The sequence below is a fragment of the Halococcus thailandensis JCM 13552 genome (assembly GCF_000336715.1).
GTDB classification, from domain to species: domain Archaea; phylum Halobacteriota; class Halobacteria; order Halobacteriales; family Halococcaceae; genus Halococcus; species Halococcus thailandensis.
The window spans coordinates 1-52,605 of sequence record NZ_AOMF01000171.1 but is presented as its reverse complement, the minus strand read 5'-3'; the positions used below and the strand labels follow the sequence as shown (position 1 = coordinate 52,605).

General features: G+C 66.2%; 66 protein-coding genes, 3 tRNA genes, 1 other RNA gene and 1 pseudogene (1 of these 71 only partly in view). 24 read left to right on the top strand and 47 right to left on the bottom strand.

Translation table 11 applies throughout. The features are described from left to right. The 12 genes from eno to C451_RS16480 all read right to left on the bottom strand — a co-directional run. On the bottom strand, positions 1-759 hold the 5' portion of the coding sequence (gene eno, locus C451_RS16535) for a phosphopyruvate hydratase (protein ID WP_007742334.1). 441 nt of this gene lie to the left of the window's left edge; only the first 759 of its 1,200 coding nucleotides appear in the window; its start codon is at positions 757-759; its stop codon lies off the left edge, out of view. Beyond that, positions 756-935 (bottom strand): DNA-directed RNA polymerase subunit K, encoded by a 180-nt coding sequence (locus C451_RS16530; RefSeq protein ID WP_007742333.1) that lies wholly within the window; start codon positions 933-935, stop codon positions 756-758. Before C451_RS16530 ends, eno begins: the two co-directional genes overlap by 4 nt. A gap of 5 nt (positions 936-940) precedes the next feature. After that, entirely contained in the window at positions 941-1,132 is a 192-nt protein-coding gene (locus C451_RS16525; RefSeq protein WP_007742332.1) for a DNA-directed RNA polymerase subunit N, read from the bottom strand. Between the two features lie 16 nt (positions 1,133-1,148). Further along, positions 1,149-1,544 (bottom strand): 30S ribosomal protein S9, encoded by a 396-nt coding sequence (locus tag C451_RS16520; protein ID WP_007742331.1) that lies wholly within the window; start codon positions 1,542-1,544, stop codon positions 1,149-1,151. Between the two features lie 5 nt (positions 1,545-1,549). Continuing rightward, positions 1,550-1,984, bottom strand: a complete 435-nt coding sequence (locus C451_RS16515; protein WP_007742330.1) for a 50S ribosomal protein L13 — start codon at positions 1,982-1,984, stop codon at positions 1,550-1,552. Then, the gene (locus tag C451_RS16510; RefSeq protein WP_004055416.1) at positions 1,981-2,331 is read right to left on the bottom strand and encodes a 50S ribosomal protein L18e; all 351 of its coding nucleotides are present in this window, start codon (positions 2,329-2,331) and stop codon (positions 1,981-1,983) included. The genes C451_RS16515 and C451_RS16510 overlap by 4 nt, the downstream gene beginning before the upstream one ends. An 18-nt stretch (positions 2,332-2,349) precedes the next feature. Next, positions 2,350-2,434, bottom strand: a tRNA-Leu gene (locus C451_RS16505). 126 nt (positions 2,435-2,560) lie between these two features. After that, the gene (locus C451_RS16500; RefSeq protein WP_007742329.1) at positions 2,561-3,307 is read right to left on the bottom strand and encodes a DNA-directed RNA polymerase subunit D; all 747 of its coding nucleotides are present in this window, start codon (positions 3,305-3,307) and stop codon (positions 2,561-2,563) included. A gap of 3 nt (positions 3,308-3,310) precedes the next feature. After that, positions 3,311-3,706 (bottom strand): 30S ribosomal protein S11, encoded by a 396-nt coding sequence (locus C451_RS16495; protein ID WP_007742328.1) that lies wholly within the window; start codon positions 3,704-3,706, stop codon positions 3,311-3,313. Next, complete coding sequence (locus C451_RS16490; protein WP_007742327.1) at positions 3,703-4,230, bottom strand: 30S ribosomal protein S4; 528 nt, start codon at positions 4,228-4,230, stop codon at positions 3,703-3,705. The genes C451_RS16495 and C451_RS16490 overlap by 4 nt, the downstream gene beginning before the upstream one ends. A gap of 1 nt (position 4,231) precedes the next feature. Continuing rightward, positions 4,232-4,750, bottom strand: coding sequence for a 30S ribosomal protein S13 (locus C451_RS16485; protein ID WP_007742324.1), 519 nt, complete (start codon positions 4,748-4,750; stop codon positions 4,232-4,234). 15 nt (positions 4,751-4,765) lie between these two features. Then, positions 4,766-4,850, bottom strand: a tRNA-Ser gene (locus C451_RS16480). Positions 4,851-5,002: 152 nt separating this feature from the next. Between C451_RS16480 and C451_RS16475 the strand changes: the two genes are divergently transcribed. Then, the gene (locus tag C451_RS16475) at positions 5,003-6,022 is read left to right on the top strand and encodes an Mrp/NBP35 family ATP-binding protein (protein WP_007742323.1); all 1,020 of its coding nucleotides are present in this window, start codon (positions 5,003-5,005) and stop codon (positions 6,020-6,022) included. Between the two features lies 1 nt (position 6,023). Here the strand turns inward: C451_RS16475 and C451_RS16470 are convergent, their stop codons facing one another. After that, positions 6,024-6,467, bottom strand: coding sequence for a hypothetical protein (locus C451_RS16470; protein WP_007742321.1), 444 nt, complete (start codon positions 6,465-6,467; stop codon positions 6,024-6,026). Positions 6,468-6,552: 85 nt separating this feature from the next. Between C451_RS16470 and C451_RS16465 the strand changes: the two genes are divergently transcribed. Both C451_RS16465 and C451_RS16460 read left to right on the top strand, forming a co-directional pair. Then, positions 6,553-7,578 carry a tyrosine--tRNA ligase gene (locus C451_RS16465; protein WP_007742320.1) on the top strand — a complete coding sequence of 342 codons (1,026 nt, stop codon included), beginning with the start codon at positions 6,553-6,555 and terminating at the stop codon, positions 7,576-7,578. A 140-nt stretch (positions 7,579-7,718) separates the two neighbouring features. Continuing rightward, positions 7,719-8,027, top strand: coding sequence for a transcription initiation factor TFB 4 (locus C451_RS16460; protein ID WP_007742319.1), 309 nt, complete (start codon positions 7,719-7,721; stop codon positions 8,025-8,027). On the opposite strand, the gene C451_RS16455 is transcribed toward C451_RS16460, so the two are convergent. The 6 genes from C451_RS16455 to C451_RS16430 form a co-directional block, all read right to left on the bottom strand. Further along, entirely contained in the window at positions 8,028-8,516 is a 489-nt protein-coding gene (locus tag C451_RS16455; RefSeq protein WP_007742318.1) for a phosphopantetheine adenylyltransferase, read from the bottom strand. A gap of 40 nt (positions 8,517-8,556) precedes the next feature. After that, positions 8,557-9,012, bottom strand: a complete 456-nt coding sequence (locus C451_RS16450) for a hypothetical protein (RefSeq protein ID WP_007742316.1) — start codon at positions 9,010-9,012, stop codon at positions 8,557-8,559. A 36-nt stretch (positions 9,013-9,048) separates the two neighbouring features. Continuing rightward, positions 9,049-10,158 carry a glutamate--cysteine ligase gene (locus C451_RS16445; protein WP_007742315.1) on the bottom strand — a complete coding sequence of 370 codons (1,110 nt, stop codon included), beginning with the start codon at positions 10,156-10,158 and terminating at the stop codon, positions 9,049-9,051. Positions 10,159-10,457: 299 nt separating this feature from the next. Continuing rightward, positions 10,458-11,225: a VOC family protein gene (locus C451_RS16440; protein ID WP_007742313.1), complete on the bottom strand. Its 768-nt coding sequence runs from the start codon at positions 11,223-11,225 to the stop codon at positions 10,458-10,460. 31 nt (positions 11,226-11,256) lie between these two features. Further along, complete coding sequence (locus tag C451_RS16435) at positions 11,257-11,694, bottom strand: TIGR04206 family protein (protein ID WP_007742312.1); 438 nt, start codon at positions 11,692-11,694, stop codon at positions 11,257-11,259. Further along, the gene (locus C451_RS16430) at positions 11,694-12,803 is read right to left on the bottom strand and encodes an OBG GTPase family GTP-binding protein (protein WP_007742311.1); all 1,110 of its coding nucleotides are present in this window, start codon (positions 12,801-12,803) and stop codon (positions 11,694-11,696) included. Before C451_RS16430 ends, C451_RS16435 begins: the two co-directional genes overlap by 1 nt. Positions 12,804-12,989: 186 nt before the next feature. Here C451_RS16430 and C451_RS16425 point away from each other — a divergent pair, with 186 nt between their 5' ends. The 6 genes from C451_RS16425 (at position 12,990) to C451_RS16400 (ending at position 17,361) form a co-directional block, all read left to right on the top strand. After that, positions 12,990-13,469: a 50S ribosomal protein L11 gene (locus C451_RS16425; protein WP_007742310.1), complete on the top strand. Its 480-nt coding sequence runs from the start codon at positions 12,990-12,992 to the stop codon at positions 13,467-13,469. Between the two features lie 144 nt (positions 13,470-13,613). Further along, complete coding sequence (locus C451_RS16420; protein ID WP_007742309.1) at positions 13,614-13,877, top strand: amphi-Trp domain-containing protein; 264 nt, start codon at positions 13,614-13,616, stop codon at positions 13,875-13,877. A 109-nt stretch (positions 13,878-13,986) separates the two neighbouring features. Then, positions 13,987-14,625 (top strand): 50S ribosomal protein L1, encoded by a 639-nt coding sequence (locus C451_RS16415; RefSeq protein WP_007742308.1) that lies wholly within the window; start codon positions 13,987-13,989, stop codon positions 14,623-14,625. Then, positions 14,625-15,665 (top strand): 50S ribosomal protein L10, encoded by a 1,041-nt coding sequence (locus C451_RS16410; protein WP_007742307.1) that lies wholly within the window; start codon positions 14,625-14,627, stop codon positions 15,663-15,665. The genes C451_RS16415 and C451_RS16410 overlap by 1 nt, the downstream gene beginning before the upstream one ends. 19 nt (positions 15,666-15,684) lie before the next feature. Next, positions 15,685-16,026 (top strand): 50S ribosomal protein P1, encoded by a 342-nt coding sequence (gene rpl12p, locus C451_RS16405; protein WP_007742306.1) that lies wholly within the window; start codon positions 15,685-15,687, stop codon positions 16,024-16,026. 93 nt (positions 16,027-16,119) lie between these two features. Continuing rightward, positions 16,120-17,361, top strand: a complete 1,242-nt coding sequence (locus C451_RS16400) for a tripartite tricarboxylate transporter permease (protein WP_007742305.1) — start codon at positions 16,120-16,122, stop codon at positions 17,359-17,361. Between the two features lie 328 nt (positions 17,362-17,689). Here the strand turns inward: C451_RS16400 and C451_RS16395 are convergent, their stop codons facing one another. From C451_RS16395 to gdhB, 3 genes are all read right to left on the bottom strand, one after another. After that, positions 17,690-18,943 (bottom strand): Glu/Leu/Phe/Val family dehydrogenase, encoded by a 1,254-nt coding sequence (locus C451_RS16395; RefSeq protein WP_007742304.1) that lies wholly within the window; start codon positions 18,941-18,943, stop codon positions 17,690-17,692. A gap of 67 nt (positions 18,944-19,010) precedes the next feature. Continuing rightward, a complete protein-coding gene (locus C451_RS16390) occupies positions 19,011-19,847 on the bottom strand; it encodes an HpcH/HpaI aldolase/citrate lyase family protein (RefSeq protein ID WP_007742302.1) in 837 nt (278 codons plus the stop codon). A 30-nt stretch (positions 19,848-19,877) separates the two neighbouring features. Then, complete coding sequence (gene gdhB, locus C451_RS16385; RefSeq protein ID WP_007742300.1) at positions 19,878-21,158, bottom strand: glutamate dehydrogenase GdhB; 1,281 nt, start codon at positions 21,156-21,158, stop codon at positions 19,878-19,880. Between the two features lie 163 nt (positions 21,159-21,321). On the opposite strand from gdhB, the gene C451_RS16380 reads away from it, so the two are divergent. Together C451_RS16380 and C451_RS16375 are read left to right on the top strand one after the other, a co-directional pair. Then, complete coding sequence (locus C451_RS16380; protein WP_007742299.1) at positions 21,322-21,774, top strand: MaoC family dehydratase; 453 nt, start codon at positions 21,322-21,324, stop codon at positions 21,772-21,774. Between the two features lie 131 nt (positions 21,775-21,905). Further along, positions 21,906-23,678, top strand: a complete 1,773-nt coding sequence (locus C451_RS16375) for a beta strand repeat-containing protein (protein WP_007742298.1) — start codon at positions 21,906-21,908, stop codon at positions 23,676-23,678. A gap of 64 nt (positions 23,679-23,742) precedes the next feature. Here the strand turns inward: C451_RS16375 and C451_RS16370 are convergent, their stop codons facing one another. Continuing rightward, positions 23,743-24,495 (bottom strand): ribonuclease H-like domain-containing protein, encoded by a 753-nt coding sequence (locus tag C451_RS16370; RefSeq protein ID WP_007742296.1) that lies wholly within the window; start codon positions 24,493-24,495, stop codon positions 23,743-23,745. A 113-nt stretch (positions 24,496-24,608) separates the two neighbouring features. Here C451_RS16370 and C451_RS16365 point away from each other — a divergent pair, with 113 nt between their 5' ends. Together C451_RS16365 and C451_RS16360 are read left to right on the top strand one after the other, a co-directional pair. Then, positions 24,609-24,926 carry a cupin domain-containing protein gene (locus C451_RS16365; protein ID WP_007742294.1) on the top strand — a complete coding sequence of 106 codons (318 nt, stop codon included), beginning with the start codon at positions 24,609-24,611 and terminating at the stop codon, positions 24,924-24,926. 40 nt (positions 24,927-24,966) lie between these two features. Further along, complete coding sequence (locus tag C451_RS16360; protein ID WP_241431250.1) at positions 24,967-25,398, top strand: PaaI family thioesterase; 432 nt, start codon at positions 24,967-24,969, stop codon at positions 25,396-25,398. A 24-nt stretch (positions 25,399-25,422) separates the two neighbouring features. On the opposite strand, the gene C451_RS16355 is transcribed toward C451_RS16360, so the two are convergent. Further along, positions 25,423-27,159: an acyl-CoA carboxylase subunit beta gene (locus C451_RS16355; RefSeq protein ID WP_007742292.1), complete on the bottom strand. Its 1,737-nt coding sequence runs from the start codon at positions 27,157-27,159 to the stop codon at positions 25,423-25,425. A 108-nt stretch (positions 27,160-27,267) separates the two neighbouring features. Here C451_RS16355 and C451_RS16350 point away from each other — a divergent pair, with 108 nt between their 5' ends. Then, positions 27,268-27,882 (top strand): class I SAM-dependent methyltransferase, encoded by a 615-nt coding sequence (locus tag C451_RS16350; RefSeq protein WP_007742291.1) that lies wholly within the window; start codon positions 27,268-27,270, stop codon positions 27,880-27,882. On the opposite strand, the gene C451_RS16345 is transcribed toward C451_RS16350, so the two are convergent. Then, the gene (locus C451_RS16345) at positions 27,879-28,727 is read right to left on the bottom strand and encodes a class 1 fructose-bisphosphatase (protein ID WP_007742286.1); all 849 of its coding nucleotides are present in this window, start codon (positions 28,725-28,727) and stop codon (positions 27,879-27,881) included. The two genes, C451_RS16350 and C451_RS16345, sit on opposite strands and share 4 nt — an antisense overlap. Next, a complete protein-coding gene (locus C451_RS16340) occupies positions 28,727-29,521 on the bottom strand; it encodes a class I fructose-bisphosphate aldolase (protein WP_007742285.1) in 795 nt (264 codons plus the stop codon). Before C451_RS16340 ends, C451_RS16345 begins: the two co-directional genes overlap by 1 nt. A 103-nt stretch (positions 29,522-29,624) precedes the next feature. Here C451_RS16340 and C451_RS16335 point away from each other — a divergent pair, with 103 nt between their 5' ends. Then, a complete protein-coding gene (locus C451_RS16335) occupies positions 29,625-31,064 on the top strand; it encodes a DHH family phosphoesterase (RefSeq protein WP_007742284.1) in 1,440 nt (479 codons plus the stop codon). On the opposite strand, the gene C451_RS16330 is transcribed toward C451_RS16335, so the two are convergent. Genes C451_RS16330 through C451_RS16325 form a run of 3 tightly spaced genes read right to left on the bottom strand, consistent with a single transcriptional unit; the run spans position 31,061 to position 32,082 of the window. Then, a complete protein-coding gene (locus C451_RS16330) occupies positions 31,061-31,357 on the bottom strand; it encodes a PRC-barrel domain-containing protein (RefSeq protein ID WP_007742283.1) in 297 nt (98 codons plus the stop codon). The two genes, C451_RS16335 and C451_RS16330, sit on opposite strands and share 4 nt — an antisense overlap. Before the next feature lie 48 nt (positions 31,358-31,405). After that, complete coding sequence (locus tag C451_RS22990; protein WP_007742282.1) at positions 31,406-31,573, bottom strand: HEWD family protein; 168 nt, start codon at positions 31,571-31,573, stop codon at positions 31,406-31,408. 53 nt (positions 31,574-31,626) lie between these two features. After that, entirely contained in the window at positions 31,627-32,082 is a 456-nt protein-coding gene (locus tag C451_RS16325) for a hypothetical protein (RefSeq protein WP_007742281.1), read from the bottom strand. Positions 32,083-32,186: 104 nt separating this feature from the next. On the opposite strand from C451_RS16325, the gene C451_RS16320 reads away from it, so the two are divergent. Together C451_RS16320 and C451_RS16315 are read left to right on the top strand one after the other, a co-directional pair. Then, entirely contained in the window at positions 32,187-32,921 is a 735-nt protein-coding gene (locus C451_RS16320) for an NAD(+)/NADH kinase (RefSeq protein WP_007742280.1), read from the top strand. A gap of 36 nt (positions 32,922-32,957) precedes the next feature. After that, a complete protein-coding gene (locus C451_RS16315) occupies positions 32,958-33,407 on the top strand; it encodes a DUF7313 family protein (RefSeq protein WP_007742279.1) in 450 nt (149 codons plus the stop codon). A gap of 423 nt (positions 33,408-33,830) precedes the next feature. On the opposite strand, the gene C451_RS16310 is transcribed toward C451_RS16315, so the two are convergent. The 8 genes from C451_RS16310 to C451_RS16275 are packed head-to-tail and all read right to left on the bottom strand — an operon-like array spanning position 33,831 to position 38,934. Beyond that, complete coding sequence (locus tag C451_RS16310; protein WP_007742278.1) at positions 33,831-34,103, bottom strand: DUF7314 family protein; 273 nt, start codon at positions 34,101-34,103, stop codon at positions 33,831-33,833. Beyond that, on the bottom strand, positions 34,096-34,440 hold the full coding sequence (locus C451_RS16305) for a DUF7315 family membrane protein (protein WP_007742277.1): 345 nt from the start codon (positions 34,438-34,440) through the stop codon (positions 34,096-34,098). The genes C451_RS16310 and C451_RS16305 overlap by 8 nt, the downstream gene beginning before the upstream one ends. Beyond that, positions 34,437-35,225, bottom strand: coding sequence for a cytochrome b (locus C451_RS16300; RefSeq protein WP_007742276.1), 789 nt, complete (start codon positions 35,223-35,225; stop codon positions 34,437-34,439). The genes C451_RS16305 and C451_RS16300 overlap by 4 nt, the downstream gene beginning before the upstream one ends. 4 nt (positions 35,226-35,229) lie before the next feature. Further along, positions 35,230-36,024, bottom strand: a complete 795-nt coding sequence (locus C451_RS16295; protein ID WP_004055460.1) for a cytochrome b — start codon at positions 36,022-36,024, stop codon at positions 35,230-35,232. After that, a complete protein-coding gene (locus C451_RS16290) occupies positions 36,021-36,926 on the bottom strand; it encodes a hypothetical protein (protein ID WP_007742275.1) in 906 nt (301 codons plus the stop codon). The genes C451_RS16295 and C451_RS16290 overlap by 4 nt, the downstream gene beginning before the upstream one ends. 2 nt (positions 36,927-36,928) lie before the next feature. Continuing rightward, complete coding sequence (locus C451_RS16285; protein WP_004055462.1) at positions 36,929-37,318, bottom strand: DUF7318 family protein; 390 nt, start codon at positions 37,316-37,318, stop codon at positions 36,929-36,931. 2 nt (positions 37,319-37,320) lie between these two features. Beyond that, a complete protein-coding gene (locus C451_RS16280; RefSeq protein WP_007742272.1) occupies positions 37,321-37,971 on the bottom strand; it encodes a plastocyanin/azurin family copper-binding protein in 651 nt (216 codons plus the stop codon). 57 nt (positions 37,972-38,028) lie between these two features. Continuing rightward, positions 38,029-38,934, bottom strand: a complete 906-nt coding sequence (locus C451_RS16275; RefSeq protein ID WP_007742271.1) for a DUF7319 domain-containing protein — start codon at positions 38,932-38,934, stop codon at positions 38,029-38,031. A gap of 92 nt (positions 38,935-39,026) precedes the next feature. On the opposite strand from C451_RS16275, the gene C451_RS16270 reads away from it, so the two are divergent. Beyond that, positions 39,027-39,515 carry a DUF7321 family protein gene (locus C451_RS16270; protein WP_007742270.1) on the top strand — a complete coding sequence of 163 codons (489 nt, stop codon included), beginning with the start codon at positions 39,027-39,029 and terminating at the stop codon, positions 39,513-39,515. Positions 39,516-39,663: 148 nt separating this feature from the next. Here the strand turns inward: C451_RS16270 and nth are convergent, their stop codons facing one another. Beyond that, positions 39,664-40,350, bottom strand: coding sequence for an endonuclease III (gene nth / locus C451_RS16265; RefSeq protein WP_007742268.1), 687 nt, complete (start codon positions 40,348-40,350; stop codon positions 39,664-39,666). A gap of 104 nt (positions 40,351-40,454) precedes the next feature. Between nth and mvaD the strand changes: the two genes are divergently transcribed. The 3 genes from mvaD (at position 40,455) to C451_RS23850 (ending at position 43,630) form a co-directional block, all read left to right on the top strand. Next, on the top strand, positions 40,455-41,426 hold the full coding sequence (gene mvaD / locus C451_RS16260) for a phosphomevalonate decarboxylase MvaD (protein WP_007742266.1): 972 nt from the start codon (positions 40,455-40,457) through the stop codon (positions 41,424-41,426). A 426-nt stretch (positions 41,427-41,852) separates the two neighbouring features. After that, positions 41,853-42,977: an NAD(P)/FAD-dependent oxidoreductase gene (locus tag C451_RS16255; RefSeq protein WP_007742265.1), complete on the top strand. Its 1,125-nt coding sequence runs from the start codon at positions 41,853-41,855 to the stop codon at positions 42,975-42,977. Between the two features lie 47 nt (positions 42,978-43,024). Beyond that, positions 43,025-43,630, top strand: a complete 606-nt coding sequence (locus C451_RS23850) for a hypothetical protein (protein WP_007742264.1) — start codon at positions 43,025-43,027, stop codon at positions 43,628-43,630. Between the two features lie 65 nt (positions 43,631-43,695). On the opposite strand, the gene ffs is transcribed toward C451_RS23850, so the two are convergent. Together ffs and C451_RS16245 are read right to left on the bottom strand one after the other, a co-directional pair. Beyond that, positions 43,696-44,008, bottom strand: an RNA gene (gene ffs, locus C451_RS21185) — signal recognition particle sRNA. 355 nt (positions 44,009-44,363) lie between these two features. Continuing rightward, positions 44,364-44,774, bottom strand: coding sequence for a DUF7548 family protein (locus C451_RS16245; RefSeq protein WP_007742263.1), 411 nt, complete (start codon positions 44,772-44,774; stop codon positions 44,364-44,366). Between the two features lie 84 nt (positions 44,775-44,858). Here C451_RS16245 and C451_RS16240 point away from each other — a divergent pair, with 84 nt between their 5' ends. Next, complete coding sequence (locus tag C451_RS16240; RefSeq protein ID WP_049913178.1) at positions 44,859-45,176, top strand: DUF5798 family protein; 318 nt, start codon at positions 44,859-44,861, stop codon at positions 45,174-45,176. A gap of 41 nt (positions 45,177-45,217) precedes the next feature. On the opposite strand, the gene C451_RS16235 is transcribed toward C451_RS16240, so the two are convergent. Together C451_RS16235 and C451_RS16230 are read right to left on the bottom strand one after the other, a co-directional pair. Further along, positions 45,218-45,625 carry a CoA-binding protein gene (locus tag C451_RS16235; protein WP_007742257.1) on the bottom strand — a complete coding sequence of 136 codons (408 nt, stop codon included), beginning with the start codon at positions 45,623-45,625 and terminating at the stop codon, positions 45,218-45,220. Between the two features lie 38 nt (positions 45,626-45,663). After that, entirely contained in the window at positions 45,664-46,503 is an 840-nt protein-coding gene (locus C451_RS16230) for a geranylgeranylglycerol-phosphate geranylgeranyltransferase (RefSeq protein WP_007742256.1), read from the bottom strand. A gap of 87 nt (positions 46,504-46,590) precedes the next feature. On the opposite strand from C451_RS16230, the gene C451_RS16225 reads away from it, so the two are divergent. Continuing rightward, positions 46,591-46,665: transfer RNA gene (locus C451_RS16225), tRNA-Arg, on the top strand. Positions 46,666-46,728: 63 nt separating this feature from the next. Here the strand turns inward: C451_RS16225 and xacF are convergent. Further along, entirely contained in the window at positions 46,729-48,192 is a 1,464-nt protein-coding gene (gene xacF, locus C451_RS16220; RefSeq protein WP_049913187.1) for a 2,5-dioxovalerate dehydrogenase, read from the bottom strand. 96 nt (positions 48,193-48,288) lie between these two features. Here xacF and C451_RS16215 point away from each other — a divergent pair, with 96 nt between their 5' ends. Continuing rightward, positions 48,289-49,155: a fumarylacetoacetate hydrolase family protein gene (locus C451_RS16215; protein ID WP_007742254.1), complete on the top strand. Its 867-nt coding sequence runs from the start codon at positions 48,289-48,291 to the stop codon at positions 49,153-49,155. A gap of 1 nt (position 49,156) precedes the next feature. On the opposite strand, the gene rpiA is transcribed toward C451_RS16215, so the two are convergent. The 4 genes and pseudogenes from rpiA to C451_RS16195 all read right to left on the bottom strand — a co-directional run. Next, on the bottom strand, positions 49,157-50,026 hold the full coding sequence (rpiA, locus tag C451_RS16210; protein WP_007742253.1) for a ribose-5-phosphate isomerase RpiA: 870 nt from the start codon (positions 50,024-50,026) through the stop codon (positions 49,157-49,159). Between the two features lie 2 nt (positions 50,027-50,028). After that, complete coding sequence (locus C451_RS16205; protein ID WP_049913177.1) at positions 50,029-51,069, bottom strand: NADP-dependent phosphogluconate dehydrogenase; 1,041 nt, start codon at positions 51,067-51,069, stop codon at positions 50,029-50,031. A 125-nt stretch (positions 51,070-51,194) separates the two neighbouring features. After that, positions 51,195-52,196, bottom strand: coding sequence for an AIR synthase family protein (locus C451_RS16200; protein ID WP_007742251.1), 1,002 nt, complete (start codon positions 52,194-52,196; stop codon positions 51,195-51,197). A 52-nt stretch (positions 52,197-52,248) separates the two neighbouring features. Then, positions 52,249-52,605 (bottom strand): annotated as a pseudogene (locus C451_RS16195) (malate synthase); the annotation flags it as partial.

Sequence of the window (52,605 nt, the reverse complement as noted above, 5' to 3'; positions counted from 1 at the left end):
GCGCTCGGTGTCGCTGTACTGATAGACCCCGTCGTCGGCGTCGTACATCTCAGCTGCGGCCACGTCGAGGCCCATGCTGATCGCGAAGCCGACGTCGTCGGCGACTCTGTCGGTCGCTTCGGCGACGACCTCGAACGCCTCCTCGTCGTCGATGTTCGGTGCCCACGCGCCCTCGTCACCCTTCGCAGCGGGCACGCCACGATCGGCGAGGATCTCGCCGACCGCCTCGTGGACCGCCGCGTTGGCGAAGACCGCATCGGACGCGCTCGGCGCGCCGATCGGCACGGCGAGGAACTCCTGGATGTCGGTCGCGTCGGCCGCGTGCTCGCCGCCGCCGATGACGTTGCCGAGCGGTGTGGGCATCTCGTCGCCGCGGAACGCACCGCCGAGATGCTGGTACAGCGGCGCGCCGAGCGTGTCGGCGGCCGCCTTCGCGGCGGCCATCGAGATCGAGACGGCACTGTTCGCGCCGATCGTCGAGAAGTCGTCGGTGCCGTCGGCGGCGCGCAGCGCCGCGTCGATCGAACGCTGATCGCCGGCGTAGACCTGCCCCTCGATGCGCGGAACGGCGTGCTCGCGAGCGGCGGCGATCGCCTCGCCGGCTGGCGGTGAGGTCGCCTCGTGAGCACCCGTGCTCGCGCCGCTCGGAGCGGCTGCCCGGCCGAATCCGCCGGATTCGGTCGTGACCTCGGCCTCGACGGTCGCGTTGCCGCGCGAGTCGAGCACTTCCCGGAGCCGGATCTCGGTGACGAGCGTCATCGCTCACCCCGCTTGACGGTGAACGGCAACACGTCGGCGTCGTACTCCTCGGCCGCGATGAGGATCGGCTCGGTGCTCTCGGTCTCCACCAGTACGGGCGCGCCGTAGGCGATCTGGAGCGCTCGCGCGCCGATGATGCGTGCCTTCTCGTAGCGGTTGTAGCGTTGGCTTGCCATCGACATCACTGATAGGGAGCCACGATGTCCACGAGGTCGGTGTGCGAGACGAGCATCCGCCGACAGCAGTGACGATTCACCCCGAGATCGTCGAGGACCTCGCCCGGATCTTCGCCGTCCTCGACGCGGGACTCGAACGCCTCCCAGTGCTCGCCGACGACGTTGCCACACGTGAAACACCGGACCGGGACCATCATAACTATCGACCACCCATCAGCGGTAGGATTTCTGGTAGCGTGCCCGTGCGCCCGGACCGCCCCATTTCTTGGATTCGGACTGGCGGACGTCGTTGACGAGCAGCGACCGGTCGAACTCCATGTACGCGTCACGGAGTTCGGCATCGTTCGAGTGCTGCACCAGTGCGCGCGCGATCGCCGTCCGCACCGCGTCGGCCTGTCCGACCGTCCCGCCGCCGCGCACGTCCACGGAGATATCGACGTTCTCGCGCTGCTCGTCGGCGATGCGGAACGGTTCGAGCATCTTCAGCCGCGCGAGCTCCGGTTCGGCGAGTTCGACGGGCTGTGCGTTGACACGCACGCGACCCTCGCCGTCCGAGACGGTCGCGCGGGCGATGGCGGTCTTCTTCTTGCCGGATGTGTTCGTTACCATGTTAGTTACCACGTGACGTTCGCGCCCAGGTTCTCGCTGACGTCGCCGAGCTGGACGAACTTGATGTTCGAGAGCCGATCCAACGACGTCCCATCCAGGATCTCGGCGTCGGCGTCGAAGGGATCGCCGACGTAGACCCGAATCCCCTCGAACGCCTCGCGACCGCGCGGACGCTTGTAGGGCAGCATGCCACGGATCGACCGTTTCATGATGCGATCCGGACGTTTCGGGTAGTACGGCCCGCTGTCGGAGCCGAGCTCGGCGCGCGTCTCGAAGACGTCCATCACGTCGTCGTCGCTGCCGGTGATGATGGCGTCCTCGGCGTTGACGATCGCGATCGTCTCGCCGTCGAGGGCGCGCTCGGCGACCTGACTGGCGACGCGACCGAGAATGCAGTCGCGCGCGTCGATCACGACGTCGGGCTCGAATTCGGCGCTCATCGGATCACCCGTACGTCGGCTCCCTCGGGATGCCGTTCGAGCGCGTCCTCGAGCGTGAGCGGTTCACCGACCTGTTCGATCTTCGTCTCGGCCGTGCCCGAGAAGTCGACCGCCGCCACGGTGACGGGCTTTTCGAGCACGCCGCTCCCCAGCACCTTGCCGGGGACGACGACCGTCTCGTCTTCGTTCGCGTAGCGTTCGATCCGCCCGAGGTTCACCTCGGCGTACGTCCGCCGGGGCTTTTCGAGGCGGTCGGCCACCGTCTGCCAGACGGGACTGTCCCGTTCGCTGGCGGCCGACTGTAACTCGGCGATGAGACTCGTGAGTCTCGGGTTCGTTTTGTTCATAAGTTGTCTGAGAAACCATGCAGGGAGCAGGATTCGAACCTGCGAACTCCTACGAGACAGCGCCCTGAACGCTGCGCCGTTGACCTGACTTGGCTATCCCTGCACGCGAATTCGTTTTTCTCCCGTCCCCACAAACCAGTTTCGGTCGCCGACACACCGCTCGGCGTCGCCACCGCTGGCTCGCCGACCGTCGGCACGCTCGCTCGCGACTGGTTCGTGGGGCGATCGATCACAGTTGGACGGCCTCGCTGAGTTCGGTCGCGCGCGCGTCGAGCGAATCGACCGCCGCGAGCACCAGCTCTTCGACACTCATCGAGCCGTCCGTCTCGACGTCGAAGACGAACGCGTTGGGCACGTCCTGCACGTCGAGTTCTTTCCCGGGATAGCGCTCGGTGAGGTCGTTGTCGAACTCTTCGGTGGGGATCAGCTCACCGTCGTCCTCGATCACGCCGCGGAGGATGTTCGGTTCCTCGTCGGCGAACTCCTCGCGATCGCCGACGACGTCCACGGTCTGGAGATGACGGTAGCCGACGGCCACGCCGCCCTGGTGTTTGGCGTGGGATTTCCCGGTGTCGAGAACGGCGTCGGCCTCGATTTCGAGGCGCTGGTCGTCTTTGAGCTCGATGATGGGAACGTTCTGCTCGGCGGGCTCGACCATCGAGTCCATGCTCTGGAGATCGCCCGAGTAGGCCGTGTCGGGGCCCGACACGTCGAGGCCGAGGGTGACGCTCTCGCCCATCTCGAACTCGTCGGGCGGCGCGGCGAGGGGCACCATCCCCAGGCGATGGCCGATCTGCTCGTCGAACATCACCGAGGAGTTCTCGACCACCCGGACGGTGTCGATCGAGAGGGTCGGCACGTCCGCGATCATCGCCCGGCGGATGCCGTTGGCGAACGCGGGCGTGATCCCCCGGACGAGAAAGCGCGCTGCGCGTTCGTCGCGGTCGACGAACTCGACGTCGTACTCGGTGCTCATCGGTCAGAACCCGCTCGATTTGGGGGCGCGTGTCCCGTCGTGCGGGATCGGTGTGACGTCCTCGATACGGCCGATCTCGAGACCGGCGCGCGCGAGCGCTCGGATGGTCGCCTGTGCACCCGGTCCGGGGCTCTGCTGGAGATTGCCACCGGGACCGCGGAGCTTGACGTGGACGCCCTCGATACCCTGGGCGAGCACCTCCTCGGCGACGGTCTCGGCCATCTGCATCGCCGCATAGGGCGACGCCTCGTCACGGTTCTGCTTGACGACCGTGCCGCCGCTCGACTTGGCGAGCGTCTCGGCACCGGTCTGGTCCGTGACGGAGATGATGGTGTTGTTGAACGACGCGAAGACGTGGGCGACCGCCCAGCGATCCTCGGTCTCGTTTTCGGCGCTCATTCCTGCCCCTCCGCGCGTTCGGGATGCAGTTCGTCCGCGAGCGAACTCGTCTCGTCAAAGGCGACGAGCTCCTCCTCGGCGATGGCGACCTTTCGCGACGGTGCCGTCACCCGGCTGTCGCCGACGACGATGTGGCCGTGCGAAACGAACTGACGGGCCTGTTTCGGCGTGTTCGCCAGCCCTTCACGATAGACTACGGTCTGCAGGCGACGTTCGAGAACGTCGGTCACTTCGAGACTCAGCACGTCGTCGATACTGTCGGTCTCCGAGAGGATGCCGAGCCGTCGGAGCCGGTCGAGGAACGCCTCGCCCTCGCGCTCGGCCTCGTCGGCGTCGCCCTGGGCGTCGCCGAGCAGTCGTCGTGCCTCACGACGGAAACCGCGAAGCTCGGACTGGGCGCGCCAGAGCTCCTCTTTGTTCGCCAGGCCGTAGCGGCCGATGAGGTTCGACTCCTCGGCGATGCGCTCGCCCTGGAAGGGATGATTCGGCGTCTCGTAGCCTTTGGTGTTGGAGCCGAGGGCCATTCTACTCGCCCTCCGCCTCCTCTTCCATCTCTTCCTGCAGCGCTTCGACGTTCACGCCGATGGTACCCTCCGAGCGGCCGGTGGATTTGGTGCGCTGACCACGGACCTTCTGGCCGCGCTCGTGGCGCACGCCCTTGTATGAGCTGATCATCTGCATGCGGTTGATGTCCTGCTGTCGCGTCAGCGAGAGGTCGTTGCCGACTTCGTGGCTCGCCTCGCCCGTGAAGTAGTCGTTCGGGCGGTTCGTGAGCCACGCCGGCACGTCCTCGGCGAACTCCTCGACGCGCTCGACGATCGATTCCACATCAGTATCGTCGAGGCGACCGAGGATCGCCGTGCGGTCGATCTCTGCCTGTTCGGCGATGATGCGAGCGGTGCGCCGGCCGACGCCGTTCATGCCGGTCAGCGCGCGCTCGACGCTTTTCGTCCCGTCGAGGTCGGTTTGGCCGATGCGGACGAAGTAGCGGATGTCCTCCTCCTCTTCGTCCTCGGCCGGTGTGTCTGGGTCTTCTGCACTCATGGTGGGTGATTCGAGCGTCGTGGCGGGGATTCGAACCCCGGAGGCTGTGCGCCACAGAGTTAGCAACCCTGCGCCTTGGGCCAGACTTGGCTACCACGACCCGTTCGTAGTTTCGCCCTCCCGGACTCGGGGGCGATCCCCTACAGTACGTCGTATACACCCTATCCCGACGCGGGTATTTAAGAACAACGAACCGCCCCGATTCGGCTCCAAGGTCCCAATCCTTATCGCTCGCGCAGGGCAGGATTCACCATGAACGAATCCGACGTGCGCTCGCTGCTTCGCGAGGTCGAGGATCCCGATCTCGGCACGGACATCGTCTCGGGAAACCTCGTCAACGACGTCCGTATCGAGGACGACGTCGCCCACATCTCGCTCGCGCTCGGCGCACCCTACTCACCCACCGAGAGCGCCATCGCTGCCCGCGTGCGCGAGGTACTCGATGCGGAGGGGATCGAGAGCGAACTCACTGCGAACATCGAACGCGAGGAGGAGGTGCTGCCGGGCGTGAAGAACGTTATCGCCGTCGCCTCGGGCAAGGGCGGCGTCGGGAAATCCACCGTCGCCGTCAACCTCGCGGCCGGCCTCTCCCAGCTCGGCGCGCGCGTCGGCCTGTTCGACGCCGACATCTACGGCCCGAACGTCCCGCGGATGGTCGGCTCAGACGAGCGCCCGAAGGCCACCGCCGAGGAGCAGCTCATCCCGCCCGAGAAGTACGGGATGAAGCTGATGAGCATGGACTTCCTCGTGGGCGAGGACGATCCCGTCATCTGGCGCGGCCCGATGGTCCACAAGGTGCTCACGCAGCTGTTCGAGGACGTCGAATGGGGCGCGCTCGACTACATGGTCGTCGATCTCCCGCCCGGCACTGGCGACACGCAGCTTACCCTCCTCCAGAGCGTGCCGATCGCCGGTGCCGTCATCGTCACTACGCCACAGGAGGTCGCCGTCGACGACGCCAGGAAAGGATTGGAGATGTTCGGCAAGCACGAAACGCCGGTCCTCGGAATCGTCGAGAACATGAGCGGGTTCGTCTGTCCGGACTGTGGCAGCGAACACGATCTCTTCGGACGGGGCGGCGGTCGCGAGTTCGCCGCCGACGTCGATATGCCGTTTTTGGGCGAGATCCCGCTCGATCCGCGCGTGCGCGAGGGTGAGGATGGCGCACCGCTCGTTCTCGGTGATGGCGACACTGCCGACGCACTCCGTGAATTCACCGAGAACACGGCGAACAACGTCGGCATCGTCCACCGCAACCGGCGGCGCGAGTAGCTCAAGCCGCCGCGACACCCAGTTCCTCGAAGCTCCAGAGCCGGATCTTCGCCTCCACGAGATCGCGCTGCTCGCTCAGGTCGTCCTCGTCGAACTCCCGAATGACCGTCTGGCTTTCTCGCTGCATGCGCGCTTCGAGATCGGTCTGATCGGGTTCGTCGCGCACGTCGTTGAGCAGCGCCTCGAAATCCTCGCGGATGTCGAGGGAGGCACGGGCCGCGTTGCAGCGCGAGAGCGGGTTGAGGCCCATGTCGAGCACCAGCTCGCGGACGAGCTTCCAATCGCTCGCGCAGAAGTGGATCGACACCTCGCCGACGATGTCGCGCCAGGCGATCGGGCCCGAGTTCTTCAGCAGTTGGACGGCTCGTGGCGGCAGATCGAGGCGCGTGGTGGTGTCGGGATCGCCACAGAGACAGCAGGGTTGCTCGGTCTTGCCGGTGTACACGCTATCGGTAGGGACTCCGGTGGAATGGGTCTTTCACCGTCGGACGAAGGGAATCGCTTAACAGCGCGCACAGGACACGACAGGTATGAACGACAGCGAGCGCCGACGGCTCGTGACGCGCAACACCGCCGAGGTCGTCACCGACGAGGAGCTCGACGATCTCCTCGAGAACGATCCGACGATCTACGTCGGCTACGCGCCGACCGGCGAGATGCATATCGGCCACTTCACGACGATCCGCAAGCTCGCGGACTTCCTCCGGGCGGATCTCGACGTCACAGTGTTGATCGCCGATCTCCACGCCCATCTCGACGACGAGAAGAGCCCTTTCGAGCTGCTCGACGAGCGCACGGCCTACTACCGCGAGGCGATCGAGGGGATGGTCGCGGCGGCCGGTGCCGATCCCACAGAAATCGAGTTCGTCGAGGGCCGCGAGTTCGAACTCGATGCGGACTACTCGCTCGAACTGCTCAGAATGGCCGCCGACACTACCATCTCCCGAGTACAGCGCGCCGGCAGCGAGGTCGTCCGCCAGTCCGAGAACCCCAAACTGGGCGGTCTCATCTACCCGCTGATGCAGACCCTCGACATCGACGCGCTCGACGCCGACATCGCCTACGGCGGCATCGACCAGCGCGGTATCTACATGCTCAGCCGCGAGCTGTTCGCCGATCGAGGCGACGAACCCCCGGTCTGTGTGTTCGCGCCGCTGCTGGCGGGACTTTCGGGCGGAAAGATGAGCGCCTCGGACGCGACCTCGAAAGTCAATCTCACCGACGACGCCGACACTGTGGCCGAGAAGCTCCAGGGCGCGTACTGCCCGCAGGGCGAGGTTGAGGACAACGGCGTGCTCGAGTACATGGACTACCTCGTCTTCCCGATCCTCGACGAGCGCGGCGAGTCGTTCGAGATCGAGCGGCCCGACGAGTACGGTGGCGATCTCGTATACGAGAGCTACGACGAGCTCGAAGACGACTTCGTGAGCGGGGAGCTCCACCCACAGGACCTGAAAAACGCCGCCGCCGAGTACGTCTCGTCGGTCATCGCCCCCGTTCGCGAACGGATCGACACCGATCGACTGGCGACTGCCTACCCCGAGAAGTACGAGTAGCGACCGACTCTTCCCCCTCTCCCATACCTTCCACTCTCCCCTCACAACGGATTGGGACGAATCCGGGCATGGCTGTCCGTTTCGAGCCCCCGAACGACGGCCCGCGGACCATTTATCCCCTGGCGACCCTATCCTCGGCCATGTACCGGGCGCGCGACGAACTCGCCAACGAGGAGTGGCTCGCCGAACTCGATACGGCGGCCGACGAGCTCTCACTCGACGACAGGGCCCGCGAGCGCGCCGCCGACCTATTCCTCTCGACGGTGCCCGAACGCGAGCGGTCGAAACGGGCGGTACTGGCGGCGAGCCTCTACGCCGGCGCGCTCATCGCCGGCGACCGCCGTTCCCAGTCGACCGTCGCCGAGGCGGTCGGCGTCGCGCGACTCACGGTCCAGAAACGCTGGCGGGACGTCCTCGACGAAGCAGGGCTCGATCCGCCGGAGTGGTGATCAGCTCGGTCGCGGACGACCCTCTCGTTCGGGCGTGAGGTTCCCGTGTTCGTCGATCTCGCCGTTGACGATGCGCGTGCTGGAGACGATGCCGCCGTCCTCGGCGGTGAGATGATCGACGACCTCGATGTCGAGGGGGTCGAGATCACGCTCGCGGCGGCGCTCGTTCACGCGCTTGCCGCCGGTTTCGGTCTCGGGCGAGACGACGAGTACGTCGAACCCCTCCTCGACGGCGATGCCGGTCGGTTCGCCGAGACGACGGATCTCGTACGAACGGTCGTGTTCGTCGGCGAGAGCGGCGAGTTCGTCCGCGAGATCCGCCCGACGCTGCTCGAACGGGCGAACGTGGCGCTCCTCGTGGCGGGTTTCCTGCGCCAGTTCGTCGCTCGTCAGCCCTACCGTGACGTCGCCACGCTCGAAGGCATGCTCGAACAGCCGTCGATGGCCGTCGTGTATCGGATCGAACGTGCCGCCGAGCGCGACCTGCATACCCGTCACAGACTCGCCCGTGGCTTAGGGATGTCGCTCCTTACCGCTCGTCGCCATCGGCCGCTTCGACGGGGATAGTCACCGGTTCGGAGCGTCTCTCCCCGTTTCGGCGGTCGCGGCGACGCGGCGCGAACAGCCCTTCGAGTTCGTCGCGGAACCGATCGATTGCGGCGTCGATCAGTTCGTCGGGTCGTGCGGCGGTGTAGGTCGGCTCCGCGCTGTCGTGGCGCTCGACGACCTGCTCGTCGTCGAACTCGTCGAGAACACGCCGGACGGCGGCCGGATACAGCCCCGTACCGGTGGCGATCTCCTCGACGGTCGACTCCGGCTGTTGCCGGAGATAGACGTACACTCGCGTGCGCGTGTCGGTGTCGAGCGCCCGCGAGAGCAGATCGACGAGCCCCTCGTCCATCCGGTCGTCGACGACGTCCGCTCGCTGGCGGTCGAGTTCGGCGCGGACGTCGTCGGGTTCGATCTCGTCGGCATCGTCGTCCATGTCCGAACGGAGTCGATCGCCGGGCAAAAGCCTTCCTCACAGCACGAGCGACCGACAGAGCGCGTCGAGACCCTCCTCGCGAAGGAGCCGGCGCTGTCTGGCTGCGCCGCTCTCGGCGGCTGCGACCGCACCGATACCGTCGATCCCGAGCCGATCGCACTCGCGCTCGACGAGCGTATCGAGGGCGATCGTCCCCGTTCCTTCGCGATCGACGAACGACGCATCGTGGCCGTGCCGGAGCGCGCGCCACTTGTTCTCGTCGAGGAACTCCCGACGGAGCCCGTCCGACGATCCGCGGCCGTCGGATCGGTAGACTGCCCAGGGTTCGCGCTGGTCGTCGTACCGTTCGGCGAGATCCATCACGAGCGCGTGGACGTACTCGACGAACGCGAAGACGATCTCGGGATCCGCCTGGCCGTCGGGCGCGCGCACCTCGACGGTGCCGTGGCCGGTATGGGGACGGACGTCGTACCAGAGCGCGCCGCGGTCGTCGATGGAGCCCAGCTCGACCATCCGCCGCTCGAAGCGCTGGAACGCCGCAAAGCTCTCGAAGGGCGTCGGCATCCCCGTATTCGGCAATCCCTCGAAGATCTTCGCGCGCGCGGAGGCGAGTTCGGTGTCGAACCCGTTCCAGAACGGTGAGTTCGCCGACAGCGCCAAGATCACGGGGAGATACCAGCGCAGTTCGTTCGCGATCCACGTCGCCTTCTCCGCGTCGTCGACGCCGACGTGGACGTGGATCCCCGCCGTCGTGTTGCGGAACTGTGGGTACCGGATCCGATCGAGCTGGGCGCGATAGCGCGGCTTCTCGGCGTGTTCGAGCTCGCGCCACTGGGCGGCAGGATGGAGACCGGCCGCGGCGATATCGTAGCCATGGGTTGCGGCGTGCTCAACGAGCGCCTCGCGAATCGCGACGAACTGCTCGCGAGCATCGGCGAGATCCTCACAGATGGGCGTCTGCGTCTCGATGATGAACTTGAACAGTTCGTGGGCCAGCCTGTCGTCGAGAATTGCCGGCGGCTCCGTCTCGTAGACGAGTTCGTCGGTGCCCGCCGTGGGCCGCCCCGCATCGTCGACGATGTAGAACTCCTCCTCGACACCCAGCGTTCCCATCCGCGTGAAGTTGTCGGCCGAACCCACGTCCATTGCGCCACAGCTACCCGCTCGGGCGGTTAAAAGCCCACCTTTTGCTGCGGTCGGTCGCGCGAGGCGCGCCCCCTCCCTGGCAGAATCTGGACCAAAAGCCGTCGTCATCCCCTCGTATCACTCAGGGATTCCTCGGCCCGCTCGCTCACTTCGCGCTCACGGCTGCGCCGTTCGCGCCAGCCGCGGCGCTTCGCGCCGCGCGTTCGCTCGCGGTACGATCACTCACTGCCCGCTACCGCAAACCGTCCTCGCACCGCAACCGCACAGCGCCACACCGCCACCGCACAGTATCGCCGCCGCTACTGCGTCACGATCTCGATCTCGTGGCCATCCGAATCCTTCGTGAAGGCGTACTGGTGGTCGCAGGATTCGGGATCGCGGTAGTCCGCCGCGCCGCGGGTCATGAGGGTGTCCCAGGCGTCGTCGAGATCGTCGGCGCGCACCGCGACGTGACCCCAGGCATCACCCATCTCGTAGGAGCGGTCGTCGTAGTTGTAGGTGAGTTCGACGCTCATCGCCTCCTCGGGTGCGTCGGTTGGCTCGACGAAGTAGTTCGCGAAGGAATCGGCCTCCCAGCGGCCCTCGGGACGCTCGTCGTACTCGAACTTCCGGGTCCAGAAGCCGATCTGCTCGTCGGCGTCGGTGACGCGCATCATCGTGTGGTCGATGCTCCACTTCGCCCCGTGGTCGCGCTGGACGATCTCGATCTCGTGGCCGTCGGGGTCCTTCACGAACGCGTAACGCCCGCCACAGGATTCGGGATCGCGGTAGTCTTCGACACCCTCGTCCATCAACTCGTCGTAGGCTGCTTCGAGTTCGCCCTCTGGAACTCTGACTGCGATGTGGCCCCACGCATCACCGAGCTCGTAGGAGCGCCCGTCGTGGTTGTAGGTGAGTTCGAGGAGCGCAGCGTCCTCGTGGGCGTCTTCGGGCCCCATGAAGACATTCGTGAACGTGTCTGCCTCCATCCGTCCCTTCTCCTCGTAATCGAAATGCGTCCCGTACCAGTCGATCGATTCGTCGAGATCCGCGACCCGCATCATCGTGTGGTCGAGCAGTGCGTCCATGCGCCGCCGTACCCGTCGCGCGGGCAAAAGACTACGGGACCGTCCGTCGCAGTGCGGGCCAGTAACACCACCACGCGAGCGCGAGCGCCAAGATCGGCCCGAGCGGGATTGCCAGTCGACCGGTGCGCAGGAAGCCGACGGCGAGACCCAGATGGCTCACGCCGGCGAGGACGAGCAGCCCACCCGTCACGCGCCGATCTTCGCGACCGAGAACGCCACCGACGGCGCTGATCAGCGCACCGAGATAGAGCAATACACTCGTCGGCCACGCGCGCAGGAATCCGGGCAGCGCGGCGAACCCGCCGGCGAATCGGAGGTAGTCGGTGAGTGGCGTGAGATGCAGCGGCGTCGTGTTCGCGAGTCCGAACGGGAAGACGAACGTGAGCATGGCACCGGTGACGATCGTCCAGGGAACGAGCCCGAGCACGATCACGGCGAGTAGTCGTCGCCGAGCGTAGACACCGGCCATCAGCGACGGGCGACGATACGGAGGACGTCCTCGTCGCGGAGCTGGTGGTCGGTGCCGACCTGCTGCTCGTCGTGTTTCGCGCTCGGGCCCGATACGCGCGCGAAGCGGAACCGGTCTTCCAGCTCACCGCCGAGTTTCTCGCAGGCGTCGCCGACGGTCTGGCCGGCTTCGAGGATCAGCGGCTCCTCGTAGTCCGTCCCGCGGCCAGGCTTGTCCATATAGATGCGGATGAGTCCCAGCGCGTCCCAGATGCGATCGGTGAGCGCGTCGAGACCTTTCCCTTCCGCGGCGCTGATGAAGATCGCTTCCTCCGGGTCGATATCCTCTGCACGGAGCTCCTCGTTCACGGTATCGAGATAGTCGCGCTCGATGAGGTCGGCCTTGTTCACGGTGACCAGCGAGGGGAGATACACCCGGTTGTCGAGGATCCCGTCGAGCAGTCCGTCGAGATCGACGGATTCGGTAATAGCGACGTCGGCGTTGACGTAGCCGCGCTCGCGGAGCACCTCACGAACGGTGTCGTCGGCGAGATCGACCTCCGGGGCGGTCGTGACGTCGATACCGCCCTTGCCCTTCGGCGTGATGCGCACCCTCGGGGGCCGGCTGTCGAGGCGGATCTTGTTCTCGTAGAGTTCACGCGCGAGCGGTGCGTACTGTTCGATCTCGAACACCGAGAGGACGAATACGACGAGATCGGCGGTCCGGATCACCGAGAGCACCTCCTGGCCGCCACCGCGACCGCCCGCCGCGCCCTCGATCAGCCCGGGCACGTCGAGCAGCTGGATGTTGGCCCCTTTGTGTTTGAGCATGCCGGGGTTCACGTCGAGCGTCGTGAACTCGTAGGAACCGACCTCGCTTTCGGCGTTCGTGAGCGCGTTCAACAGCGTGGATTTGCCCGCGCTCGGCATGCCGACGAGCGCCACGGTCGCGTCGCCGGTCTGCTCGACCGAGTAGCCCTGGCCACCGCCGGCGGAGGACTGGTTTTCGAGCTTCTCCTTTTTCTCGGCGAGTTTCGACTTCAGCCGCCCGATGTGGGCCTCCGTGGACTTGTTGTACGGCGTCTCCGCTATCTCGTCGCGGAGGTCCTCGATCTCGTCTTCCAGCCCCATCGCCCGGAGATGAGGCATGGGCGTCGAAAAGTCCTTCACATCCGCTCGCCGATACTGTCGGTCGGCGCTCGGGACGTGGGCTCCCGTGACAACCGAGAGAGGGCGAAACGCTCGCACGACGACGAGTGGGAGTTCTTCCGACAGTAGAAAAGCAATCCTTAACCTCGCGGCGACGATTCTCCGGATATGGCTGGAACCATCGAAGTGCTCGTTCCCGGCGGGGAGGCCGATCCGGGGCCGCCGCTCGGCCCGGAGCTCGGCCCGACGCCGGTGAACGTCCAGGAGGTCGTGAGCGACATCAACGACGAAACCGAAGCGTTCGACGGGATGGAAGTCCCCGTCACCGTCGACTACGAGGACGACGGCGCGTTCTCGATCTCGGTCGGTGTACCGCCGACCGCGGCGCTCGTCAAGGACACGGCGGGCTTCGAGACGGGCAGCGGCGAACCCCAGAAGGACTTCGTCGCCGACATCTCGGTCGAGGAGGTCAAACAGGTCGCCGAGCAGAAAGGGCCCGACCTGCTGGCCTACGGCACCAAAAGCGCCGCCAAGGAAGTCGCCGGCACCTGCGTCTCGCTCGGCGTGACCATCGACGGCGAGGACGCACGCACCTTCGACGACCGCGTCGACGACGGCCAGTACGACGACGTGCTCGCGGAAGCGTAACTACGCGAGCGCCACGCGGGACGCATTGGCGTCCTCGCTGTTCTCTCACAGTCGAACTGTGCACGAACGACCGGTTCGTTTCCGTATCACATATCCGAACGATACCGGTAGGTTTAGGCATCGCTCCGGTGTAGTCCCGCGAGCATGTCAGAAGAGTACGAAACCGAGCGCGAACTGAGTCGTGAAGCGGTCGCCGATATCTTCGAGAGTTTCGCCGAGGAGCTGCGGAGCGATGGCGAGCTTACCCTCGCCGTCGGCGGCGAGCACGTCCGCATCGACCCGACCGATCCCTGCGAGTTCGAGGTCGAAGTCGAGGAGGAGTCGCCGCGATTCGGCGCGGCCGAGCGAACCGTCGAGTTCGAACTGGAGTGGACGCGACAGGACGACGAACCCGATCTCGTCGAGTAGTCGGTCCGCTTCGACGAGTTTAAACGGACACGGCGGTGGTTTTACGACGAGACAGGCGTCGCCTGTTTCACGCCGTAGCAGCCGTGAAGGCGTACTACGGAGGTGGAAAATGGCAGATCAGGACATAGAAGAGGCCGTGACACGCGCACTCGACGAGGCCCCACCGCGGAACTTCGGTGAGACGGTGGATCTCGCCGTCAACCTGCGCGATCTCGACCTCGACGATCCATCGAACCGCGTCGACGAGAGCATCGTTCTTCCAGAAGGCACTGGCCAGGAGACCCGCATCGTCGTCTTCGCCGAGGGCGAGACTGCCCTCCGCGCCGAGGAGGTCGCCGACGACGTCCTCGACGGTGACGAGCTCGAAGAGCTCGGGGATGACGACGACGAGGCCAAAGACCTCGCCGGCGAGACGAACTTCTTCATCGCCGAGGCCGACATGATGCAGGACATCGGTCGGTATCTCGGGACGGTGCTGGGCCCCCGCGGGAAGATGCCCACGCCGCTCCAGCCCGACGACGACGTCGTCGAGACGATCAATCGGATGAAAAACACCGTGCAGCTCAGAAGCCGCGATCGGCGAACGTTCCACACACGAGTGGGCGCGGCCGACATGAGCGCCGACGAGATCGCCGACAACATCGACGTCATCGTCCGGCGGCTCGAAGCCAACCTCGAGAAGGGTCCCCTCAACATCGATACGATGTACGTGAAAACGACGATGGGGCCGTCCGTGGAGGTGGCCTGATGTCCGCCGAGGGCGACCACCAGACCGAGACGGTTCCCGACTGGAAGCGCGAGGAAGTCGCCGATCTCGCCGAGCTCATCGAGACGTACGAGAGCGTCGGCATCGTCTCCATCGCGGGGATCCCGAGCCGACAGCTTCAGGCGATGCGCCGCGATCTCCACGGCTCGGCCGAGCTTCGCGTCGCGCGCAACACGCTGTTGGTGCGCGCGCTCGACGACGCCGACGACGGCGTCGAGGAGCTGATCGACGAGGTCGACGGACAGGTCGGACTGATCGGTGCCGACGCAAACCCGTTCGGTCTCTACCGGGAGCTCGAGGCCTCGAAGACGCCGGCACCGATCAACGCCGGCGAGGTCGCACCCAACCCAATCGAGATCCCCGAGGGCGACACCGGGATCGACCCGGGGCCGTTCGTCGGCGAACTCCAGCAGGTCGGCGCAGCCGCGCGAATCATGGACGGTTCGATTCAGGTCACCGAGGACTCCACAGTACTGGAGGAGGGCGAGGAGGTCTCGCAGACCCTCGCGAACGTGCTCGGCGAGCTCGAGATCGAGCCCAAGGAAGTGGGCCTCGATCTCAGAAGCGTCTACGCCGACGGCATCCTGTTCGAACCCGACGAGCTGGCCATCGACATCGACGAGTACCGGGCGGACGTCGAGGCGGCCGCCGCCGCCGGGCGGAACCTCTCGGTCAACGCAGCCTACCCGACCGCAGAGACCGCCGGGACGCTGCTCGGCAAGGGCAGCACCGAGGCCAAGAGCCTCGGTCTGGAGGCAGCGATCGCCAGCCCGGCCCTCGCCGACGATCTCGTGAGCCGCGCGGACGCACAGATGCGCGCGCTCGCGGCCAACATCGACGACGAGGAGGCCCTGCCCGAGGAGCTCCGCGGTGTCACGGCCCCTGCCGAGACGGGCGACGACGAATCGAGCGACGACCAATCGGCCGACACCGAGTCCGAACCCGACGCTGACGCCGACGACGAAGACGACGATGACGATGGTGGCGACGCGGGCGAGGGTCTCGGCGAAATGTTCGGCTGAAAACACTACTGATACAACAATGGAATACGTTTACGCAGCACTCATCCTGAACGAGACGGACGAAGAGATCAACGAAGCAAACGTCACGGACATCCTCGAAGCGGCCGGTGCGGACGTCGAGGAGTCGCGCGTGAAGGCGCTCGTGGCCGCCCTCGAAGACGTCGACATCGAGGACGCCGTCGAGCAGGCCGCCGCAGTGCCCGCGGGCGGCGCTGGCGGTGCCGGTGGCGCAGCGGCCGGCGGCGAGGCCGACACCGACGAGGCCGAGGAGGAAGCCGACGAGGCCGAAGAGGAAGCCGAAGCGGACGACGACGAAGACGACGACGCTGGCGGCGAGGGCCTCGGCGAGCTGTTCGGCTGAGCAGACACCTCCCAACCCACTCAATTCTCGATTTATTCGTCGCGGATAGCGATGCGAGCGTTTACGGCGGATGACGCAGCCATCCCGTAGCGGATGGTATCGCTGGCCGAGAGCGTGGTGTTCGCCCCCGAATCCGCACTCCCGGCGCTCGGGTTCGTCGCCGGCGGGATCGCGCTCGGGACGGTAAGCGGTCTCGTGCCCGGGCTGCACGCGAACAACTTCGCGCTGCTGTTGGCGGCGGCCGCGCCGCAGGTGCCGGGGCCCGCGCTGTTCGTCGGGGCGGCGATGTTGGCTGCCGGCGTCACGCACACCTTTCTCGACGTGGTGCCGACGCTCGCGCTCGGCGTTCCCGATGCGGCGATGGCTGCGTCGGCGCTGCCGGGTCATCGGCTCGTGATCGCGGGACGCGGGCGCGAGGCGTTGCGGCTGTCGGCGCTCGGGAGTGCGCTCGCGGTCGTTCTCGCCGTGCCGCTCGCGCTGCCGATGACGGAGCTGATGGTGGCCGTATATCCGATGGTGCGGGCGCGGCTGCCGCTCGTACTGGCCGGGATCGTGCTCTTTCTGATCGTTACCGAGCGATCGAATTCGGCGCGCGTCGGAGGGTTGCTCTCATTTCTCCTGAGTGCCGGACTGGGCTGGCTGACGCTCGATATCGAGCCGAGCGCGCCGCTCGCGAGCGGTGGGATGTTGATGCCGCTGTTCGCCGGGTTGTTCGGTGCGCCGGTGTTGATCGAGGCGATCGACGGGGCCGGGGTGCCAGAGCAGGCCGATGCGGCGGTGACGACGCCCCGGCGGACGATCGGGCTGACGGCGCTCGTCGGGACGGTGTCGGGTGCGATCGTGGGCTATCTCCCGGGCGTGTCGGCGGCCGTCGCGGCAACAGTGACGCTGCCCGCGGTTCCGAACGACGACGGCGCACGTGGCTTTCTGGTCGCGACGAGCGGCGTCAACACCAGCAACACGATCTTCGCTCTGTTCGCGCTCGTCGCGCTCGGATCGCCCCGCACGGGAGTGTTGGTCGCGCTCGATTCGACCGGCGTGCCGCTCGATCTCCCGCTCTTGCTGGCGGGGGTCGGGCTCGCCGCCGGTGTCGGGTTCGTGCTCGTGCCGCTCGTCGGCGATCGATATCTGCGGACGGTCGGGCGGGTCGATTACACCTATCTCTCGGTCGGCGTGCTCTGTCTGCTGGTCGTGCTCGCGTACCTCTTTTCGGGGTTCGTTGGTGTGGGTGCGTTCTGTGCGAGCGCGCTAGTTGGATTGGTGCCCGCGATGCTCGGCGCGCGCCGCGTGCATCTGATGGGTGTGTTGATGGGGCCGCTGATGCTGGGGATCTGAGCGGTGCTGTTGGCGGTTTGGGGTGCTATGGCAGTGCGGTGGCGGGCGGTGTGGGTGTGGTGCGGTAGGGGTGCGGTTAGCGGTAGCTGTGCGGTACGGTTGCGGGAGGAGTGCCACGCGGCTGCGATGGCGTTCATCGCAGCCGCACGGGGAGGGACGGGGGCTTGAGCGCGGGCCGGGCCACGCGCCCGGCACGCGCAATGCGTTGCGGTTGCGGCCTGGTGGTGCTGAAAAATCGGAGATTTTTCGCATGCCAAAAACGCCGCGCTGCGGCGTTTTTGAGCACATGAAAAGGGCGAGCGGGCGCGCCGAGCGCCCGCGAGGGCTTTCAGGGGAAGCGTCCGTTCTTCTCGGCGGCGTCAAGCACGCGCTGGATGGCGATGACGTAGGCGGCGGTGCGCAGGCTGGGGAGGTCGCGCTCCTCGTAGGCGTCGACGAGCGCCGCGAAGGCGTTCTCGATGACGGCTTCGAGCTCGTCGTTGACGCGCTCTTCGGTCCAGTGGAAGCGCTGGCGGTTCTGGACCCATTCGAAGTAGGAGACGGTGACGCCGCCGGCGTTGGCGAGGATATCGGGGAGGACGTAGACGTCGCGGTCGGCGAGTACGTCGTCGGCGGCGGGTGTGAGCGGGCCGTTGGCGGCCTCGATGACGATGTCGGCGGCGAGTTCCTCGGCGGTCGCTTCGTCGATGGCGTTTTCGAGCGCTGCCGGAATGAGGAGATCGACGTCGAGCGTCAGCAGTTCCTCGTTCGTGAGTTCCTTGGTGCTCGGGTAGTCGGCGACGCAGCCGGTTTCGGTTTTGTGATCGCTGACCGCGTCGGCGTCGAGCCCGTTCGGGTCGTAGATCGCGCCGCTGGAGTCGGAGACCGAGACGATGTTCGCGCCGCGGTCTTCGAGCAGGCTGGCGGCGATCGCGCCGGCGTTGCCGTAGCCCTGGACGGCGACCGACGCGCCATCCATCTCGATGTCGAGGTAGTCGAAGGCCTCGCGGGCGGTGAGCATCACCGAGCGGCCCGTCGCCTCGACGCGGCCCTCGCTGCCGCCGGCGTCGAGCGATTTGCCGGTGACGACGCCGGGAGCGGTGACGTCTTCGAGCTGTTCGTAGGTGTCCTTGAACCAGTTCATCTCGCGCTGGCCAGTGTTGACGTCCGGTGCGGGGATATCGCGATCCGGGCCGACCAGCGGGCGGAGTTCGGTGGCGAACGCGCGCGTGATGCTTTCGAGCTCCGTCTCGGAGTAGTCGTGTGGGTCGATGACGATGCCACCCTTGCCGCCGCCGAACGGGACGTCGACGAGCGCACATTTGTAGGCCATCCAACCCGAGAGCGCCTTCACCTCGTCGCGTGAGACGTTCGGATGGTAGCGGATCCCACCCTTGTACGGGCCGCGATCGCCGTTGAACTGTGAGCGAAAAGCGGTGAGCGTCGTGAGCGAGCCGTCGTCGCGTTCGACCGAGAGGGTGGTTTCGAGCATGCGCTCGGGCTGTTTGAGCCGTTCGAGTTCGCCATCAGAGAGATCGAGAAAGCCCGCAGCCTCGTCGAGCTGCGTCCGGAAGCTCTCGAAGGGGTTGATTGTCTCTGTCATACATCCGCCTTGCAGAGATAGCTGTTAAGAGCGTCGCATTCCCCCGGAGTTGTCGGTCCAACTATCGTTATGGATCGTCGGTGCGGGCGCGGTCGAGGACGCGCTCGGCCTGGGCGATCAGCGGCGCGTCGATCATCTCGCCGTCGACGCGGAAGACGCCACGTCCCTCGGCGTCGGCATCCGCTTTCGCGTCGAGGACGCGTTCGGCCCACGCGATGCGGTCGTCGGTCGGCGTGTAGGCGTCGTTGATGACCGTTACCTGCGCGGGATGGATGGCGAGTTTGCCGTCGTAGCCGAGGTCGAGCGCGAACTCGGCGTCCTCGCGGAGGCGCTCGGTCGCGTCGATGTCGGTCACGAGCGTATCGATGGCGTCGACGCCGGCCGCGCTCGCCGCGAGCACGGTCCGTTCGCGCGCGTAGAGCACTTCCGTTCCCGCGTCGGTGCGCCGAGCGCCGAGATCCGCAGCGAGGTCTTCGGCCCCGAAACAGACCGCCGTCGTGGCGTCGGCCCCGGCGATGGCGTCGGCGGCGAGCACGCCGGCAGCGGTCTCGATCAGCGCGAACACGGGGTAGGTGGCGTCGCGTGTAGCGATCGCGTCGGCGAGCGCCGTGACGTCCTCACCGCTCTCGACTTTCGGGAGCATCAGCGCGTCGAGGCGTGGGTCGCCGTCGAGAATGACATCGAGATCGGCGTCGTACTCCCGCGTAACGCGAACGCAGACTTCACAGTCGGGATCGAACCCGCTCGTGAGCAGGTCGGCGAGAGCGTCGCGCGCCTCGTCTTTTCGAGCGGGCGCAACCGCGTCTTCGAGATCGAAGACGACGACATCGGCCCCGCTGTCGGGGGCTTTGCTGCACATGTCCGGGCGATCGGCCGGCGTGAAGAGAACGCTTCGTCTGGCCATGCCGGACGGAGACGGGCGCGTGGCTTGAATCTACGGCCAGAGACCGCGGACCTCGTGAGCCGCGGCGACGCGCCGGAGACCGACGATGTAGGCTGCCTCGCGCCACGTCACATCGTCGTGGGCCGTGTACGCTCCACGGACGTCGTTCCATGCCGTCAGCATCTCGCTTTCCAGCTCCTCGTTGACCTCTTCGAGCGTCCACGCGCGGCGGTTGATATCCTGGAGCCACTCGAAATACGAGACGGTGACGCCGCCGGCGTTGGCGAGGATATCGGGAATGAGGGGGATCCCGCGCTCGGCGAAGATCTCGTCGGCGCGCGTCGTCGTCGGGCCGTTCGCTCCCTCGACGATGAGGTCGGCCTGGACGTCGTCGGCATTGTCGACGGTGAGGACGTTGCCGAGGGCGGCGGGAATCACGACGTCGACGTCGAGTTCGAGCAGTTCGTCGTTCGCGAGGCTCTCGGGCGCATCGTAGCCCGAGACCATCCCCGGCTGTTCCTCGTGGGAGATGACGTCGTGCGTGTCGAACCCGTCCGGATCGCGGATGGCCCCGTTGACGTCGGCGAGCGCGACGACGTTCGCGCCGAACTCGTCGAGCAGGCGGGCGGCGTTCGCGCCGACGCTCCCGAAGCCCTGAATCGCGACCGTCGCCTCCTCGATATCGTGGCCGTAGTGGTCGATGGCTTCGCGGGCGATCACGGCGACGCTCCGGCCGGGAGCCTCCTCACGGCCGTAGCTCCCCCCGATCACGGGCGGTTTGCCGGTGACGACGCCGGGATGGCTCTCGCCCTCCTGCATCGAGTAAGAGTCCATGAACCACGCCATCGTCTGGGCGTTGGTGCCCATGTCGGGGGCCGGAATGTCCCGCATGGGGCCGACGATATCGCGGAGTTCCTCGGCGAGGCGGCGCGTGAGCCGCTCGTTTTCCCGCTCGCTCAGCGTCTTCGGGTTGGCGACGACGCCACCCTTGCCGCCGCCGAAGGGGATGTCCATCACCGCACACTTCCAGGTCATCCACATCGAGAGCCCGACGCACTCCTCGGCGGTCACGTCGGGATGGTAGCGCAGTCCACCCTTGAACGGTCCGCGTGCGCTGTCGTGATGGGCGCGATAGCCCGTGAAGATCCGTGTCTCACCGCTGTCCATCTCGACCGGTACGGAGACCTGATGGACGGATTTCGGGTGCTTGAGCCGCTCGACGATGCCGGGATCGACGTCGATGTGTGACGCCGCACGGTCGAGCTGGTGGCGGGCGGTCTCGGCGGCGGTTTCGGGCGGGTCCTCGGACTCGGTTGGAGCTGTCGTCGTCATGATGGAATGGGTGTTCGACGCCGGCCGATCGGGGCGGTGCCGGCGACCGTGCTGTAGCCGTTGGACGCCCGGACCTATAGATATTGGTATAACTGCATCGGCAGCGCCATCATTTGCGGGCGGCGACCGATGGCTTTTGCCCCCGGCGCGCGAGCGTCCGTCCATGACGGGGCGCTACTACGAGGAATTCACCGAGGGCGAAACGATCGAGCACGACAAGCGGCGGACGGTAACCGAGAGCGACAATCAGCGGTTCTGCGACATGACGATGAACCAACAGCCGCTCCACCTCGACAGTGAGTTCGCCGCCGAGACGGAGTTCGGCGAGCGGCTCGTCAACGGGCTGTACACGCTCTCGCTGGCCGTGGGGCTGACGATCCCCGATACCTCCGACGGCACCATCGTCGCCAACCTCTCGTACGACGACGTCGAGCACCCCCGTCCGGTCTTTCACGGCGACACGATCCACGCGCGCTCGACGGTCGTCGAGAAGCGCGAGACCAGCGACGGCGAGCGTGGGGTCGTCACGATGCACGTCGAGGCGTTCAATCAGGACGACGAGCTCGTCTGTGCGTTCGATCGAACCGTGCTCTCGCTGAAACGCCCGACCGAATGAGTTCGGAATCGGCACCACCGAAAAGAATATAGTACGGTGGTGTATCATACCCATCGACGTGAACGGAGCGACGGCGGGCGATTCGATGACCGAATTTACCGGCCGTCCTCGCCGACAATACACACGAAATCATGACACAGGACAAGCCATATCGAAGCGTGGCTCTCGTCGCGCTGGTGGTGCTCGCCGCGGTCGTCGGCGGCATCGCCACCGCGGGGACGGTCGCCGCCCAGGACGGCGATAACGCCACCAACGACAGCGCGAGTGAAGAGGAGTTCTACAGCCCATCCGACGATGAACCGCTGAACGTCCGCTTCAGGGACGGCGCGGCGAACACCGTCGAATCGATCGCCGAGGGCGTGCTCAATCTCAACATCGTCTACGGGCTGTTCGACGGCCCCTACGACGTCGAGATCAGCGCGCCCGGTCTCAGCGACGAGCAGATCGAGGAGGCGACCTTCGACGAGTCGGGATACGACACGCAGGACCTCGAACGAACGGATATCGTCGGGATGGATATCACCGGTCTGCCGGCCGGCAACTACGAGTTCACCGTGAGCGTCACCGACGGTGAGGCCGAGCAGACGGTGCCTCTCGAAGTCACCGGCGACGACGGCGCAGTGGCGAACGAATCGGCCGACGGGGCGAACGCATCAGCGAACGAAACGACCGAGACGGCAAACGAGTCGGCCGACGAAGCGAACGCGTCGGCAAACGAAACGACGACTAACGCGACGAACGAGACGACCGCGAACGCGTCGGCGAACACGTCGAACGCGACGACGGCCAATGCGACGGCCGAGACCGAGATCGGCACTGCGACGGCGGCCGGAGCTGACACCAACACCACGATCACGGCCGTCCCGAGCGCGCCGAACACCAGCGCCAACCACACGGTCTCGACGGTCGTCGGCGCGGATGCGGCGGGCAATCTGAGCGAGCTCACGATCGACTACGGCGAGAGCAACGCCTCGATCGGTCTCGTCGGCGGCAGCATCACTACTGCCACGCTCGGCGACCAGAGCGTCGTCAACAACACGACCGCACCGACGATCGGTGCCCAGGGTCAGAACCTCACCATCGGCTTCGACGGCACGGTCGACGCGAGCGAGGGCGACCGGCTGAACGTCACCTTCGGCGGCGTCACCAACCCGCCCGAGGCGGGCGACTACACGGTCGGCGTCGCGGTCAACAACGGGAGCAGCCAGAACACGACGTTGACCATCGGCGAGAACGCGACGGCGGGCGCAGCGACCGAGACCGAGATGGGTAGCGGATCGGCGGCCGCGACGAACGGCAACGCCTCGATCACGGCCGACCCCTCGGCAGCCGGCAACGAGAGCACCAACCATACGGCATCGATCGTCGCGGGACCGAACGCGACGGGCAATCTGAGCGAACTCACGATCGACTACGGCGAGAGCAACGCCTCGATCGGCCTCGTCGGCGGTAGCATCTCGACCGCCACGCTCGGCGGCCAGAGCGTCGTCAACAACACGACCGCACCGACGATCGGTGCCCAGGGCCGAAATCTCACCGTCGGCTTCGACGGCACGGTCGACGTGAGCGAGGGCGACCGACTCAACATGACCTACGGCGGCGTCACGAACCCGCCCGAGGCGGGCAACTACACGGTCTCGATGACGCTCAACAACGGCAGCGTCCGGAACGCGACGCTCGAAATCACCGAATCGACCGCGCCCGCCACGACCGCCAGCGGCGGAGCCGACACTGCAGCGACCGACGGCGGAGCGACGACGGCGACTGGCGGCGAGACCGCAGCCGGCACCGCCGATGAAACGGGCGGCGGACAGGCGACCGAGGCGGGCGGTCCGGGCTTCGGCATCGCCGTTGCGATCGTCGCGCTGCTCGGTGCGGCGCTGCTCGCAACGCGACGCAGCTGATCGACGACTTTTCGACGAACGGTTTTTCGGCGAAAACGGATCGGAGACGAGATCGATTACGAGATCAGCGCCGTTCGGTATCACCGACGAACACCGACTCGTGAAGGCGGCGCGTAACGGTGTCGAGCAATGATTTGAGATTCACCGTGTCGGCGCGATTGTATGCAACCAGCGTATCGAGGGCGTCCTCGTCGCCGCGTTCGTATGCGTGCCAGAGCCGGACTGCATCCCGCCCGGAGATATCCGGTCGGTCGCGCTCGATGCCGATCTCCTCCTCGATCGCCTTCAGTCCGCCAGTGAGATCGAGCTGCCGACAGGGGTACATCACGTCGAGATGTGGCTGCGTGACGTCGAGGTCGAACGAGCGTTCGAGGAAGGGGACGTCGAAGCGCTTGCCGTTGAACGACACCAGTAGATCGGCCGCGTCGAGTTCGCGGCGGACGGCCTCCTGTGTGAGATCCTTGCCGCGGACGAGCGTGGTCGTCTCGCCGGCACGATGGAAACTGACGGTCGTCACGTCGTTGTGGCGGGCGTCCAGACCGGTGGTCTCGATATCGAAAAAGCAGGCGTTCCCGCGGAAGTTCTCGTAGAGCCGCCAGCGACTGCCCGACGGGAAGGCGCGGTCGAAAAACGCCGCATCGCCGGCCGCGAGGCGATCGCGGGCGCGGTCGATGTAGTCGGTGATGTTGTCGCCCTGCACGTCGCCGACGGTCGACGGTTCGAAGTCGTCCCAGTGGGTGATCCCCTCGCGCCAGAGCCGGCGCTCGGTCTTCTCGCCGACGCCGCGCACGGGCACGAAGCTGTTCTCGATGCGCACGAGGATACGAGGCGACGCTGACGCCTAAGCGTTGCTCATGGAGCGTGCGAGCGCGCGTCGAGCGGCGACCAGCCGGCAGTGCGCATTTCCGTCCGGCCCGCCAACCGGGAGTGATGTCACACACGAAGGTAAACTACGACGAGACCGAGACCACGTACGGAATGCATTTCCTCCGGGAGCCGCTCGACTGCGAGGATCACGGCGTCACCGTCGTCGACGCCGAGCCGGGCTGGGAGGGCCCGGAACACGAACACGGCGACGAGGACCACGAGGAAGTGTATCTCCTCGTCGAGGGCGAGGCGACCATGACCGTGGAGGGCGAGGAGCTGTCGCTCGAAAGCGGTGACGCGGTTCGGGTCGCACCCGGCGCGACGCGACAGGTGACGAACGGGGACACCGAAAGCCAGTTCGTCATCACCGGCGCGCCGTAACCATCGAAACCGGTATCCACAGTCGGGACCGTTCCCGACCGTGAACGAGACGCATTTTCGGAAGTTAGAGCGGATGTATCAGCGTGCGCCCGTCAACGCCGACGAGGGGACGAGTCTTACCGTCGCCGAGGGCACGGCGACGCTCGACGTCCCGATCTCCTCGGAGAGTCATCATCCGCTCGGTGCGGTCCACGGTGCAGTGTATTTCAAAGCGCTCGACGATGCGGCGTTCTTCGCGGCCAACTCGCTCGTCGAGGACGTCTTCGTTCTCACGACGAACTTCACGATCCATCTCGAACGCCCGGTCTCGGACGGGACGATCCACGCCGAGGGGCGCGTCGTCAACGACAACCCGAATCAGTTGATCGCCGAGGCGGTCGCCCACGACGACGCCGGCAACGAACTCGCGCGTGGTTCCGGTGTCTTCCAGCGAAGCAACAGCGAACTCACCGCCGACATCGGCTACGAGTGAGCGACGGCGCTCGATACCGGCGGTTCAGAGAATCGTGCCGTGTTTCTTGTCGGGCAGCGATTTGTCGATCCCCTCGTAGAAGTCGAATCGTGCGGCGAGTTCCTCGCGGAGTTCGCTCGGCGGCACGATGTCGTCGATGACGACCTCGCTGGCCATCCGGTGGGCGTCGATGTCCTCGCGATACTCCTCGCGGAGTTCCGCCTCGCGCGCTGCGCGCTCCTCGTCGTCCTCGATATCGTCGAGGCGGTTCCGATAGACGGCGTTGATCGCCGCTTCGGGGCCCATGATGGCGATCTCGCCCGACGGGAGCGCGAGCGTCGATTCGGGGTCGTAGGCCGGCCCGGACATGGCATAGATGCCCGCGCCGTAGGCCTTCCGGACGACGACACATTGTTTGGGAACCGTCGCCGAGGAGGTCGCGTAGATCATCTTCTTGCCCTGTTCGAGGATCCCCTCCTTCTCGACTCCCGAGCCGGCCATGAACCCCGGTGTATCGCAGAGATAGAGCAGCGGGATGTTGTAAGCGTCACAGGTCCAGATGAACTCGGCGGCCTTCTCGGCCGCGTCGGGGAAGATCGCGCCCGCGCGCTGGGATGGCTGGTTCGCGACGATCCCCACCGGTCGGCCGTCGATCCGCGAGAACGCCGTGATGATCTCCGGGCCGTACTGTTCGCGGAGTTCGAGCACCGACCCCTGATCGGCGACGCGATCGATGAGCTCGTGCATGTCGTAGCCGCGGTTCGGCCGCTCGGGCACCACCGAATCGATGCCCGCTGGCGAGCGGGATGGCGGACGCGAGTCGGATCGTGGGGGTTTCTCGTCGGAGTTGTCGGGGAGGTAGGTGACGAGTTGAGCGACGAGTTCGCGGGCGTGCTCTTCGTCCTCGGCCACGAGGTCCGCACTGCCGGATTCGGCGGCGTGGACCTGCGCGCCACCCAACTCCTGGAGATCGATCTCCTCGCCGGTGACCATCTCCACCATCCGCGGGGAGGCGATGGCCATCGCGCTCATCCCCTCGACCATCACCGTGAAGTCGGCGAACACGGGCGTGTAGGCTGCGCCGGCGATACAGGGGCCGTAGAGCACGCAGATCTGAGGGACACGCCCCGAGAGCATCGAGTGGTTGTAGTAGTACTTCCCGATCCCTTCCCTGTTGGCGAAGAATCCGGTCTGCTGATCGATCCGGCCACCCGACGAATCCATCAGATAGAGAACCGGCTTGCCGGTCTTGAGCGCGCGCTGCTGCATACGGAGGAACTTCTCGACGCCCTTCTCGGCCATCGAACCGGCCTTCACGGTGAAGTCGTTGGCCATCGCGTGGAGCGTTCGCCCCTCGAACTCGGCGGCCCCCGTGAGCAGCCCGTCGGCCGGCAGTTGATCCTCGCTGTCGAAGTTGGCGAACTTGCCGTCCTCGAACGAAAACCCGTCGTCGAACCAGAGATCGAGACGGTCGCGGACGAACAGTTTGCCCTGGTCGTCCAGGCGGTTCTTGTACTTCTCCGGTCCCCCTTGTTCGATGTCGGCGATCTCCTCGCGGAGCAGTTGCTCGCGCTCGGTCGGCCCGCCCGTGGTCGATGCCCGCGATCCGCCCGCCCCGTTGGTTGCGGATCGATCGTCGCTCGCCGGCGGTTCGGCGGTCGTCGCGGGCGCGTCGCCGTCGCCGACGTACACCTCGATCGCCGTGCCGGTGTGTTCGGCCAGCGCGCTGCCGATGACGCGTGCCTCCTCGTCGCTCGCCCCCTCGCCGATGCGGATCTCCATACCGATACTGTGCAATAATTGCGGAAAGACTTTTCCATGTCGTCGACCCGACCGGATCGAACGCGGACGGCGAAACGGTTTGTCCGTCGGCCGTGTCGATGCCGATGAATGACGGGCGACAAGCGCGCCATCAGGGACGGCTACGACGCGATCGTCGACGAGTATCTGGCCCATCGCACGAACGAACACGCCGATCGACCCCATCTCGACTGGCTGTGCGACCGACTCGCCGACGGCGCACGGGTGCTCGACGCCGGCTGCGGCGCGGGCGTGCCGGTCGCCGAACGCCTAGCCGCCGATCACGACGTCGTCGGCATCGACTTCTCACGCGAACAGCTCCGCCGCGCCCGCGAGGACGTCACGCAGGCGGGGTTCGTCCAGGGTGACATGAACGCGCTCGGATTCGCTGACGACAGTTTCGACGCGATCTGTGCGTTCTTCTCGCTGATCCACGTTCCGCTCGACGAACATGCCTGCGTCGCGGCGGCGTTCCATCGCGTGCTGCGGCCCGGCGGATTGGCCGTGCTCACCGTCGGCGGCAACGAAGGGTGGGACGGCAACAACCCCGACTGGCTGGAGACGGGCGTCGAGATGCGCTGGAGCTTCCCCGACACCGAGACGAGCGCGCGCCAGTTCGCCGATGTCGGGTTCGAGATCCACGAAACGCGGTCGATCGAGAACAGTACGTTCGAAGTGCTGTTCGCCGAAAATAGCGAGGATTAGTCGTCGAGCGCCGCTTCGAGCCGGTCGATCAGTCCCTCGTTGCCGACGTGAACCGGAACCCGTCCGTGAAGTCCGTCGGGGTCGACGTCGAGCAGCGATTCGTTGCCATCCGAGGAGCGACCGCCGGCCGACTCGACGATATACGCGATCGGGTTGCCCTCGAACTGAAGGCGGAGTTTGCCCTCGGAAGCCGAGTCGAGCGCCGGGTAGGCGAAGACCCCGCCGTAGGTGAGCACCTGGTTCACGTCGCCGATCATCGCGCCGCCGTAGCGGAGTTTGAGCGACGAGTCCGACTCGATCTCGCGGGCGTAGTCGGTGAACTCGTCCGTCCAGTCGGGCACGCGTCCGCCGAAGCCGTAGACGGTCGGTTCGTCAGGGAGCGAGACGTCCTCGCGCACCGTGTGGCGCTCGCCGTCCTCGACGACGGACTCGGTCGCGGTGTCGTCGACGGCGGTCATCATCGTCGTGATCGGGCCGTAGAGCGTGTAGGCCGCCCCGATGAGATCGTGGCCGCCGGCCGGGAGCTGGGCGTCGTAGATCCCGACGATCGTCCCCATCGTGTTGTTCGGCTTGATGTTCGAGGAGCCGTCGAGCGGGTCGACCGCGACCGAGAGCCCGGAGCCGTCGCCGACGATCTCCTCGCGCTCCTCGCTCGCGTAGCTGCCGACGCCGTCGATCGCGAGCAGGCGCTCCTCCAGGAGCTGGTCGGCGTGGACGTCCGCCGCGAGCTGCTCCTCCCCGCTCGGGTTCTCACCCTCCTGATACTCGCGCCGGCCGACCAGTCCCTCGCGGATCTCGGGGGCCGTCTCGGCGATCGTCGTGAAGACCGACTCGATGGTGTCCATTACGAGAGCGCGGCGTCGACGGACTTGCCCTCGTGAATGACCGCTTCGAGCGCATCGAGCAGTTGGGTCGGGTTCTCGCGCTGCCAGACGTTCCGGCCGACGGCGAGCCCCGCACCACCGGCGTCCATCACGGCCTTGACGTTCTTGAGGAACGCCTCGTCGGAGACCTTGGAGCCGCCGGACATGACGACCTTCGCGCCGTTCTCCCCGCCGGCGGCCTGGACGGTGTGTTCCATCGCCTCGCGGCTACCGGGATACTTGACCTTCGCCACGTCGGCACCGAGTTCGAGCGCCTCGCGGGCGGCGTAGGAGATGGTGTCGGCGTCGGAGGCGTTTCTGAGCCCCTGGCCACGGGGGTACGACCACATCACCATCGGGAGATCGTGTGCACGGGCGGCCTCCTGGGCGTCGCGGAACTCCTCGGCCATCTCGATCTCGCTGTTCGACCCTCCATATAGAGTGAACCCCACGGCGTCGGCACCGATGTCGGCGGCGTAGTCGACCGTGCAGTTCACGGCGCTGTCGGGTTCGCCCATCCAGAGGTTCGAGGTGCCATTCAGTTTCGTCAGCAGCGAGACGTCGTCCTCGTAGGAGGGGTAGTAGCCCTCGGCGAGTCCCTTCTGGACGGCGACCGAGGTGACGGCGTCGTGGGTCGCCACGTCGAAGACGGTCTCGGGAGCCATCCGTTCGGGATGCTCGGTGAAGTCCGACGGGCCGTGTTCGAGGCCGTGATCGTAGGCGAGGATCAGGATCTTGCCGTCGCGCGCGAGCGGTGAGTCTTCGAGCGAGAGCATATCCGAAGTGTCCACCGACAGCGACAAATAGTTTGCGTGAGCGCAGCGCCACGGTCCCCGAGAACGGGCAGATTATAAACATGGCTCCCCCAGAGTGGACGGAATGAGCACCGGCATCACGATGGCCTCGATGTCCTCCTATGCGATTCTGGGCTGTGGCAGCGTGGGCTACGCCGTCGCCGAGGAGCTCGTCGACGAGGGCAAGGACGTCCTCATCGTCGACGTCGACGAGAGCCGCGTCGAGGCCCTGCGTGACCAGGACATGAACGCCAGGACCGCCGACATCGCCGACGAGGGGGTGCCCGAGGCGGTCGCCGATCGGGACGTGCTGCTCGTGCTGTCGACGGACATCGACGCCAACGAGGCGGCCATTGCGAACGTCCGCGAACGGGGCGACGAACAGTTCGTCATCGCGCGCGCCTCGGACCCGGTGACCGCCGACGAGCTCCGCGAGGCGGGTGCCGACGCCGTCATCAACCCCTCGTCGGTGATCGCCGACGCCGCGCTGCGCGCGCTCGAAACCGGCGAACTCGAACACAAGGCGGGGCTGCTCGCCGACGTACTCGACGACACCGAACAGCGCCTGGCCATCCTCGCCAACGACAACCCTGGCCCGGACTCGATCGCCAGCGCAGTCGCACTCCGGGCGATCGCCGAAGCGCGCGGCATCGACGCGGACATCCTCTACGAGGGCGAGATCGGTCACCAAGAGGACCGCGCGTTCGTCAACCTCATCGGTGTCGATCTACAGGCGCGCGCCGACGTCGACTTCGGGGAGTACGACACGCTCGCGCTCGTCGATCACGCCCAGTCGATGGAGGAGACGATCGACCGGCCGATCGACGTCCTCATCGACCACCACGAACCCGACGGCGACTACGAGGCGGCCTTCTCCGACGTGCGCGCGAACGTCTCCTCGACGTCGACGATCATGACGAAATACGTCCAGGAGTTCGATCTCGGCCTCGACGATACCGTCGCGACCGCGCTGCTCTACGGCATTCGCGCCGAAACGCTCGACTTCAAGCGCGATACGACGCCGGCCGATCTGACCGCCGCCTCCTATCTCTACCCGTTCGCCGACCACGACACCCTCGAACAGGTCGAATCGCCGTCGATGTCGCCCGAGACGCTCGACGTGCTCGCCGAGGCGATCGGCAACCGCGAGGTCAACGGCTCGTATCTCGTCTCGAACGCCGGCTACATCCACGATCGCGACGCGCTCGCACAGGCCGCCCAGCAGCTCCTGAACCTGGAGGGGGTGAGCACGACCGCCGTCTTCGCCATCGACGACGAGCGTATTACCCTTTCGGCGCGCTCGAAAGACATCCGCATCAACATCCGGAACGTGCTCGAAAGCGCCTTCGAGGAACACGGCGAGACGGTCGGCCACTCGACGGACGCGACGGTGTCGATCCCGCTCGGCATCTTCACCGGCATCGAGACGACCGACGACAACCGCGAAACGCTGCTGGCGCTCACCAAACAGGCCGTCCGGCGCAAGCTCTTCGACGCACTCGGCGTCGACGACAACGGAAATTAAACGGTGGCTTCGGCCTCTGTCTCCTCGCTCGGTTCGCGCAGCCGCTCGATCGCCTCGGTGACGAGAACGATGTCGCCAACCGACCGCACCCACCGGAACGGGACGACGACGCCGCTGGCAGTACGCGCACGCCCGGTGAGCAGTTCGCGGTTCAGTCCGCCGACCGCCAGGCCGGTGACGATCTCGCGATCGAGATCGAGGCGGACGTCCTCGACCTCGCCGACGAACAGACCGTTGTTCGAGTAGACCTCACGGCCGACGAGCGAGTCGATTTCGGCTTCCGTCGCATCCATACGCGAACGTACGCCGACGGGGACTTAACTGTTGGCGAGTTCGACCGGCTACGACTCGGCGAAGGGGTTGTACGCGCCGTTGATATCCCACTCGTGGATGCAGTGGCTGCGACCGCTCTCGACGATCCGCCAGTTGTCGGTCGCCTCGTCCCAGACGTCACGACGACCGCAGCGTTCGCATTCGCGCTCGTCGGGCGGGATGGCCGTCTCGTTCATGCGGGCCGTTCGCGGCCATGCACATCAACCCCACGGACGGCGACGAGCGCCCATCAGAAATCGGGAAGATCGTCCGGCGCGTCGTAATCTGCCTCCCAGTCGATATACTCCTCCTTGAGCACCTCACAGACGAGCTGGCCGAGTTCGGTGAGACCTGCGTTGATCGAGGAGACTTCGCCCCACGAGTCGAGATCCGGATGGAGATCGCGTTCCTTCCAGTCCTCGGGCAGGCCGGGGGCGTGGTAGCCCACGCGATCGGCGAAGTCGTCCCAGAAGAAATCGAAGCGATTGACGAGCCCGAGATCGCGGACGATGGCGAACTCGCGTTCGTCCATCTCGGTGTCCGCCGCCCAGTGCTCGAACGCCTCGTCCCACGCGCCGGCGTGGAGGAAGGATTCGAGTTCGTCGCGGCGATATTCGTCGCCGCCGACGTCGGCGTCCTCGTAGGCGTCGGCGTCGACGCCCGCTTCGAGCGTCGGCGGTGGTGGCGTCTCGACGGCGAGGCTCATACGGAGCGATGGCGGCCGGCGCTGATAAAGCGTTTCCCGTCGCCGTCGCGCGAACGTTGCCACGAGCCCGCAGTCTTTTGACTGGCCGGCTACAACCCATCCCGATGAGTGACGGCGAGGCGGTCGACGAAACGGGACGACCGAATATCGCGGTGCTCGCGTCCGCCGACGGGGCGGCCGACGTCGTCGAGACGGTACGAGCCGCCGGCGGCGTCGCCGGAACCGCCACCGCGGAGACGGTCGCCGGAACCGATCTCGTGATAGCGCCCGCCGGCGATGCGATCGCCGCCCTCGCCACGGCGGACGTCGCCACACCTATCTTGCCGATCACCGACGGTCTCCGTCCCGAAACCGCCGAGCGGCTTCTCGACGGGCAATACACCGTCACGGAGCGGCCGCTCGTGGCCGTCGAGACCGACGGCGGGATCGCTCACGCGCTTTCCGACGTCACCCTCGCGACGGCGGCCGCGGCGACGATCTCCGAGTTCTCACTCGACCGGCCGGACCGGAGCACACCGATCGCCCGATTTCGCGCCGACGGCGTGGTCGTCACGACGCCGGCGGGCAGTCGTGGCTACGCCCACGCCGCTGGCGGGCCGATCGTCGCCCACGGGAGCGACGTGCTGACCGCCGTCCCGATCTCACCCTTTGCGACCGATCCCGACCACTGGGTCGTGCCGCTAACCGATCTCTCGCTCACCGTCGAGCGCGACGACGCCGACGTGGAGCTGCTGGTCGACGGGCGGACGGTCGAGACGGTCGATCCGGGAGCGCCGGTGAAGCTTGCGCGTGCCGGAACGCTGCCGGTCGTCTCGTTGCCCGATGGCGACCGGGAATGAGAAACCTTCTAATGGAGTCGCGTTGGACGATACCCTATGAATCCGCTCTCGCTGTTCGGCCCGGTCGATGCCGTGCTCGGTAGCGGCGAGCCACCGCTGATCGTCTACGTGCTCGTCGTGCTCGCCGTGGTGAACCTCGCGACGCGTGCGCTCTCGCACCGCTCGAACGTCTCGCAGGCGGACGAAGGCGATGCCGACGCCATCGAACAGCATCCCGCCCACATCGCCAGCACCATCCTGCTCATCCTCGGCTCGTTCTACCTCGGTACCGTCGAACTCCACTCGGGGATGGTGCTGTCGGTGCTCGTCGTCGGGATGTTCGTCACCGACTTCTTCGAACTCGAAGCCAGACGCGTCGAGGTGCGCAACGATCGCGAGATCGGCCAGCCGAAGGCGGCCGTCGCCGCCTCCGTGCTCGTCGTGCTCTATGCGGCCTACCTCAGCGTCTTCTTCGTCATCGCCCCGCTGTGGAACGCCGTCGTCTGAGACGACGCGAGCGATCGAACCACGCTGTCGAGAACGGTTTTGCGACGCGTTGGAATGGGACTGTTTTTACTTCGTTCGGTGGGCCATGATCAGCGCGCGCTCGTCCGCGAGTCAAGCGAGGCACGAACAGAGTGAGTTTCTCAACTGACGGGCACCAGTGTGGATCGGCGTGCAGGGCTACGCGAGCGCAGCGAATGAGTGATTCGGCCGAGTGGTCTGTGGCTGTCACGGTGCAGTTGGCGACAGACCGGTATAGCCGAACATACTGCGCTCTCGACGAATCGGAATGAGCCTGTAAACTGGATACCATACAGAACTATCTCAGTACCGAACAGCAGTACGTCGTCGAACCATCGAGAGCAGTGAGAGACAGCTGCAATCGCTGCTCGTGGATGTGACGGTCGACAGAAAATGCAGATCGAATCAGTTCGACGAGCGACGGTCGCGCAGCGCGGCACGGGCCTGCCGGCCGGCCGGGATGAGCACCCAGAAGGTGATCGCGCCGAAGATGGCGAACCAGAACAGCGCCTCGCGCAGGGTGAGTGCGATGTTGCCGTAGATCGCGGGATCGGTTGGGACCTCCGCGATGAGCTGCGTGCTCTCGAACCCCTCGGTCGTGTACCAGCCGGAGAAGACCATCCAGCCGAACAGCCCGCCACAGAGAGTAGCGAGCCCCTTGATGAATTCGTCACTCATTGTCCGATTCTCCACCGCTGTCGTCTTGAGCCTTTCCCATCCCCTCGGTGCGAAAGCGCGTGCCGAGGACGTAGATGCCGGCTCCGAGCGCGATGAAGCCGATGCCGACGAGCGCGCTCACGAGCGTGAACAGACTCCCGCCGGCGTCCGCGAGCCCGATCGTCTCGAACAGCACCGAGAGCGGTCCGGCACCGCCGGTGGCGGCGTCGAGAAAGCCGAACCCCAGAATGACGCAGACGATCGCCAGCAGCGTCGAGAACACCGTCACCGCCTTGTAGGCGCGCAGCGGGACGACGATCTCGCGCGACTCGCTCGCGCCCTCGCTGTCGTCGCTCACCGCGGTGGCCGCAGCCGGTAGTACCGCCGGTTGAGCTCGAACATGTAGCCCTCACGCATCGCCTTCAGGATCGCGTAGGTGATGAACCCGGCCACGAACGGCAGGAGGAACGTCATGTCGAACAGCAGGTGGACGTTCACCCACGCCGGCCAGAGGTTCTTGATCGACAGCCCGCTGATCATCACGGCGAAGACGACGCCGAAGACGCCGACGGCCGACCAGAACGGCTGCTCGACGGGCCGGCGCGCGCTCCCCTTGTTCAGGAACGGCACGAGGGCGATGAACCCGACGACGACCAGGTTGGCGAGCACGCCGTAGGTGGCGTCTTTCATCAGCTTCTGGCCGCCGAGGATGGCGAGATCGGGGTTCAGCGGCCCGAGTTTCAGCAGGCCGAACGACCAGTAGAGATACCAGTCGGGCAGGATGATCGCCGGCGTCGTCGACGGATCGGCCGGCGCGCCGAGATGCGGCGGCAGCGCGGCCGCCAGAAAGAGGATCAGGCCGACGAAGAAACTCGTCAGCGAGAGGTTGCGGATCATCTCGTGGGGCCACGTCGGGAACGCGAGCACGTCACGCTCGACGTAGCTCGACTCCGTTCGCAGATCCTGATCCTCGCGCCGGGAGCGCTCGAAATACTCGTAGGTGAGTCGCGAGAGCCCCTGGCGGCGCTCCTTGCGTTCGCGCCACGTCGGTGTCTCATCGTCCGGCGCGACGATACCCGCGCCGTCGGCGGCGACCTCCTCGGTGGCGTCTGTCGTGTCCTCGGTGTTGGTAGTGTCTGTCATTGTACTAGTGTGGCTCCGCGATCCCCTGCATCCAAACGATCCCGATGTGGACGGCGATCAGCGACGTCACGACGAACGGCAACAGGAAGACGTGTAACAGATACATCCGCATGAGCGTCGCCTGTCCGAGCGCGAACCCGCCGAAGATCAGCTGGGCGACCCACTCGCCGATCAGCGGAATCGAGAGGCTCATCTCGACGCCGATCTGGCCGGCCCAGTAGGCGAGCTGGTCCCACGTCAGCAGGTAGCCCGTGTAGCCGAACACCATCGTCAGGCTGATCAGGACGATGCCGAGGATCCAGTTGAGTTCGCGCGGCTCCTTGTACGCGCCGGTGAAATACACCCGCAGCATGTGCAGGAAGACGGCGGCGGTCATCACCTGCGCCGCCCACCGGTGGAGACTCCGGAGGAAGAACCCGAAGTTGAGATCGGTCATGATCATCGTCAGCGCGTTGTAGGCCGCCGACGGATCGCCGGCGGTCGATGGGGCGTAGTAGAACCCGAGCAGCGCGCCCGAGAGCGCGGCGACGACGTACGCGATCGTCGAGAAACTCCCGAGCGCGTAGAGCGGGTACCAGTACCAGAACTTGTTGTCGAGGTTGTACTGCTCGGTGTGGCTCTTCGGCATCTGGAGGTTGACCTTGTAGTAGAGGTTCTCCAGCACTTCGAGATAGTCGACGATGCGCAGGCGCTTGTCGAGCCACATCAACACCGTGAGATACGTGCTCTCGATCGGTGTCAGCTCCTTCTGCTCCATCCAGCCCGCGTGATCGTGTTCGTCGGGGCGTTCGAGACTCATGCGCTGCTCTCCCCGCCGCTACTACTCCCGCTGCTCTCGCCGCTATCCTCCGGCCGCGGGAGCGAGGTGAACTGAAGCTTCACGGGGTTGAACGGGTCGTACACCGACTGGTGGCAGGGACAGTAGACGTCGTTCGCGCCCCCGAACTTCGCGCTCTGAGCCGAGGACTTGAACCCCGGCACACAGCAGAAGTGGGTACACTTGTTCAGCCACGCGATGAACCCCTTCTCGGTACTCGCCTTGATCCACTCGGGGTGGTCGCTCTCCTTCGCGAGATCCTCGATGCGCGTGCTCCTGAGGATCTGTATCGGGGCCGTCTCCTGGGGCGGGAGATCCTCCGATCGCCAGCGACCCATCGCCGGCTTGCCGAGCCCGTCCTTGCCGATGTCGTTGCCCCACGACTCGTAATCGTCGAAATCGCTGACCTTGAGCTTGTCACCGGCGCTCAGATCGCTCATCCAGTCGTAGCTCGTCGAGGCCGACTCGGAGACGCGGAAGAAGTTGTCCTGATCGGCGTCGGGCGCGATGCCGGCGTACGTCTGGACGCCACAGTACTGGAACCACTCGCTGGAGTAGGTGATGCCGCCGAGTTGTGTCTCTGCGACCTTCACCTCCTCGTTGTCGACCGTCTTCGTCTCTACCTCCGGCCAGACGCCCTTCAGATAGCCGTCCGAGTCGATCTCGACCGGTATCTGTGGCATCCCGCGCGGTGCCGGGCCGGCAGTGTTCTCGATACCGAAATACTGCGTCGCCCCACCACCGGAGCCCGAGGAGGTGGTGGCGTATTTGATCCCGGTCGCACCGGTGATGCCGGTCGCGCCGAGCGCCGATGCACCGACGACGCCCTTCACGAACCGTCTGCGTCCCGATTCAGCCGGATAGCTGTCTTCGTCTTCTGGCATTGTTATTTCTTGTAGTACGGATAGACCGCTCGTTTCACACTGTCCCACATCCCGCCACCGGCCATGCTCGTCCCCTCCATCTGCTCCTCGCGGATGTAGAGGTCTTCCCACTTGCGCCGGCGTTTCTTGACGATCATCACGTCCGGGAGGAACTCCTTACGGTAGAGGAGGAGGACGAACGCGAGATCGACGAAGACGACCGCCAACACCGCGCCGAGATACATGTTGCCGACCTCTCTGGTCCCCCAGCCGTTGATCAGTCCGTAGGCGAACAGACCGACGAACACCACCTCGACGATGGTGAGCAACACGATGGCGACGGCCGCGGCGGTGCTCTCTCTGGCCGGCTCGTAGCGGTGAATATCGCCGTAGGTACTACCTGACGTTGACATTTTCAGTCACCTCCCTTCGCGTTCGGTGATTCGCCGTATTTCACGACGAAAAACGTGTAGACCAGCGACAGCACCATCATCAGGATGGTGGCGATCCCGACGAAGTGCGCCTGGAACGGCACGCCCATCTCCTCGGGGCTCGGTTCTTCCTCCCCACCGCCACCACCGCTGCCGCCACCGCTCGATCCGACCTCGATGGTGCCGACCATGCCCGCCGACTCGTGTGGCGTGCAGACGTACTCCTGAGCGCCGGCTTCCTGGAAGGCCGGCGTGGTGTAGCTGAACCCTTTGTCCTCGATCGGCTCGTGGCCCCAGTCGCCGTTGCTCGGGCTCACGTTGTGACCGCTCGACTCCCAGACGAACTTCACCTTCCCGCCCGTCGGGAGCGAGAGCGTCTCGGGTTCGAATTTCAGCGAGCCGCCGGGGCCGACCTTCACCGTCTTCGTCGGGCCACCGCCGCCCCCACCGCCGCCGGCGCTCTGATTGCCGCCACCGCTCTGGTTGCCACCGCCGGAGGCGTTGCCACCCCCGCCGGACGCGTTCCCGCCGCCACCGCCGGACGCATTGCCCTGCTGTGCGGCGGCGGTCCCGCTGGCGGCGGCCGAACCACCTGCCGCGGCGCTTGCTGCCAGCAGAAAATCCCGCCTGTTCATGTGTATCCACACTCTGGACTGGCTTCGCATAAGTCCACCGGATGCGGGTATCGCACCTCAGACGGAGGAGGCCGAGTCGTCCAGTTCGTCCGTCTGTGGGTCGTCGTCGGCACCCTCGACGGCGGAAGCGTCGGCCGGCTCGCGATAGCGCTCGGGGAGGAACTCGGGGCGCTCGTCGGAGCCGATCCCGACCGCACGCAGTCGGTCGCGGTACTCCTCCGAACGGAACTTGTCGGAGAGCCGCGCGTTCGCCACCTGGACGAACAACAAAATTGCGACGAGGGCGAACACGATCCCGGCGACCGGCGCGAACAGCGTCTCGACGGGGAAAAAGACCCACGCGACGATGAGTCCGAGCCCGGCCAGCAGCTGGGCGGCGGCGACGAGCTGGAGCATCCAGTTACCGAGCTCGCCACCGCCCTCCGGAACCGCCGACGGTTCCGGCAGCAGTTCGCCCTCCGGCGGCTCGGCGACGTCGTAGTCGTCCATCGAGCAGAGCGCGACGGTCGGTTTGACGTCCCGCAACACCGTGCCCCGCCCCTCGACGCTCCCGTCGGGGTAGACGACGGCATAGCCCTCGTCGGAGTAGGCGAGCAGCCCGTCCTCGACGCCTTCGAGCCTGGCGAAGACGTCCCGCTCGGCGATGCGATTTCTGAGATCGGCCTCGACGCGCGCGAGGAGTTCGTCGCCGGTGATCCACGAGTCGGCGTCGAAGGCCGCGTCCCACTCGTCGGCGCTCATCTGGGCCATGTCGGTCGGCCCGAAATCGTCGAAATCGTACGTCTCCTCGACCCGCTGGCGGAGCTGATCGGTCGAGTCAGCCGCGTCCGCGTCGGTCGCTGCGGATGCATCCTTGTTCCCGGTGTCGGCTTTCTCGCCGACAGCCGCGTCGCTGTCGGCGTCGGTGCCGCTCTCACCTGCCCGCTCGTCTCCCTCGTCCGCCGTGGGTCGGGAGTCGGCCATCGTCTTTCGTACGCCACCGATCGGGTTAGGCTTTCCGACCGCCAGCGCACGGGTTTCGGCAGCCTTTAGCGCCCGCGACGGCGATATTCCCCATGTTCGGGCTGACCGACGCGACGGTGGCGACGATCGTCGCGATACTGGTCACGGCGAGCTTTCCCTGCTTTCTCTACGGCGCGTGGATCATGATCGACACCGAGAAGGTGACGTGGGGCGTGCTCGTCTACCATCTCAAGTTCATCGTCACCGGACTGACGCTCACGACCGTGCCGCTGCTGGTCTGGATGCTCCCCCGCCTGTTCGGCCAGCTCGGTGGCGCGTCCGCCCTGCACGCCTTTCTCGGGCTGCAAGCCTACGCGCTGCTCGCGTTCGCCTTCACGGGGATTGTCCGCATCTTCCGGGCGAAACGGAAGTACAACCTCTATCACGACTACGACGAGGACGTGCTGCTCTCGGAGATCGGCTCCGACCGGATGGATCACTGGCGAAACCGGCTGCGCATCGGCGTCTTCGGCTACGTGATCTTCTGGCTGCTGGCCTATCTCGTCGGCATCGCTCGCTTCGCGTTCGCCTATTTTTTCTGATGAACGGTACACCGCCCGACGGAGGTCGGACGGTGGATGCCACGTGCAGCCCCGCCGGCTGCGTCTCGTCGCTCGACCCCCACACAAAAACCACCGTCGATCGTTCGTTCGTTTTGCGACGAAACGACACGGAACCGTCCGAAACGACTCAGGCCCACTCCTCGCCGCTGGCGAGGTCGGTCGACGAATCCACCTTCGACGACGGACAGATGTCTTCGAGCACACAGTCCCCACACTCCGGGTTGCGCGCCGTGCAGGTCGCCCGTCCGTGGTCGATGAACAGATGCGTGAACGCCTGCCAGCGTTCGGCGGGGACGAACTCCATCAGGTCTTCCTCGATGCGCTCGGGTCGCTGCTCCTCGGTGAGTCCGAGCCGTCGCGTCAGCCGCTGGACGTGCGTGTCGACGACGATTCCCTCGACCACGTCGTAGCCGTGCTGGAGGACGACGTTCGCCGTCTTCCGGCCGACACCTGGCAGTTCGGTGAGTTCGCCCATCGTGTCGGGAACGTCTCCGTCGTACTCCTCGACGACGATCTGAGCCGACTCACGGATGTAGCTCGCCTTGTTGTTGTAGTAGGTGATCGAGTTCAGCGCCTCGGCGAGTTCCTCCTGAGGTGCGTTCGCGAACGCTTCCGGCGAGGGGTAGCTCTCGAAGAGCTCGTCGGTGGTCTCGTTGACCCGCGCATCGGTACACTGTGCGGAGAGGATCACCGCGACGAGCAGTTCGAACCGATTCGAGAAATCGAGCGAGATGGTCGTGTCCGGATACTCCGCGTCGAGACGGTCGATAACGGCAGTGGCCTGTGCCTCACGCGAATCGAGCGGCGTGCCCATGTGCCGCGTCCGATCGAGCGCGGTTTGAGGCGTTCGGTTCCACGGATGGCACGTTCGCCTGTCCGTTCCGGGACGTTTATTCGCGCGTCGCCCGCCACACGGGTATGAAAGCCACTGCGCGGGCACACCCGATCCAGGGGCTCGTGAAGTACCACGGAATGCGCGACGACGAACTCAGACTCCCCTATCACGACTCGATCAGCGTCTGCACCGCGCCGAGCAGCACCACGACGACCGTGGCGTTCGACGAATCGCTCGACGAGGATCGGTACGTCATCGACGGCGAAACGGTCGACGGGCGGGGTCGCGAGCGCATCGAAGCGGTCGTCTCGCACGTTCGCGAGCGCGCGGGAATCAGCAGCCACGTACGCTTCGAGAGCGAGAACGACTTCCCGACGAACGTGGGCTTTGGCTCCTCGTCGTCGGGCTTCGCGGCGGCGGCGCGGGCGCTCTGTGCGGCGGCGGAACTCGATCTCTCGCTGCCGGAGATCTCGACGGTCGCGCGGCGCGGGTCTGCCTCGGCTGCACGCGCGGTGACGGGTGGGTTTTCCGATCTCCACGCCGGGCTGAACGATACCGACTGTCGCTCGGAACGCATCGAGAGCGGCCTCGAAGACGATCTCCGGATCGTGAGCGCGCTCGTGCCCGCGTACAAGGAAACCGAGGAAGCCCACCGCGAGGCCGCCGATAGCCACATGTTCGAGGCACGCCTCGCCCACATCCACGGCCAGCTCGCTGAGATGCGCGACGCGCTCCGTAGCGACGATTTCGAGCGGACGTTCGAACTCGCCGAGCACGACTCGCTCTCGCTCGCCGCGACGACGATGACCGGTCCCTCCGGCTGGGTCTACTGGCAGCCCACGACGCTCGAAATCTTCGACGTGGTGCGCGATCTCCGCGAATCGGGCGTTCCGGTCTACTTCTCGACCGACACCGGCGCGAGCGTCTACGTCAACACGACGGCCGAACACGTCGATCGCGTCGAGAGCGCCGTCGCCGACTGTGGCGTCGAAACCCGAACGTGGGAGGTCGGTGGCCCCGCGCGCGTCCTCGACGAGTCGGAAGCCTTGTTTTAAATCAACGATTACAACTACGCGATTGCGGTGGCGCGCGGGAGCGCCGTAGGCGCGACTCGCGCGAGGGATGAGCGAACGACCGGGGGAAGTGAGCGAATCGGCTGGGGAGGATGTGGTGCGGTACGATTCGGTGGTGGAAGGTCAGGTGTTGAACCGCGAGCGAGGCGAAGCCGAGCGAGCGGGAGTTTTTAGTCCAGGTTTTTGCGAACCCGCGAGCGGAGCGAGCGGGTGAAGTAAAAAAGTGGGAGGTGAGTCGGCTGGGGAGGGTGTGGCTTGCGGTCCTCAGTTGTAACGTGCGAGTGCGGAACTCCGCGATAGCGCATTATCAAAATACCCATACTAAGAATGAGAACACGACTCGGGGAGAGGAATATCTGAAGAACCGCATTCTCAAGCCATATAACCGACTAGCTCCTACGGTCAACGATGCGAATTGCCGTTCTCGGGGCCGGCTACGCCGGTCTCACGCTCGCCCGCCAGCTGGAGAAGGAGCTGCCCGAATCGGCCGAGCTGGTCGTCGTCAACGACCGGCCGGACCATCTCGTCCAGCACGAACTCCACAGAGTGGTTCGCCGGCCGGCGCTCGCCGACGAGATCACGGTCGCGCTCGACGACGCCCTCGACCGTGCGACCGTCCGCGTCGCGCGCGTCACGGACGTCGACCACGAACAGGGTGTCGCCGAGCTCGACGACGACCAACTAGAGTACGACGTCGCTGCAGTCTGTCTCGGTGCCGAGACGGCCTTTCACGACCTACCCGGCGTCGAGGAGCAGGCCACGCCCCTGAAGCGGCTGCCCGACGCTGCCCGCATCCGTGAGGAGTTCCTCGATCTCGATGCCGGCGGCCGGGTCGTCGTCGGCGGTGCGGGGCTCTCGGGCGTGCAGGTGGCGGGCGAGTTGACCGCACTCGCGCGCGAGGAGGAAATCGACCGCGAGGTACTCCTGCTCGAACGCCTCGACAGCGTCGCCCCCAACTTCCCGGCGGCGTTCCAGGAGGCGGTCCGCGAGGAACTCGAAAGCCGTGGCGTGGTCGTCCGGACCGGACGGGCCGTCGAGCGCGCCACCGACGAGACGATCGAGTGCGAGCACGAGACGATCGACTACGACCAGTTCCTCTGGACCGGCGGCATCCGCGGACCGGGCGCACTCTCCGGCGAGCGACCGATCGTGTCCGACACGCTCGAACTCGGTGGGGATACGTTCGTCGTCGGCGATGCCGGGCGGGTCACGGACGCCGATGGGGCAGCAGTGCCCGCGAGCGCCGCGGCGGCCGTGCGCGAGGCACACAGCGTCGCCGGGAGCATCGTCGATATCGTCGAACACGATGGGACTGACGAGATATTCGATCCGCGGCCGGAGCGGTTCAGGTTCGACGCGCCGGGCTGGCTCGTCAGCGTCGGCGACGGCGCAGTGGCACAGGTCGGACCGACCGTCTTCCGCGGAACGGCGGCGAAAGCGATGAAGACCACCGTCGGCGCGGGCTATCTCTCCTCGGTCGGCGCGATCGCGAACGCCGCCGATCTCGTTCGCGAGGAGCTGGCGAGCGACTGACGACGATTATCGAGGGTATTATAGGCGGCACGCCGGCTGATTGAGGTATGACCAGACGCGTCGCACTGAGCGTGGTGCTCGCAGCCATGCTGTTGCTCGCGGGCTGTTCACAGCTCGCGACGGCTCCGAACGAGGCCGGCGAGACGACCACCGTCGAATCGAACGCGACCACGACCGACGTGGCCGAGACGACGCAGACGGCGACCCAAGCGCCGACGCCGACGATCCAGGGACAGGTGGCGACCACGACGGCGTCGTCGACGCCGACCGCGACGGCCACGCCATCGCCGACAGCCACGGCGACACCGACCGCAACCGCCACAGCGACACCGACTGCGACCGAGACGCAGACGACGACCGGTGAGGCGAAACACGTCGTCATCATCGGCGGCGAGCCCGACGAGAAGGTGAACTACCGGATGACGGTCACGGGCTCGATCGAGCGTCGCGGACAGAGCTACGGCGCGCCGATCGACGACAGCGGCGTGACGCAGGACCCCGATCTCGACATCATCTCCGGCTCGACCGTCGCCGGGCGGCTCGGCGGCGGCGGTGACGCCTACCGGATCACCGGCGAGATTACGGACTTCGAGGGCGGGGACAACGTCGAGGTGTACGTCGACGGTGAGGAGATCGACGTCGATTCGGAGTAGCGACGGCGAGTGCTGTTTTTGAGTTGAAGACCGTTCGATACGCCGTACTGATGGATATGAAACAGAGACGGACGCCCGGGGTTGCCCGGCGTTCCGGCACGGGGAAGCCCGCGTGCCTCCTCCACCCCGCGACCCGTCGAGCGATGGCTGTCCGGCGGTCCGCTGCTCGCTTCCGCGCCTGACGGACTGCCGCCGACTAACCGCGGCCGGTCGTCCCTGCGGACGAACGCCCACGGACCGCCGCCCCCGACGGACGAGGCTTCGACGTTGGCTTGCGGGGCCCGTGCCGGTCTGTCCGGACGCGCCCAGGGTTCGGTCCCCGCTGAAGACCGTGGTGCGGGTTGAGAGCAGGGCCTAACTGCCCGACCTAGTCCGGTTCGAAATAGCTAACTCCCGCATAAGGACTTTTCGTTCCACCTTTTGCTGCACTCAGTCGCTCCCGTCGGTCGCTCCGTCGCTGTCTTCGCGCGGCTCCGCCGCGTGAATGGCCCGAGGCGCTCCGCGCCTCGCTTCGGTCACTCCTCGGCCCGCTCACTCGCGCTGCTCGTTCGCGGTACAAAATCACGACACGTTCCGCAAGCCGCTCCGCAACCACACCGCCGAAGCCCTCGCATCCCTACGGGATGCTCGCCCTTCATCCACCAGGACGCGTTCTCTCGGCCAGCAGCCACGTGCACAGACACCAGAAGTGGTCATGTCTTCAGTTGTGCCCCGCCAACGATGGCGGGAACCTCTACACGAGCGCGAGTGCGCGAGCGTACCAGGCACCGCTGGCCGGAACCACGAGCGAGACGAGGGTCAGCAGCCAGCGATGGAACTCGATGAGCGAGGTGGTCGACAGCTGGAAGACGGTGCTCTCGGGCACTGTCAGGCTCCAGACGAGCGAGACGCCGACGATCACGAGACCGAACACGAGCGCGACGCCGGCGGCGGTCGCGGGATCGGTCCGGCCCGAGCGCCCGGCGGCGAGGACGATCACCGTCACCGCGGCGAACAGTCCGGCGACAAGCGGGTTGACCGCCCCGTCGCCGTAGTAGATGCCGATCGCGCCGGCGTCGGCACCGAGATACGGCGCGAGAAGCGCCAGCAAAACGAGACCACAGCCGACGATGCCGACAAGCGGGGCGACCCGCGACCCGTCCATACCCACGTTTCGACCGGCGGCGTCTTAATCGCCCCGTTCGAGCGCGAACCAAAGAGCCACGTGGCTTCGCGCCAACCGACCGACATGGGACTCGGCAACACGGCGAAGAAGCTCCAGCGGGTGGCCGACATGGCCGAAACGCTCTACGAGAAGGTCGACGAACTCCGTACACGAGTCAACGAGGTCAAGGCACACGTCGAGACGACGAGCGAACGCGTCGAGCGTATCGAACGCGATCTCGACGACCAGCGCGCCATCCTGGATGCGCTAGCGCGCGAGCAGGACATCGACGTCGATTCACTGCTCGCCGGAGCGGCCATCGAGGAGGCCGAACCCGGCCACGCGAGCGACGCCGGATCGACGACCGACGACGCCGACGGAACGACTGCGACTGGAGAATAACCACACGTTCGCCGCTATTTCGGTTCTTCTAACCGATCCGTTCAGCAGAGTCGCTGGTGTTCGACCTTCATACAGCGATCCACGACGACCTGCCGGCCATCCGCTTCGGCGCGTTCGGTCGCCTCCTCGTCACGAATGCCGAGCTGCGTCCAGATGACGGGCGAATCTTCGCGGTCGAGCGCCGCGTCGACGATCCCACTCACCTCGTCGCTCGGCCGAAACACGTCGACGATGTCGATCTCTTCGTCCACGTCGGCGAGCGAGTCGTCGGCCTCGCGGTCGAAGATCTCGTCGGCGTGGGGGTTCACCGGGATCACCTCGTAGCCGTGCTCGCGGAGGTAGCGCGGGATCTCGTGGGCGTCCTTGCCCGGCGTCGACGAACAGCCGACGACCGCCACCGTCTCGTGATCGAGGATCGCGCGGAGCTCGTCGTCGTCAGTGACTGGCATAGTAGAGATAGGCCGCCGGCGAGGATAAGAACACCGGCCTACACGGCGACCGCGAGCCGGCCGACGACGAACGCGCCGCCCGCGAGGAACATCGCGTAGCTCAGGTGTTCCTGCCCTGCAGTGGGGTCGCCGAAGCTCTCGACGGCCGCGACGGCCATGACCAGATCGGCGATCGCGACGACGGCGAGATACGGCCAGCCGAACGTCTCCTGGAGATAGGGCAAGGGGCTGGCGAGCAGCGCGATCGCGAGCAGCGCGATCGCGAGCCAGAGCGCTGGGCGCTCGCCGATGGCGATCGGTAAGGTATGGAGCCCCTCGCGACGGTCGCCCGCGACGTCCTCGATGTCCTTGACGATCTCGCGGGCGACCGTCGACAGCGCCGCGAGCGCGAACAGCACGACGACCGCCTCGGTGATCCGCCCGACGGCCGCCGCACCGAACAGGAACGTGCTCCCGCCGAGATAGCCGACGACGAGGTTGCCGACGCCGGGCAGTCCCTTGAACAGTTCCGTGTAGGCGACGAGCGCGACGAGGTTGACGACGGCGATGGCGATGGCGACGAGCGGGAGCGCGAGCGCGAGCACGACTGCGCCGCCAAACAGCAGCACGCTGAACCACAGCGCCGCCCGGGGCGTGACCGCACCCCGAGGGATCGGGCGGTCGGGCTCGTTGATCCGGTCGATCTCGCGGTCGAAGTAGTCGTTCATCGCGTTGCCCGCGGCGGTGGCGAGAACCGTCGCACCGACGGCCGCCCCGACCGCGATCGACGCGTCGAGACCACCGGCGACGAACGCACCGATGAACGTGAGCATCCCCGCGGCGACGGCGTTGACGGGTCTGGTGAGTTCGAGCAGGCCGCGAGCACGCTCGCCGGACATGGCCCTTCTCCCGGCGGTATCCGCATAAATGGCGCGAAACGCGACGACCGGGGGATTTAACTACGACTCGGCGCAATCGAGGAGTACGGGCGCTTAGCTCAGTTTGGACAGAGTACTTGGCTTCGGACCAAGCTGTCGCGGGTTCAAATCCTGCAGCGCCCACTTATCCGACGAGCGAAATAAGTCGATAGTCGCACGCAGTTCGTTCGGAAAGAGGGAGTCGTTTCAGTAACTGTCGTAGACGGTTTTGATGATGGTGAAGTAGTCCATCCCCTCCTCGCCCTGCTCGCGGTAGGTCTCGCTGGAGGAGGCGTTCATCCCGCCGAAGGGCACGTGGAGTTCCAATCCCGTGGTGGCTTCGTTGACCTTCACGATGCCGAAGTCGATCTCGTCGACGAACCGGTTGGCTTCGTTGTGATCCTCGGTGACGATCCCTGCGGCGAGCCCGTATTCGACATCGTTGGCGAGTTCGATCGCCTCGTCCAGATCGGAGAACGTCATGATCCCGGCGAACGGGCCGAAGACCTCCTCCTGCATCACGGTCGCGTCGGAGTCGAGCCCCGTGACGACCGTCGGCTCGACGAAGTGGCCGTCCTCGTACTCGCTGCCCTCGGGCTGGCCACCGCCGTACTCGATCGTCGCGCCCTCGTCCTGTGCGGTCTCGATGTAGTCGAGTGTGGTTTCGAGCTCGCTCTCGGAGACTTTCGGTCCCATCCCGGGATCCTCGACCGAATGGCCGATCTCGACACCCTCGGCGTAGTCGACGAGCGCGTCGACGAACTCCTCTTCGACCGATTCGTGGACGAGCACGCGCTCGGTCGCGGTACAGGCCTGCCCCGTGACACCGAAGGCACCGCCGCCGACGATCCGTGCGGCCTCCTCGATGTCGGCGCTCTCGGTCACGATCGTCGGGTTCTTCGAGCCGAGCTCGGTCTGGATGCGCTTGTGGGCGTCGGTGGCCTGCTCGTAGATCATATCGCCGACCTGCCGACTGCCGGTGAACGAGACCGCGTCGACGTCCTCGTGCTGGATGATCGGCTGGCCGACCTCCTCGCCGCTCCCGGTGAGCACGTTGACGACGCCGTCGGGCACGCCAGCCGCGTCGGTGGCCTCGTCCATGCACTCGACAACCTTCAGATAGACCGTCGGTGCGTCGCCCGAGAGCTTACAGACGACGGTGTTGCCCGTCGCGAGCGCCGGGGCCATCTTCCAGGCGGGGATCGCGATGGGGTAGTTCCAGGGCGTGATCAGCCCGGCGACGCCCACCGGCTCGCGCACGGTGTAGAGGTTCTGTCCCTGCGCGCTCGGGTTGTAGCTCTCGCCGGCGTAGTCCATCGCGCGCTCGGCGTAGTAGTAGAAGATGTTGACCGCACGACCCACCTCGCCGGACGCCTCCGAGAGCGTCTTCCCCTCCTCGCTCGCGAGCGTCTCGGCGAGTTCGTCGCGGCGCTGATCCATCCGCTTTGCCGTCTCGCGCAGGAACTTCCCGCGCGCGGGACCGGGCGTGTCGGCCCACTCGTCCTGTGCGGCCGCGGCCGCCTCGACGGCCCCGTTGGCGTCAGCCTCGCTCGATTGCTGGACTTCGGCGACGACCTGGGTCGTGTCCGATGGGTTGCGCACCTCGAAGGTGTCACCGGTTTCGCTCGCGCGCCACTCACCGTCGACGTAGTTCTCGTAAGTATCTGCCATCTCCAGATGGCTACGGGACCAGGGCATACCCCTCTTTCGGCTTCGATAGCAAGCCCCACCCCGTGAAACTTTGTGGACGGCCCACCACGACCTACTATGCGCTACTACCGCACGATCCAGGACGGGGCGGCACGGCTCGTCGCCCGCGACGGCGAGAAGGCCTACGATCTCACGGCCGCACGCGAGGGGCTCGACTCGTTCGCCGCGCTGGCGAGCGTCGCCGACGTGCTCGGCACGGGCATCGACGGCGTCGTGGAGGGGTTGACCGCGGACGCGCCGCTGCTCGACGCCGATTCGGTCGCCTCGCGCGCGACGGTGCCCGCCGTCCCCGACGAAGTGTGGGCTGCCGGCGTCACCTATCAGGTCAGCAGCGACGCCCGCGAGGAGGAGAGCGGCCGTGGCGAGATCTATCAGGGCGTCTTCGAGGGTGATCGACCGGAACTGTTCTTCAAAGCCACCGCATCCCGGACGGTGGGGCCGGGCGAGAAAGTGGGGATCCGCGGGGATTCAGACTGGGACGTGCCCGAACCCGAACTCGCCGTAGTCGTCCACCGCGGCGACATCGTCGGCTACACCGTCGGTAACGACATGAGCAGCCGCTCGATCGAGGGCGACAACCCGCTCTATCTCCCGCAGGCCAAGATCTACGACCGCTGCTGTGCCATCGGGCCCGCGATCGCCTCGCCCGAAACCGTCGGTGATCCACAGGATCTCGAACTCTCGATGCGGATCGAACGCGGCGAGGAGGTCATGTTCGACGACAGCACCTCGACCTCCCAGCTCGTACGCTCGCCCGAGGAACTCGTCTCCTATCTGAATCGCCACAACCAGGTCCCCGAGCTCGCCGTCCTCCTTACGGGCACGTCGCTGGTGCCCGAAGAGTTCACGCTCGAAGCCGACGACGAGATCGCCATCGGGATCGAAAACGTCGGTCGGCTCGAAAACGGGGTAACGACGGTTTAGTTCAGAACGAGACCGTCTCGACGTCGTCTTCGGTTCCGAGATAGACGTCGTCGACCATATCGAGGAAGATCCCGTGTTCGAGTACGCCGGGGATCTGCTCGATGTCGCGGGCGGTCCCGCTGGTATCGTCGAGCCCGCCGAAGTCGCAGTCGATGACGAGATTGCCGTTGGCGGTGAACAGGGGCCCGTCCTTGCGCTCGGCCATTCGGAGTTCGGGGTCGCCGCCAACATCTCTGAGGTCCTCGGCGACGACTTCGCGTGCGTCGGGCATCACCTCCACAGGCACGGGATAGTCGAGCGGGTCGGTGGCCTTCTCCTCGTCGGTGGCGATGACGAGTCGATCTGCCATCGCGTCGATGATCTTCTCGCGGGCGTGCGCGCCGCCGCCACCCTTGATCACCGTGGGTTCCTCCTCGGAATACTGATCCGCACCGTCGATCGTCACGTCGAGTTCGGTCACTTCGTCGAGATTGACGAGTGGGATGCCCGTCTCCTTGGCGAGTTCGTGACTCTGGAGCGACGTGGCGACGCCGCGGACGTCCTCCAGTTCGCCCTCGCGGAGCAGCCGCCCGATCTCGGCGACCGCCCACGCGGTCGTGCTGCCGGTGCCGAGACCGACGTCCATCCCGCTCTCGACGACGTCCTGTGCTGTGCGCTCGCCACCCCGCCGCCGGCGCTCGTCGAAGACGCCGTCGGTGCCGCTCTTGATGCGCCGCGGCGACGGGATGATGGCGATCCGCTCGCGGATTGCCGATTCGTCCATCTCGACGCCCGCCGCATCGAGTTGCTCGCGGGCGTCTTCGACCACTTCGTCTTCGGTTGCGGCCCAAACGTGGATATCGTTCTCGTCGTCGGTGAATTCCTTTGCCATGGTTACTCCTCCTCGTCGGCGAGCGGTCCGACCGGGTCGACGTCCTCGTCGTCGCGGAGATCGTGACGCGCCTCGTTGTCGACCCGCCCGTGCAGGCGTTCGCTCCTGATACCCTCGTCCTCGCCGAAGGGGTGTTCGCCGAAGCCGTGGCGCATCATCGCGATGGCTCGGTAGGCGTGGCGTTGGTTGCCGCGTGATTTGAACAGTTCGGTGACCGACTGGCTGATGACGGGGATCGGCGTCTCGCCCTTGTACGCCTCGCTCACGAGCCAGTTGACCTCGCCGGTGTCCTCGATGTAGTTCGGAACGTCGTCGAAATCGGGTGCGTCGGACTGCTGGTTCTCCTTGCGCAGCCCCTTCTCCATCAGTTCGACCAGCCAGCTCTCGATGACCGCGCCGTTCGACCAGTTGTGGAAGACGTCGGCCATGTCGAGATCGAACTGGCCCGCCTCCAGCAGCTCGACGCCCTCGGCGATCGACTGGAGCATGCCGAACTCGATACCGTTGTGGACGAGTTTGACGAAGTGGCCGCTACCCGGCGGACCGACGTGGAGCAGTCCCCCGTCGACCGAGAGCAGATCGAGATACGGTTCGGCGATCTCGAACCCGTCCTCCTTGCCGCCAACCATGAAGCAGGCTCCCTCGCTCGCGCGCGGTGGGCCACCGCTGGTGCCCGTGTCGAGGTAGTAGATCCCCTGGTCCCACGCGCGCTCCTCGCGGCGGATCGAGTCGCGCCAGAAGGAGTTGCCGCCGTCCATCACGACGTCGCCCTCCGCCAGCTGGTCGAGCAGGTCGTCGAGTTCGTCGTCGATCATCGGGCCGGCGGGCAGCGAGAGGTAGATCACCCGTGGCGCGTCGAGTTCGTCGACGAGCGTGTCGTACGCGCCCGCGTCGTGGACTTCGACGCCTTCCTCTTCGAGCTCCGGACGGTCGGCCGTATCGAAACCGACCACCCGAACGTCCTTCTCGACGGCCTGTTTCGCGAGGTTGCCGCCGATCTTTCCCAATCCGACGATGCCGAGTTCGAGATCAGTGTCTGACATGAATGGATCCTGCTGAGCCGCTGTCGTTCGATCGCCACGATCGCTGGATCGCGTGCCGTTCGTCAATCACCTCACAGCACGAGAGTATAGAACTATCGCCTGCATTCGTCGGCCCGTCTGGGTCACTAAACGTAGTCGGCGTAGACGTCCCACGACGGGTCCGCGGCGGGCGGTTCGATCCGCTCGTCGTCGACGTACGCCCCAGTTCCCTCCGAAACCTCGCCGACGACGGCCGCGGTCGTCCCGCGGGATGCAAGCGCGTCGAGAACGGGGTCGACGCCCGAAGAATCGACCGCGAGCAGGAGCGAGCCGGCGCTGGTCGCCGCCCACGGGTCGATGTCGAGGAACTCGCAAACGGGTTCGACGCCGGGGCGCATCGGCACGCGCTCGCGATCGATGTCGAAGCGTACGCCGGTGCTTTCGGTCATCTCGCAGAGCGCGCCGCGGAGTCCGCCTTCGGTCACGTCGTGCATCGCCGTCACCGGACCGGCGGCCGCGGCCGCGAGCGCGTCGCGCACGGCCTGCGCATCGTCGAGGCGCTCGCGGGCCGTATCGAGCGTCGACTCGGGCAGATCCATCTCGTCACCGAACAGCGTCGTCAGCAGACCGACCGCCTCGACCGCGGGACCGGTCGTCAACAGGAGCGTGTCGCCGGGACGCGCGCCGTCCGGGCGAACGATCTCGTCCCGATCGCCGACGGCCATCACCGTCGCGCCGCCGACCCAGGGGAACGAACAGCCCTCGTAGCGGGCGGTGTGGCCCGCGACGACACTCGCACCCAGATCACTGGCCTCACGGTCGAACGCCTGCCAGAAAGTAGCAAATTCGGCGTCGGTCATCGACGGCGGGAGCGTGAAATCGAGCGAGAGATAGGCCGGCGGGAGCCCCGAGACCGCGACGTCGGCACAGACGACCTCGAAGGCGAACCGGCCCGCGCGCTCGAAGCCGAGTTCCGGGAGAACGGAGATCGGATCGGTGGCGACGACCAGCGATCTGTCGTCAAGATCGACGACCCCGAAGTCGACGCCGTGCTGCGGGCCGAGCACGACTTCCTCGCGCTCGGCACCGAGATGCGGGTAGATGTGTTCGTCGAAGAAGGCACCGTCGACTTTACCGTATGCTGGCATGACGGCGTTACTCGCTACCGATAAAAACGGTGTTCGGTTCGGATCGGGCCGATCAGTTGCCGACGTCGGTGGCACGCTCGACGACGTCGGGACTGTAGAGCTCCTCGAGGTCGTCGTGCTGGTCCGGACGGTGCTCGTAGACGTCCTGGAAGAGGCTGACGGGCGTCATCGACGCCTGATAGGTCGCCTCGTCCCACATCCGATCGTTCGAGACGTCCACCGAGATGCCGTCGATCTCGATGGTCGCGGCGCGCTCCATCGCGATCGCACCGGTGCCGGCATCACGGGCTTCTTCGAACTGCTCCATCGAGTCGACGATATCGTCCATGCTCGGGACGTACTCGACCATGTCGAGCAGCTCCTCGCTGAGTTCCTCCTCGTCGAGGTGGCGCTCGTCGCTCCCGACGGT

Bases quoted from the DNA above. Each gene is read 5' to 3' on its own strand.
- C451_RS16335 (WP_007742284.1), top strand. From the start codon at position 29,625: ATGAGCACCGGCATCACGATGGCCTCGATGTCCTCCTATGCGATTCTG.
- C451_RS16450 (WP_007742316.1), bottom strand. From the start codon at position 9,012: ATGGACGACGATGCCGACGAGATCGAACCCGACGACGTCCGCGCCGAA.
- C451_RS16295 (WP_004055460.1), bottom strand. From the start codon at position 36,024: ATGAGTCTCGAACGCCCCGACGAACACGATCACGCGGGCTGGATGGAG.
- xacF (WP_049913187.1), bottom strand. From the start codon at position 48,192: ATGGCAGATACTTACGAGAACTACGTCGACGGTGAGTGGCGCGCGAGC.
- C451_RS16200 (WP_007742251.1), bottom strand. From the start codon at position 52,196: ATGCCAGCATACGGTAAAGTCGACGGTGCCTTCTTCGACGAACACATC.
- C451_RS16465 (WP_007742320.1), top strand. From the start codon at position 6,553: ATGAACGACAGCGAGCGCCGACGGCTCGTGACGCGCAACACCGCCGAG.
- C451_RS16410 (WP_007742307.1), top strand. From the start codon at position 14,625: ATGTCCGCCGAGGGCGACCACCAGACCGAGACGGTTCCCGACTGGAAG.
- C451_RS16350 (WP_007742291.1), top strand. From the start codon at position 27,268: ATGACGGGCGACAAGCGCGCCATCAGGGACGGCTACGACGCGATCGTC.
- C451_RS16530 (WP_007742333.1), bottom strand. From the start codon at position 935: ATGGCAAGCCAACGCTACAACCGCTACGAGAAGGCACGCATCATCGGC.
- C451_RS16285 (WP_004055462.1), bottom strand. From the start codon at position 37,318: ATGTCAACGTCAGGTAGTACCTACGGCGATATTCACCGCTACGAGCCG.
- C451_RS16525 (WP_007742332.1), bottom strand. From the start codon at position 1,132: ATGATGGTCCCGGTCCGGTGTTTCACGTGTGGCAACGTCGTCGGCGAG.
- C451_RS16275 (WP_007742271.1), bottom strand. From the start codon at position 38,934: ATGGCCGACTCCCGACCCACGGCGGACGAGGGAGACGAGCGGGCAGGT.
- C451_RS16325 (WP_007742281.1), bottom strand. From the start codon at position 32,082: ATGAGCCTCGCCGTCGAGACGCCACCACCGCCGACGCTCGAAGCGGGC.
- C451_RS16435 (WP_007742312.1), bottom strand. From the start codon at position 11,694: ATGGCCGGTGTCTACGCTCGGCGACGACTACTCGCCGTGATCGTGCTC.
- C451_RS16380 (WP_007742299.1), top strand. From the start codon at position 21,322: ATGACGGGGCGCTACTACGAGGAATTCACCGAGGGCGAAACGATCGAG.
- C451_RS16430 (WP_007742311.1), bottom strand. From the start codon at position 12,803: ATGGGGCTGGAAGACGAGATCGAGGACCTCCGCGACGAGATAGCGGAG.
- C451_RS16330 (WP_007742283.1), bottom strand. From the start codon at position 31,357: ATGGATGCGACGGAAGCCGAAATCGACTCGCTCGTCGGCCGTGAGGTC.
- C451_RS16205 (WP_049913177.1), bottom strand. From the start codon at position 51,069: ATGTCAGACACTGATCTCGAACTCGGCATCGTCGGATTGGGAAAGATC.
- rpiA (WP_007742253.1), bottom strand. From the start codon at position 50,026: ATGGCAAAGGAATTCACCGACGACGAGAACGATATCCACGTTTGGGCC.
- C451_RS16445 (WP_007742315.1), bottom strand. From the start codon at position 10,158: ATGGACGTGGGTTCGGCCGACAACTTCACGCGGATGGGAACGCTGGGT.
- C451_RS16510 (WP_004055416.1), bottom strand. From the start codon at position 2,331: ATGAACAAAACGAACCCGAGACTCACGAGTCTCATCGCCGAGTTACAG.
- C451_RS16500 (WP_007742329.1), bottom strand. From the start codon at position 3,307: ATGAGCACCGAGTACGACGTCGAGTTCGTCGACCGCGACGAACGCGCA.
- C451_RS16425 (WP_007742310.1), top strand. From the start codon at position 12,990: ATGGCTGGAACCATCGAAGTGCTCGTTCCCGGCGGGGAGGCCGATCCG.
- nth (WP_007742268.1), bottom strand. From the start codon at position 40,350: ATGGGCACGCCGCTCGATTCGCGTGAGGCACAGGCCACTGCCGTTATC.
- C451_RS16310 (WP_007742278.1), bottom strand. From the start codon at position 34,103: ATGAGTGACGAATTCATCAAGGGGCTCGCTACTCTCTGTGGCGGGCTG.
- C451_RS16280 (WP_007742272.1), bottom strand. From the start codon at position 37,971: ATGAACAGGCGGGATTTTCTGCTGGCAGCAAGCGCCGCGGCAGGTGGT.
- C451_RS16390 (WP_007742302.1), bottom strand. From the start codon at position 19,847: ATGGCCAGACGAAGCGTTCTCTTCACGCCGGCCGATCGCCCGGACATG.
- C451_RS16485 (WP_007742324.1), bottom strand. From the start codon at position 4,750: ATGAGTGCAGAAGACCCAGACACACCGGCCGAGGACGAAGAGGAGGAG.
- C451_RS16240 (WP_049913178.1), top strand. From the start codon at position 44,859: ATGGGACTCGGCAACACGGCGAAGAAGCTCCAGCGGGTGGCCGACATG.
- C451_RS16290 (WP_007742275.1), bottom strand. From the start codon at position 36,926: ATGCCAGAAGACGAAGACAGCTATCCGGCTGAATCGGGACGCAGACGG.
- C451_RS16320 (WP_007742280.1), top strand. From the start codon at position 32,187: ATGAGTGACGGCGAGGCGGTCGACGAAACGGGACGACCGAATATCGCG.
- C451_RS16365 (WP_007742294.1), top strand. From the start codon at position 24,609: ATGTCACACACGAAGGTAAACTACGACGAGACCGAGACCACGTACGGA.
- C451_RS16400 (WP_007742305.1), top strand. From the start codon at position 16,120: ATGGTATCGCTGGCCGAGAGCGTGGTGTTCGCCCCCGAATCCGCACTC.
- C451_RS16420 (WP_007742309.1), top strand. From the start codon at position 13,614: ATGTCAGAAGAGTACGAAACCGAGCGCGAACTGAGTCGTGAAGCGGTC.
- C451_RS16300 (WP_007742276.1), bottom strand. From the start codon at position 35,225: ATGACAGACACTACCAACACCGAGGACACGACAGACGCCACCGAGGAG.
- C451_RS23850 (WP_007742264.1), top strand. From the start codon at position 43,025: ATGACCAGACGCGTCGCACTGAGCGTGGTGCTCGCAGCCATGCTGTTG.
- C451_RS16270 (WP_007742270.1), top strand. From the start codon at position 39,027: ATGTTCGGGCTGACCGACGCGACGGTGGCGACGATCGTCGCGATACTG.
- C451_RS16455 (WP_007742318.1), bottom strand. From the start codon at position 8,516: ATGCAGGTCGCGCTCGGCGGCACGTTCGATCCGATACACGACGGCCAT.
- C451_RS22990 (WP_007742282.1), bottom strand. From the start codon at position 31,573: ATGAACGAGACGGCCATCCCGCCCGACGAGCGCGAATGCGAACGCTGC.
- C451_RS16255 (WP_007742265.1), top strand. From the start codon at position 41,853: ATGCGAATTGCCGTTCTCGGGGCCGGCTACGCCGGTCTCACGCTCGCC.
- C451_RS16440 (WP_007742313.1), bottom strand. From the start codon at position 11,225: ATGGACGCACTGCTCGACCACACGATGATGCGGGTCGCGGATCTCGAC.
- C451_RS16215 (WP_007742254.1), top strand. From the start codon at position 48,289: ATGCGCTACTACCGCACGATCCAGGACGGGGCGGCACGGCTCGTCGCC.
- C451_RS16315 (WP_007742279.1), top strand. From the start codon at position 32,958: ATGAATCCGCTCTCGCTGTTCGGCCCGGTCGATGCCGTGCTCGGTAGC.
- C451_RS16235 (WP_007742257.1), bottom strand. From the start codon at position 45,625: ATGCCAGTCACTGACGACGACGAGCTCCGCGCGATCCTCGATCACGAG.
- C451_RS16345 (WP_007742286.1), bottom strand. From the start codon at position 28,727: ATGGACACCATCGAGTCGGTCTTCACGACGATCGCCGAGACGGCCCCC.
- C451_RS16415 (WP_007742308.1), top strand. From the start codon at position 13,987: ATGGCAGATCAGGACATAGAAGAGGCCGTGACACGCGCACTCGACGAG.
- C451_RS16230 (WP_007742256.1), bottom strand. From the start codon at position 46,503: ATGTCCGGCGAGCGTGCTCGCGGCCTGCTCGAACTCACCAGACCCGTC.
- C451_RS16395 (WP_007742304.1), bottom strand. From the start codon at position 18,943: ATGACAGAGACAATCAACCCCTTCGAGAGCTTCCGGACGCAGCTCGAC.
- C451_RS16460 (WP_007742319.1), top strand. From the start codon at position 7,719: ATGTACCGGGCGCGCGACGAACTCGCCAACGAGGAGTGGCTCGCCGAA.
- C451_RS16495 (WP_007742328.1), bottom strand. From the start codon at position 3,706: ATGAGCGCCGAAAACGAGACCGAGGATCGCTGGGCGGTCGCCCACGTC.
- gdhB (WP_007742300.1), bottom strand. From the start codon at position 21,158: ATGACGACGACAGCTCCAACCGAGTCCGAGGACCCGCCCGAAACCGCC.
- mvaD (WP_007742266.1), top strand. From the start codon at position 40,455: ATGAAAGCCACTGCGCGGGCACACCCGATCCAGGGGCTCGTGAAGTAC.
- C451_RS16520 (WP_007742331.1), bottom strand. From the start codon at position 1,544: ATGGTAACGAACACATCCGGCAAGAAGAAGACCGCCATCGCCCGCGCG.
- C451_RS16515 (WP_007742330.1), bottom strand. From the start codon at position 1,984: ATGAGCGCCGAATTCGAGCCCGACGTCGTGATCGACGCGCGCGACTGC.
- C451_RS16245 (WP_007742263.1), bottom strand. From the start codon at position 44,774: ATGGACGGGTCGCGGGTCGCCCCGCTTGTCGGCATCGTCGGCTGTGGT.
- C451_RS16375 (WP_007742298.1), top strand. From the start codon at position 21,906: ATGACACAGGACAAGCCATATCGAAGCGTGGCTCTCGTCGCGCTGGTG.
- rpl12p (WP_007742306.1), top strand. From the start codon at position 15,685: ATGGAATACGTTTACGCAGCACTCATCCTGAACGAGACGGACGAAGAG.
- C451_RS16475 (WP_007742323.1), top strand. From the start codon at position 5,003: ATGAACGAATCCGACGTGCGCTCGCTGCTTCGCGAGGTCGAGGATCCC.
- C451_RS16490 (WP_007742327.1), bottom strand. From the start codon at position 4,230: ATGGCCCTCGGCTCCAACACCAAAGGCTACGAGACGCCGAATCATCCC.
- C451_RS16340 (WP_007742285.1), bottom strand. From the start codon at position 29,521: ATGCTCTCGCTCGAAGACTCACCGCTCGCGCGCGACGGCAAGATCCTG.
- C451_RS16355 (WP_007742292.1), bottom strand. From the start codon at position 27,159: ATGGAGATCCGCATCGGCGAGGGGGCGAGCGACGAGGAGGCACGCGTC.